The following is a 46619-nucleotide window of genomic DNA, read 5'->3' as shown; positions in this document are numbered from 1 at the left end:
CCCAGGTCATCCGTTCGACAGGGGGGAACAGTCATGCCGGGCCCGGAGGCCAGCGGCCCCATTGCGGAACCGCGAAGAACATAACGGGGGGGGGGAGGTGAAGCGCATCTAGAAGGTGCGAGGCGCGCGGCGTGACGGCGCCCCTACGGGGGCGTTGGGCCGGGGAGGCGGTGATCGATGACGGAGCGTACGGGTGCTGCGGCGGGGGCCGAGGCGGTTCCGCGCGGTGGCGGCGGAGCGATCGTCAACTTTGCGGACGGCTGGGAGGTGACGACGGGGCCGGGCGGCGGCCGGAGGACAAGGCGGGTCGGGGCGTCATCACGGCGTTCGGGCAGACCATGAAGATGCTACGCGCGCGGAAGGGGATGGAGCGCGAGGAGTTCGGCAAGCGGCTCGGGTACTCGGCCTCCACGATCGCGGCGTTCGAACAGGGGCGGAGGATTCCGTCTCCTCGGACCATCGACCGGGCGGACGAGGTGCTGGAGGCGGAGGGGTTGCTGTGCCTGTGGAAGGAGGAGGTGGAGCGGGCGCAGTATCCGGTGTTCTTCCAAGGGATGGCGACGCTGGAGAAGGAGTGTCTTGAGCTGGTCATGTACGACACGCATGTCGTCAACGGCCTGCTCCAGACCGAGGATTACATGAGGGCCCTGCTCGCCATGCGGCGCCCGCCCCTGGATCCGGAAACGATCGAGAACACCTCCACCTGATCGGCCAGAAGCGGAACGTTGAGATCCAGGTCATGCGGCTCGACTCTGAGGAGAGCGCTGGCATGGACGGGCCGTTCACGGTCGTCACGCGCAAGGACGGCAAGAAGTTCGTATACGTCGAGGCTCAGGGAACCAGCGCTCTTCAGACCGACCCGGAACAAGCGGCTCTCGCCGCCGCGCGCTATGGGATTATCCGGTCACAGGCTCTCACTTCACGAGAGTCACTGGAGTTCATCGAAGGGTTGCTGGGATCGCTATGAACAACGCTGAGTCCTCGACCGTCGCCTCTGGCCTCGTCTGGTTCAAGAGCAGCTACAGCGGAACCGAGGGTGGTCAGTGTGTAGAGGTCGCCGTCGACACGGCAGTTGTGCACGTCCGGGACTCCAAGGCCGCCGCCGGGCCCGTCCTCGCGGTGTCGCGCGAGGCGTGGGCGGGGTTCGTCGAGTTCGCCTCGTCGGAGCGGGGTCTCTGACGCTCGTACGCTCACGAGAGCCCTGCCGGTTCCTTTGGGACGGCAGGGCTCTCGCGTAGACGGGGCCGAGTCGGCTCCCCGGCGCGCGCACCGCTACAACGGGTCAAGAATGCCTCGCGGCGGGCTCCAGAATCGCCACGCACTCCACGTGATGCGTCACCGGGAACAGGTCGAAGGCGCGCAGCCGCCGCAGCACATAGCCCGCCTCGCGGAAGTACGTGAGGTCGCGGGCCAGGGCCGCCGGGTCGCAGGCCACGTAGGCGATGCGGCGGGGGCCGAGGGAGGCCAGGCGTGCCACGGTCTCCTTGCCCGCGCCGGCGCGGGGCGGGTCCAGGACGATCAGGTCGGCCTCGGTGATGCCGGTACGGGGCAGGACCTGCTCGACCTTGCCGTGCTCGATCCGGACCCGGTCCAGGTCCTGGAGGTTGTGGCGGGCGTCCTCGACCGCGCGCTTGCCGGACTCGATGCCCAGCACCGCGCCGCGTTCGCCGACCCGTTCGGCGAGGGCGCCCGCGAAGAGGCCGACGCCGCAGTACAGGTCGAGGGCCATCTCGCCCTTGCGCGGCATCAGGCCCTGCATGACGGCCTCGACGAGCAGATCCGCGGCCTTGGGGTGGACCTGCCAGAAGCCGCCCTCGCCGACCCGCCAGGTGCGGCCCGCGGCGCGCTCGCGGACGAAGGGGCGGCCGTGGACCCGGTGCACCGGGCGGGTGCCCTCGCGGCTCTGGGGCTCGCCCAGCCGGAGCACGGAGACCGGCCGGTCCAGCTCCACCAGCGGGAGCCGGCCGCCGGGGCGCGGGGTGAGGACGACCTGGCGGTCGGAGGAGCCTGTGGCGGCGATCGCCTCCACGGTCGCGATCTGCGGCCATTCGCGCTTCTCGACGCCGAGCTCGGTGACGCCGGGGGCGGCGATCAGGCAGTGGTCGATGGGTTCGACCTCGTGCGAGCGGTGGCGGCGCAGCCCCGGCCGCCCCTGCTCGTCCACCGCGTACTGCACGCGGGTGCGCCAGGCCGGGACCTCGCCCCGGGCGACCTTGTCGCCGGGGGCGGGCTCGACGGTGCCGTCCCAGCGGGCCTCCTCGGGGGTCAGCCCGGCGAGCCGGCTCAGCTGCTCGGTGATGACCTCCGCCTTCAGTCGGCGCTGGGCGCCCGGGGCCGCGTGCTGCCAGTCACAGCCGCCGCACCGGCCGGGGCCGGAGAACGGGCAGGGGGCCTCCACCCGGTCCTTGGACGCCTCCAGCACCCGTACGGCGTCGGCGCGCAGGAAGCGCGAGTCCGTCTCGCCCTCGGTCACCCGGGCCACCACGCGCTCGCCGGGCAGCGCGTGCCGGACGAACAGCACCCGGCCCTCGGCGGTGCGGGCGACGCAGTGGCCGCCGTGTGCGACCGGCCCGACCTCGACCTCGTACTCCTCGCCGACCAGCGACGCCTTGGGTTCACGGTGCATGGCGGCTCGGCTCCAGAGGGTGCGGGTGGGGGTGGTGGGTCTGCGGTGGACGGCAGTCCACCGCAGCCCACCAGTCTAGGCCCTCGGCTGCCCGCCGCCGACCGGCCGCTCCTCCACCGCCGTCTGCCGGCTCTGCGTGCCGTCGGCCTTTGCCTTGTCGCCCTTGGGCGGCCCCACCGGGCCACGCCGCACCGCGCCCGGCGCATGCCACTCGGCCCGCTTGCGGGCACGCTTGCGGGCCAGTTCCGAGGAGTCCAGCTGCCAGGGCACGGAGGTCACCATGACGCCCGGGGTGAACAGCAGCCGGCCCTTGAGCCGCAGCGCGCTCTGGTTGTGCAGCAGATGCTCGTACCAGCGGCCGACCACGTACTCCGGGATGTAGATGGAGATCACGTCGCGGGGGCTCTCCAGGCGCAGGCTCTTGACGTAGTCGATGGCCGGCCGGGTGATCTCGCGGTAGGGCGAGTCGAGGATCTTGAGGGGGACGTCTATGCCGCGCTCGGTCCACTCCTCCTGCAGCGCCTTGGTCTCGGCCGGGTCCACGCTGATGCTCAGCGCCTCCAGCTTGTGGGAGCGCATCAGCTTGGCGTAGGCCAGGGCGCGCAGCGTCGGCTTGTGAATCTTGGACACGAGGACGATGGAGTGCACCCGGGAGGGGCGTACGGTCTCGGACTCGTCTTCCTCGTACGCCGACAGCTCGCCGGAGACGCTGTCGTAGTGGCGGCGGATCGCGGTCATCACGACGTAGAAGAAGACCATGCCCAGCAGGGCGACCCAGGCGCCGTGGGTGAACTTGGTCAGCAGCACCACGGCCAGCACCAGGCCGGTGAAGAAGGCGCCGAAGGTGTTGATCGCGCGCGAGCGGAGCATCCGGCGGCGCACCGCCGGGTCCTGCTCGGTCCGCAGATGGCGGTTCCAGTGCCGCACCATGCCGGTCTGGCTGAGCGTGAAGGAGACGAAGACGCCGACGATGTAGAGCTGGATCAGCCGGGTCGAGTCCGCGCCGTAGATGTAGACCAGGATGGCGGCGGCGCCGGCGAGCAGCACGATGCCGTTGGAGAAGGCGAGCCGGTCGCCGCGGGTGTGCAGCTGGCGCGGGAGGTAGCGGTCCTGGGCGAGGATCGAGCCGAGCAGCGGGAAGCCGTTGTACGCGGTGTTGGCGGCCAGGAACAGCACCAGCGCGGTGGCCGCGGCCAGCACCACGAACAGCAGCGAGCCGTCGCCGAAGACGGCCGCCGCGACCTGGGTGATCACCGGGTCCTGGGTGTAGTGCTCGCCGAGCGCCACGCCCTTGTTCAGCAGGTCCTTGGCCGGGTCCTCGGCCATCTTCACGTCGGTGGCCATCGCGAGGGCGATGATCCCGCAGAACATGGTGACGGCGAGGCCGCCCATCAGCGCCAGCGTGGTGGCGGCGTTCCGGCTCTTGGGCTTGCGGAAGGCGGGCACGCCGTTGCTGATCGCCTCGACGCCGGTGAGCGCGGCACAACCGTCGGAGAAGGCCCTCAGCAGCAGGAAGACCAGCGCGAACCCGGCGAGCCCGGTGTGCTCGGCCTTGATGTCAAAGCCGGCGGTGGGCGCCTTCATGGAGTCGCCGAGGACCAGCCCGCGGTAGGCGCCCCAGGCGATCATGATGAAGACGCCGGCGACGAACACATAGGTGGGGATCGCGAACAGCTTGCCGGACTCGCGCACGCCCCGCAGGTTCATCAGGGTCAGCAGCAGGATGATGCCGATCGCGCACAGGGTCTTGTGCTCGATGAAGAAGGGGACCGCGGAGCCCAGGTTCTCCACGCCGGAGGAGATCGACACCGCCACGGTCAGGACGTAGTCGACGAGCAGGGCGCTGGCGACGGTCAGCCCCGCCCGGGGGCCCAGGTTCGTGTTGGCGACCTCGTAGTCACCGCCGCCGCTGGGATAGGCGTGCACGTTCTGGCGGTACGAGGCGACCACCGTGAACATCAGCACGATGATCGCGACCGTGATCCAGGGGCTGTAGTGATAGCCCGACGCACCCGCCACCGAAAGAACGATCATCACCTGCCCTGGCGCATACGCGACGGAGGACAGCGGGTCGGAGGCGAAGACGGGGAGCGCGATGCGCTTGGGGAGGAGCGTTTCTCCCAGCTTGTCGCTGCGCAGCGCCCGCCCGATGAGGATCCGTTTAGGAACGTCGGTCAGTTTGGACACGGAGAGGATCGTAAGCGGTAGCCCGGGCCGCCGCCCACCCCGCCCGGGGCACGGCGGCGGGACCCGGTGAACCCGTTCACTGCCCGCGCCACCACGCCGCGAGCGAACCCCACCGGCGGCGCTGGGCCGCCCGCGCGGACTGGCCGGACGGGTCGGACTCGGCCGGTGCGGTCTGCGGTGACCCGTGGGGCTCCGCCGGGGCCGCCGCCGGGGCGGGCACGGCATCGGCCGCGGGGACGGCTGCGGCCGTGGGCCGGGCCGTGACGGGGAAGCGGACGGGCAGCGCCGCGAGCGCGCGGTGGAAGGGGCCGGTGCGCCAGGCCAGCTGGTCGACCGGAACGGCCAGCTCGATGTCCGGGAGCCGGTCGAGAAGCTTCTCGATGGCCACCGAGGCGATCACCCGCGCCGGGCTCTCGGCCGGACAGCGGTGGGCGCCGATGCTCCAGGCGAGGTGGGCGCGGTTGCCGAGCCGGCCGTCGGAAGTCAGCTCGGGGTCGGTGTTGGCGGCGGCGTAGCTGGTGAGGATCGGCTCGCCCTGGCGGATCCGCACACCCGCGAGGTCCAGGTCCTGGCGGGCGAACCGGGTCCCGAAGTTGGCCAGCGGCGGGTCGGTCCACAGGACCTCGTCGATGGCGTCCTGGACGGGCAGGCTGCCCCCGGAGAGCTCACCGGCGAACCGGTCGTCGGAGAGCAGCAGCCGCAGCGCGTTGGCGATCAGGTTCAGCTGGGGCTCGGTTCCGGCGGCCAGGATCAGCATGAGCTGCTGCAGCAGTTCGTCGTCCGCCAGCCGGGAGGGGTGGGCGAGCATCCAGGAGGTGATGTCGGCCGCGGGCCGCCGGCGCTTGGCGGCGATCAGGCCCGCCATGTAGTCCAGCAGCTCCTGGTTGGCCTCGGCCGCGTCCTCGCCGCTGTCGAAGAGCCTCGCCATGGTGCCGACGAGGCGCAGCCCGTGTTCGGCGGGGTAGCCGAAGAGCTCGTTGAAGACGAGCAGCGGGATGGCCGCCGCGTAGTCGGCGAGCAGGTCCGCCTCGCCCCGGTCGGCGAACGCGTTGATCAGCGTGTCGGCGCTGCGCTCGACGTATTCGCTCAGCGCGTACGGGTCCAGCCGGGTGAGGCTGTCCGTGATGGCCCCGCGCAGCCGGGCATGCGCCTCCCCGTCGTTGAACAGGGCGTTGGGCCGGTACATCATCATCGGGCCCACCGGGCAGTCCGGCGGGATCCGTCCCTCGTTCAGCGCGCGCCAGCCGCGGGGGTCCTTGGCGAACCGCTCGGTGTCGCGCAGCACCTCGAGTGCGAGCGAGTAGCTGGTGATCAGATACGCCTCGACGCCGGGGGACAGCTCGACCGGGGCGATGGGCCCGTACTGCCGAAGCCGCTCGTAGAAGAGGTGCGGATCGGCGGCGAACTCGGGCCCGTACAGGGGCAGGCCCTGGGCGGCGGGGCGGGCGGGTCCCCCGAAGCGGGCTTGGCCCGCATGCGCGGGGCAGCCCGCCGGCGGTACGACTCCGACTCCGGCCTCGGTGTCGGGGCGGTACCCGACTGCGGCCGTGGTGTCGGGGCGGTAGGTCACGCATGCTCCTGGGAGGGTGGGGCCTGGCGGTTCTGCAGATACTGCACGAGGGCGATCAGGGCGTGGGTCGAGGAGATCCGGTCCCGGGCGTCGCAGGTGACCAGCGGGGTCTCCGGCAGCAGGTCGAGCGCTTCCCTGACCTCCGCCTCGGCGAACCGCGGCGCTCCCTCGAAGTGGTTGACGGCGACCGCGTACGGCAGACCGTGCTCCTCCAGGATGGCCATCACCGGGAAGGACTGGTCGAGCCGCCGGGTGTCGGCGAGGACCAGGGCACCCAGGGCCCCGCGCGTCATGTCCTGCCACAGCCGGGTGAAACGCCGCTGTCCGGGGGCGCCGAACAGATACAGGACCAGCGTGTCGCTCAGGGTGAGGCGGCCGAAGTCCATGGCCACGGTGGTGGTCGTCTTGTCCTCGATCCCCTCGAGGTCGTCGACGAGCGCACCGGCCTGGGTCATCGTCTCCTCGGTGCGCAGCGGCTTGATCTCCGACAGCGAGCCGACGTAGGTGGTCTTGCCGACCGCGAAGTGCCCGACGACCAGCAGTTTCACCGCTGTTCTGACGGTCTGCGGCAGATAGACCGCTCCCTCAGAGGCGAGCGCGGAGTCCATCGAGCACCTCCTGCAGAAGCTGGATATCGGGCAGCTCGGCCGTGGGGATGGGCGACCGCGTGGTGATGTGGCCGCTGTCCACGAGGTCGCCGAGCAGAACCTTGGTGACGCTGACCGGCAGCTGGAGATACCCGGCGACCTCGGCGACCGAGAGGGCGCCGCCGAGACACAGCTCCATCAGCCGGCGCTTCTCGGGGCTGAGGCCGGCGAGCGGCCGGTCCGGATGCGCCATGACCAGCGTCACCAGGTCGAAGGTGTTGCGGGTCGGATAGGCACGGCCGTCGGTCACGACATACGGCCGTACCAGTCCTCGTTCGCGCCTGGCCGGGGTCATGCCGGGCTGCCGATGCCCTGTCGGGTGGTGCCCTGGCGGGGCGGGCTGGTCAGCTCCTTGCCGAGCCGGTCGACCAGCTTCTGCATCCGGTAGCTGACCGCCTCCATGTCCACGTTCTCGGTGGCGGAGACCGCGAGATAGGCGCCGGGGCCGGCGGCGATCAGGAAGACATAGCCGCCGACGAACTCGATGAGCGTCTGCTGCCACGGGGTCTCGTCGTCCGGGTCGCAGAACTCGGCGGTGGAGCGGCTGATCGACTGAAGGCCGGAGAGCGCCGCGGCCTGGCGCTCCGCCTCGTCCCGCGCGATGCCCTCGGAGTGCGCCCGCAGCATCCCGTCCGCCGAGAGCAGGATCGCGTGGCGCGCCTCCGGCATCTTCACGACCTCGTCGAGCATCCAGCCCAGCTCGTTGTTTATGTGGTCGTTCATGCCTGGCGATTCCCTTCTTCGGTTTGGGGGTCGGCGTCCTGGTAACCGGAACGGCCCGAGCGGGTGCCGCGTGCGAAGGCACCCATGCGCTGGGCCGTCTCCTCGGCCGAACGGACGCGGTGCGAGCCGGTGTCGGGCTCCGGGGCGGCCGTGGGCCAGTCGTCCGCCGACTGCTGAACGGTGGGCTGCCGCCGACGGCGCTTGGGTAGTCCGCCGGCCGTCGAGCCGTAGGTACGTGACGCTTCATCGATCGCCGACGGGTGGGTCAGCGCGGAGGGCGCCTGGTCCGCCGGGGCGGGCGCGGCCTGCTGGGGAGCGGGCTGCTGGGGCACGCCCTGCTGGGGCGCGGCCTGCTGATGGGGGATCTGCCCCACGGCGGGCTCGGTCCGGCGGGCGGAGCGGGTCTTGCGGGTCGGAAGGGACGGGAGGGTGTGCAGACCCGACTCCAGACCCGAATCGAGGCCCGACTGCTGGGGCTCCTGCGGTACGGCCTGCCGGTTGCCCGGCTCCTCGGCGTCGACGTGGGTGAGCAGCGCGGTGGGCAGGAAGAGCACGGCGCGCACACCGCCGTACGGGGACCTGGTGTCCACGGAGACGCTGAAGCCGTACCGGGCGGCGAGCAGGCCGATGACGGCGAAGCCGAACTGCGGCGGGTCGCCGAGCCGGGCGACGTCCACGGCGCGCTCTCCGGACAGCAGCGTGGCGGCGCGCTGCACCTCCAGGCCGTCCATGCCGACGCCGGCGTCGTCGATCACGATGACCGCGCCGTTGTGCACCGGCTGCAGGCTGACCTCGACGTTGGTGTTGGGCTGCGAGTGGCGCGCGGCGTTGTCCAGCAGCTCCGCGACGGCGAGCACGACCGGCTCCACCGCGCGGCTCATCACGGCGACGTCGACCAGGGCGTGCACCTGGACCCGGCGGTAGTCACGGATCCGGGACTTGGCGCCCCGTACCACGTCGGTCAGCGGGGAGGAGACCCGCTGGCGGCCGGGCCAGGAGCCGCAGAGCACGGCGATGGCCTGGGCGCGGCGGCCGAACTGGGAGTTGGCGTGGTCGATCTCCAAGAGGTCCCTGAGCACATCGGGGTTGTCGTGCCGGTCCTGCATCTGGGAGATCGACAGCTGCTGCTCGTTGGCCAGACCCTGGATGGCGCGCATCGACGCCTTGAGCGCCGCCTTCGCCGAGGCGTCGGCCCTCGCCTGCGCCTTGTCCACCGCGCGGGTGAACAGTTCCACGACTCCGTGAAGACTCTGCGCGAAGGTGGTGCCGGCCAGCCTTTCGTCCCTCAGCCCGGGTAGCTGCGAGGGCTGGTTGAGGGCGTCCGCGATGACCGGAAGGCGCATCTCGACGAGGTGTTGGAGCTCTTCGTCGCGCGACTTCAGGCTTTCCTCAAGCGTGGCGTTACGCCTGCGCACGCCGGCGGTGATCGTTCGCTGGCGCATCAGCAGGACGAAGACGATGAGCAGGACAACACCCAGGCACCAGCTCACCGCCTCCCATATGTGATCTGTCATCAGAAACCTCGTGCCAGGAGAACGCGGGCGCGGACGATTCAGTGCCCTGATGTCCCGTCCGGAAACGGAATACGGCGATCATCTTAGCCACGCCGGTGTCCTGGCGCCCGATGCCCGTAACAACATTCGAACTGTCAGGGCATCATTGCCAATTCCGGTGAAGATCCCATGAAGATCGGGAAGGCCGCGGGGAGATGGCGTCCCCTCAGTCCGGGGCAAAAACGACCACGCCGCCATCTTGCCGCAATGACGCCCCGCCGCGCACTCCGGCGACCGGCGACACGCCGACGGGAAGAGCGGCCGAAGCGCGCCGGAACCGCCTCCGCACCACCGGAACGTTCGCAAACGGCGTTCGCCGTTCCGGGGCGCCGTCGCCCCCCTGTACGCCGTACGGCGCCGCCTCTCCACCCGGACCTGAGCAGGGGACTCGGGCCCGTCACACAAGTGCGGATACGGTGGTGACAGACGCCGTGGCGGACAGCCTTCCGCTGCCCCGCGGCCTCGACAACGGGGTCCTTGCCCCGCTGTCGCCCCGTAGGCCTGGAAGGAAGATGTGAGCAGGGTGTTTGTGCGGTTCAGCACGGTAATGAGGAGTGCGGGGTAGTCGCATGCATATCGTGATCATGGGCTGCGGCCGGGTGGGTGCGGCACTCGCCCAGACCCTGGAGCGACAGGGACATACCGTCGCCGTCGTCGACCAGGACCCGACCGCCTTCCGCCGCCTCGGCTCCGGCTTCGGCGGACGCCGGGTGACCGGTGTCGGCTTCGACCAGGACACCCTGCGCGAGGCGGGCATCGAGGAGGCCGGCGCGTTCGCCGCGGTCAGCAGCGGCGACAACTCCAACATCATCGCGGCCCGGGTGGCACGCGAGATGTTCGGCATCGAGAACGTCGCGGCCCGTATCTACGACCCCCGCCGCGCCGAGGTCTACCAGCGGCTCGGCATCCCCACCGTGGCCACCGTGCGCTGGACCGCGGACCAGATGCTGCGGCGGCTGCTGCCGTCCGGCGCGGAGCCGCTGTGGCGCGACCCCAGCGGCGGAGTGCAGCTCGCCGAGGTGCACACCTCCCCCGCCTGGGTGGGCCACAAGGTCAGCAAGCTGCAGGAGGAGACCGGCGTGCGCGTCGCGTTCCTCACCCGGCTCGGCGAGGCGATGCTGCCGACCTCGGAGACGGTGCTGCAGGAGGGCGACCTGGTGCACGTGATGATGCGCACCGACGAGGTGGAGAAGGTCGAGGCGGCTTTCGATGAGGGACCCGAGGAGGCCGGCCGATGAGGGTTGCCATCGCTGGAGCGGGCGCCGTGGGGCGTTCCATCGCGAGCGAGCTGCTGGAGAACGGGCACGAGGTGCTGCTCATCGACAAGGCCCCGACGGCCATCTCGGTGGAGCGGGTGCCGCAGGCCGAGTGGCTGCTCGCCGACGCCTGCGAGATCACCTCGCTGGACGAGGCCGCGCTGCAGCGCTGCAACGTGGCGATCGCGGCGACCGGTGACGACAAGGTCAACCTGGTTGTCTCACTGCTCGCGAAGACCGAGTACGGGGTGCCGAGGGTGGTCGCCCGGGTCAACAACCCCAAGAACGAATGGCTGTTCAACGAGGCGTGGGGAGTCGATGTCGCGGTCTCCACGCCGCGGCTGATGTCGGCGCTGGTCGAGGAGGCGGTGAGCGTCGGCGACCTGGTGCGGCTGCTGCGCTTCAGCCACGGCGACGCCAACCTGGTGGAGCTGACGCTGCCGCCGGAGGCGGCGCTGGCCGGCACCCGGGTCGGGGACGTGGAGTGGCCGGAGGACACCTCGCTGGTCACCATCATCCGCGGCACCCGCGTCCTGACGCCGAGCAAGGACGACGTCCTGGAAGCGGGCGACGAACTTCTGTTCGTCGCCGCCCAGGCCCGCGAGGAGCAACTGGAGGAATTGCTGTCCGTGCAGCGCGCGGACGCCTCCTAAGAGCTATCCCGTAATGCTGGGATAGTCCGGATTGCGGACGCGCCATCCCAAGCGTGGTCCCGGCGAGCCGGGTCCCATCCTGGGGTAGACATGTCGCCCACCGGAATCTGCAGAGCAGAGGCTGTGCTTCACCTGGGGTGGAGTTCAGCTGCCACGCGTGTCCGGCCCTAGGGCGCGGACTGCCGTGGTTGACTCGACGGGGCGTCTCGCCACCCCTGCCGAGCCCAACGATGCTCGGCCGTCCGGGTTACGGACGCTCGGAGGACTACGGGACAAGTCCTAGCGCCTCTACGCGACACAAAGCGCCGGGCGGGCCCCCATCGGCCCGCCCGGCGCTTTGTCGCTCTTTCAGAGGTCTCGCAGAGTCTCCCTCGCCCGCTCCCGCTCCTGCTCCGCCTTCTCCTCCGCCTCCATCTCCGCGATGACGTCGATCGGCGGCGGGGCCTTGGCCAGGAATATCCACGTCAGATAGACGGCCAGCAGGAACGGCGGAATGCCGAGCGCGACCTTGACCCAGCCGAGCTGGGTGGCGTCGCCCCACCAGTACAGCGGGAAGAGGATCGCCGACTTGGCGAGCAGGATCAGCCCCCAGGCCCAGGTGGACTTGGTGTACGCGCGGAACCGGCCGGGGTTGCGGGTACGCCAGGAGAGGTTCTCCTTGAGCATCGGCCCGAGCAGCACACCGATCAGCGGATAGCGGAAGATCGCCGAGAGCACGTAGGCGACGGCCAGGCCCAGGGTGTAGAGCATGCCCGGCAGATAGAAGTTCTTCGCGTCGCCGGACATCATCGCGAAGATCGCGCCGAAGGCGACCCCGAAGACCCCGCTGAAGGCGTGCTTCAGGGTCTCCTTGCGGATCAGCCGGGCCAGCGCGAGGAGCACAGTGAGGCCCAGCGACGCCAGGGCCGCGAGATGGATATCGCGCTTGATCGTGTAGAAGAGGACGAAGACCAGCCCGGGGACGGTGGTGTCCACCATGCCCCGCACCCCGCCGAACGCCTCCAGGAGCGCGGTGTCCGCCGCCGCTCTGCTCTGCGCGGCGGCCGCGGAATCCTCTTCGGTCGCCGTCGGCTCGTCGTCTCTCGTCACCGGCTATTCCTGTCCGAGGGGTCGGAGTTCGTACTTGGGGTTGAACAGCACCCGGCGTCCGTGGCTCATGGAGATCCGGCCGGTGGCGATCAGCTTGCGGCCCGGCTCGATCCCGAGGATGGAGCGCCGGCCCAGCCACACCACGTCCAGGGCGGCGGTGCCGTCGAAGAGCTCCGCCTCCAGGGCCGGCACCCCGGCCCGGGGCCGCAGTGTGACGGTGCGCAGTGTACCGGTCACCTTGACTATCTGCCGGTCGCCGCAATCGCCGATCTTGGTGCAGCCGGCGGCCTCGGCGTCCTGCTGCAACTCCGCGGAGTGAAGCTCCTCCTGGGAACTCGACAGCCGGTCCAGCATCCTCCGGAATCGGCCGGCCGGCTTATCGGATTTGCCAGGGGGCTCGTCTACGGCACTCATACGGCCAGCGTACCGGGGAGCCCTCACGGGGTCGCCGCCCGAACCGGCGCTCAGCGCTCCAAGCGGCGCTCAGCGCTCGAAGCGGTAGCCCATGCCCGGCTCGGTGACGAAGTGGCGCGGATGCGAGGGGTCGGCCTCCAGCTTGCGGCGAAGCTGGGCCATATAGACCCGCAGATAGTTGGTCTCGGTGCCGTACGAGGGCCCCCAGACCTCCTGCAGCAGCTGCTTCTGGCTGACCAGCCGGCCCGTGTTGCGGACCAGGACCTCCAGCAGATGCCATTCGGTGGGCGTCAACCGGACGTCCACGCCGCCGCGGTTGACCTTCTTGGCGGCCAGGTCGACCGTAAACCCCTCGGTCTCCACGACCGCGCCGCCGTCGGCCGCCCCGACGGGCTCGGCGCGGCGGACGGCCGCGCGCAGCCGGGCCAGCAGCTCGTCCATGCCGAAGGGCTTGGTGACGTAGTCGTCGGCCCCGGCGTCCAGGGCTTCGACCTTCTCGTCCGAGGTCTGGCGGGCCGAGAGGACGAGGATCGGGACCCGGGTCCAGCCGCGCAGCCCCTTGATCACCTCGACGCCGTCCATATCGGGCAGACCCAGGTCGAGTACGACCACGTCGGGGTGGCGGGTGGCGGCGAGCCGCAGGGCGATGGCGCCGTCGGAGGCGGCGTCGACCTCGTATTTGCGCGCCTTCAGGTTGATCACGAGCGCGCGCACGATCTGCGGCTCGTCGTCCACCACGAGCACCCGGTTCATCTGACGGCCTGCCCTTTCGCTTGTGTCTGGTCCATAGTCGCTGATCACGAGGTGACCTGGGCGGGCAGCGGGGAGCTGACCGGCTCACGGCCGGCGGCGGCCCGCAGGGTGAGCACCATGGTCATCCCGCCGCCGGGGGTGTCCTCGGCGGCCAGCCGGCCGCCCATCGCCTCCACGAAGCCGCGGGCGACCGCGAGCCCGAGGCCGACCCCCGCGCCGCGCGGGGCGTCGCCGTACCGCTGGAACGGCTCGAAGATGCGGTCCTTGGCGCTGTCGGGGACGCCGGGGCCGCGGTCGGCGACCCGCAGCTCGACGCGGTCGCCCAGGGCGCTGGCGGACACCAGGACGAGCAGGCCGTCCGGGCTGTACTTCACGGCGTTCTCCACGATGTTGGCGACGCTGCGCTCCAGCAGGCCGGGGTCGACCGCGACCATCGGAAGCTCCTCGGGGATCTCGAGGCTGACGCAGGTCTCCGGGACACCGACCAGGGCCATCGGGACCACCTCGTCGAGGTCGATCTCGCGGATCAGCGGCGTGACGGTGCCGGTCTGCAGCCGGGACATGTCAAGGAGGTTGCCGACCAGGTGGTCGAGGCGGTCGGCGCCTTTCTCGATGCCCTCCAGGAGCTCGGCCTCGTCCTCGGGCGACCAGGCGACGTCGTCGGAGCGCAGCGAGGACACGGCCGCCTTGATGGCCGCGAGGGGGGTGCGCAGATCGTGGCTGACGGCGGCCAGCAGCGCGGTGCGGATGCGGTTGCCCTCGGCCAGGTCCCGGGCCCGCTCGGCCTCCAGGGCCAGCCGCTGCCGGTCCAGGACCACGGCGGCCTGGGCGGCGAAGGCGGCGAGCACCCGGCGGTCCTCGGCGGGCAGCACCCGGCCGGAGAGCGCGAGCGCCATGTGGTCGCCGACCGGCATGTCGACGTCCGCGTCCTCGGGCCGCTCGGGCAGCGGCGCTCCCCCGTTGCCGCCGACGCTGCCCGCGCAGGTCCAGGGGGCGACATCGCTCTCCCGCTCCAGCAGCGCCACCGAGTCCATGCCGAAGGTCTCGCGGACCCGCTCCAAAAGCGCCTCCAGGCTGGTCTCGCCGCGCAGCACGCTGCCGGCGAGGAAGGACAGCACCTCGGATTCGGCGCGCAGCCGGGCGGCCTGGTGGGTGCGGCGCGCGGCGAGGTCCACGACGGAGGCCACACAGACGGCCACGGCCACGAAGACCGCGATGGCGACGATGTTCTGAGGGTCGGCGATGGTGAGGGTGTGGGTGGGCGGGGTGAAGTAGTAGTTCAGCAGCAGCGAGCCGACGGCCGCCGAGGCGAGGGCCGGCAGCAGCCCGCCGAGCAGCGCCGCGACCACGGTGAGGAACAGGAACAGCAGCACCTCGTTGGCGAAGCCCGGTCCGCCGTCGGTGGCCAGCGCGCCGCCCGAGTGGGTCAGCAGCAGGGTGAGCAGCACCGGTCCGGCGACCCCGGTCAGCCAGCCCGCGATCAGCCGGGTGCGGCCGAGCCGGGCGCCGCGCGCGACCGGCAGACCGCGGCCCTTGGCGACCTCGTCGTGGGTGACGATGTGGACGTCGAGGTCGGGCCCGGAGTCACGGGCGACCGTGGCGCCCACACCGGGCCCGAAGATGTACTGCCAGGTCTTGCGGCGGCTGGAGCCGAGCACGATCTGGGTGGCGTTGACCCCGCGCGCGAAGTCCAGCAGGGCGCGGGGGATGTCCTCCCCGATGACGTGGTGGAAGGTGCCGCCCAGGTCCTCGACGAGGGTGCGCTGGAGAGCGAGCTCCTTGGGCGACGCCGAGGTCAGGCCGTCGCTGCGGGCGACGTAGACGGCCAGGACCTCGCTGCCTGAGCCCTTGGCCGCCATCCGGGCGGCGCGGCGGATCAGGGTGCGCCCCTCGGGGCCGCCGGTGATGCCCACGACGATGCGCTCGCGGGCCTGCCAGGTGGAGCGGATGCTGTGCTCGGAGCGGTACTGCTGGAGGTATTCGTCGACCCGGTCCGCCGTCCACAGCAGGGCGAGTTCGCGCAGCGCGGTGAGGTTGCCGGGCCGGAAGTAGTTGGACAGCGCGGCGTCGACCTTGTCCGGCTTGTAGATGTTGCCGTGCGCCATCCGGCGGCGCAGCGCCTGGGGCGACATGTCGACCAGCTCGATCTGGTCGGCGCGGCGGACCATCTCGTCGGGCACGGTCTCCCGCTGCCGTACCCCGGTTATCGACTCCACCACGTCGCCCAGCGACTCCAGGTGCTGGATGTTGAGGTTGGAAACAACATCAATACCCGCCCGCAGCAGCTCCTCGACGTCCTGCCAGCGCTTGGCGTTCCGGCAGCCGGGGACGTTGGTGTGGGCGAGTTCGTCGACGAGGACGACGGCGGGGCGGCGGGCCAGGACCGCGTCCACGTCCATCTCCGTGAACTGGGCCCCGCGGTACTCCATCTCCCGGCGGGGCACCTCCTCGAGGCCGCGCAGCATCACCTGGGTGCGCGGCCTGCCATGGTGCTCGACGAATCCGACGACGAGGTCGGTGCCCCGCTCGACTCGCCGGTGGCCCTCGGACAGCATGGCGTACGTCTTCCCGACGCCCGGCGCCGCGCCGAGGTAGATACGAAGCTTCCCGCGTCCCATGGTCTCATTTTCCCCGTTGGGCGTTTTCTTGAGGAAACCTGCCGTCCGGCCGCTTTCGATCGCCGTTGACGGCTCTCTGACGGCCGTGACCACGCTCTTGACGCTTCTTTTACGCCCCCCCTGGCCTGCGGAGCAAAAAGCCGGTGAGCCGCACTCCGAGGGAGGGAGTGCGGCTCACCGGCGCCGCTGGCGTCAGGCTTTGCCGACGACCTGGATCAGCCGGATGCCAGCGAGCAGCCCGCCAGGGCGTCAAGACCAGAGGGGGCGGTCGCGCCCTGGCGGGAGATCGAGATGCGGATGCGGTCGATGGTGGAGGTGCGCTTGTCCTTCAGCGGGCCGAGGATCGCGTTCTGGACGAAGTTCGGGCCGCCCTGGCCCACGGACGAGGCCAGCCGCTTGTTGGCCTCGTCGATCTGCGTCTGCAGCAGCGCGACGTTGCGGTCCACTTCCGCCTGGGCAGCGGCCGGCACCGCGCCGACCTTGGAGGCGACGTCCGGGCAGCTGATCGACTGCCCGGTCCCGGTGCCGGTGCCGGCCCCGGCGTCCGAGCCCGCGCCGTCCTCCGCCCCGGAGCCCGGATCCGTGGGCTCGGCGGTGCCCGGAGCGGTCGCGGGGGGCTCCGCCGCGCCGCCTGAGCCCGCGTCGGAGCCCTGTCCGGCACCGCCCTGCCCGGCGCCCGCGTCACCGCCCAGGGAGCACTCGGCGAGCGCGTCGAGGCCCTGTGGCTTCTCGGCCTGGCGGCCGATGGAGATCGCGATCCGGTCCAGGGTGGACTTCCGCTTGTCCGCCAGCGGGCCGAGGATCGCGTTCTGGACGAAGTTCGGGCCACCCTCGCCCGCGGACGAGGCCAGCCGCTTGTTGGCCTCGTCGATCTGCGTCTGCAGCAGTGCCAGGTTGCGGTCCACCTCCGCCTTGGCCTTGGCGGGGATCTCGGGCAGGGAGCCCGTCACATCGGGGCAGCTGATGGTGGACGCCGCTTTGGTGCTCGCATCGCTGCTCGATCCCGAGCCGTCCTGCCCGGCCATGGCGGCTCCCACCGCGACAGCCGCGCAGGTAACACCGCCGATGGCACCGACAACCAGGACGCGCCGACGGTGCAGTAACGGAAGGCCACGGGACATCTGATCACCTCGTGAGGTCACAAACAGCAACGGTCTACTGGTGGCGCCCCGTCCTGCCCCTGCTCCGGGTCGCGCAAGGTCTCGCGCCCATCAGTACGGGCCGGGTGACAGCTGTGTTCAATGTGCCTCAAGAAAAAATCCGCCCCGGCAAAGCCGCCCCTGCAAAGCCGCCGCGGAAAGAGCGGAAAGAGCGGCCGCCAGGAGCGGCGTCCGGAAAGCCCGAGGGGCCCGGGAGACTGGCTCCCGGGCCCCTCGGACTCGGCCGGCGACGGCGCCGGCGCGCAGAGCGCGTGCGCTCAGCGCACCTCGCTGATCTCCGGCCCGCGCTGCAGCCGATCGGCGCCGCCCGCGAACCGCGAGCCCTGCGCCTCCTCCTGCTGCACCCCGTCGGGCACCATCTGCGCATCGTCCGGCAGCTTGAGGACGATCGGGTCGCGCGGGGCCATCGGGCCCTCGCCGCGCACCACGACCGTGTCCCGGAAGATCGCTTCCAGCAGGCTGCCGGTCTCGGGCTGCACCGCGCCCTGCCCGGAGATCACCCCGCGCAGGAACCAGCGCGGCCCGTCCACGCCGACGAAGCGGACCACCTGCACGCCGTTCTTGCCGTCCGGCAGCTGCACCGGCACCTGGGCGCGCAGCTCCCAGCCGAGCGGGCCCTCGACCTCGTCGACGACCCCGCCCTGCTGGGTGATGCCGGTGGCGATCTCGTCGCGCACCTCGCCCCAGATGCCTTCCTTCTTGGGCGCGGCGAACCCCTGGAGCTGGACGGCGCTGTCCCGAAGCACCACGGTCGCGGCGACGATCGCGTCACCCGCGACCTCCACCCGCAGCTCCATGCCCTCGACACCGGGCACGAACAGGCCGCCCAGGTCCACTCGGCCCTCGCCGGGCTGACGCACCTCGGACACGTCCCACGGCCCTTCGGGGCGCGGCGCCGGGGGCAGGCTCACCCGCTCGGCGACAGCGTCCTCCTCGGGGTCCGCGGCAGCACCCGCGTCCTCGGCGTCTTCGCCGTTCTCGGCCAACTCCTCGGAGGCCACGTCGAGCGGCTCGACGTCCTCCTTGCTGCGCTTGCGGCGACGTCCGAACACGTCATCGTCCTTCCCGGTCGGAACCGACCGAAGCGTACCTATTCCCACCCGATGCCCTACCCGTTGAACCGTCCACTGCGGCATGACCGCCGGTGGACCCGAAGCCCCCGTCGGCCCGCGCCGAACCGGGAAGCTCCGCCACCTCGTGGAAGCGCACCTTCTCGACCTGCTGGACGATCAGTTGGGCGACCCGGTCGTAGCGCTCGAACCGCACACTCTCGCGTGGATCCAGGTTGACCACGATCACCTTGATTTCTCCACGGTACCCGGCATCGATGGTCCCGGGCGCATTCACCATGGCGACCCCACAGCGGGCGGCGAGTCCGGACCTCGGATGCACGAAGGCGGCATACCCGTCCGGGAGCGCGATAGACACTCCGGTCGGCAGTACCGCGCGCTCACCGGGGGCGAGCTCGGCCGCCTCGGTGGTGACGAGGTCGGCGCCGGCGTCGCCGGGATGGGCGTACGCCGGGATCGGCACCTCGGGGTGCACCCGGCGGATCAACACATCTACGGGCGTCACAGTCACGCCTTCCCCTTTGCCTGTCCCTTGTGCTCGGTTGTCCGGTGCTCGGTTGTCCGGTGCTCGCTCGTCCGGCTGTTCCTCCGGCCGCCGGGCGCTCACGGATTCACCTCGAACGCGCGCGCGACCTTGACCTGGTCCGGATCGGCGAGCGCCGCGTCGATCTCCTCCGAGCGGCCGTTCTTGATGAAGTGGTCGACCTTGACCTCTATGAAGAGCGCGTCGGCCCGCACCGCGACCGGGCCGTCCGGGCCGCCCATCCGGCCGGTGGCCGTGCAGTAGATCTTGCGCCCGTGCACCGCCGTCACCCGCGCGTCCAGGTGCAGCACGGTGCCCACGGGCACGGGCCGGAGGAAGTCCGTCTCCAGCCGTCCGGTCACCGCGATGACCCGCTGGAGCCAGTTGAGCGCCCCCAGCGCCTCGTCCAGCGCCGCGGTCAGCACCCCGCCGTGGGCGAGGCCCGGCGCGCCCTGGTGGCCGGTGCGCACGGTGAACTCGGCCGTGACGCTCACGCCGTCGCCCGCCCGGGGTTCGAGGCCGAGACCGTGCTCCTGGCCGCAACCGAAGCACGCCTCGTAGTGCGCGCCGAGGACGCCCCCGGGCGCAGGGGCGTCGGGGTGCCGTACGGGTGCCCTGGCGCCGTCCGGCGGCTTCAACGCGGTCTGTACTCCACTCACATCGGCTGACCTTACCCGCGCGGGAAGCGCCGGTCGGCGGCCATGCCAAGCTTGGGACCATGCAGCCTTACGAAGAACGCCTGACCGCACCCCGTTCGTGGTGGTTCATCGCATTTCTGGTCGGGGTTGCGGGAGCGCTGATCCTGCTGCCGTTCGGGACGCTGCCGATGCTCGGCGGTCTGATCGGCGGGGCGGCGGCCGCCGCGGTCGTGGTGAGCGCCTACGGTTCGGCCCGGGTCCGGGTGGTGGCGGGCTCGCTGGTCGCCGGTGAGGCGAAGATCCCGGTGTCGGCGCTGGGAACCGCCGAGGTGCTGGACCGCGACGAGGCGGCCGCCTGGCGCACCTACAAGGCCGATCCGCGGGCGTTCATGCTGCTGCGCAGCTACATCCCGACCGCGCTGCGGGTGGAGGTCACTGATCCGCAGGACCCGACGCCGTACGTCTACGTCTCGACCCGCGACCCCGAGGCCCTGTCCGCCGCTCTCTCGGCCGTACGGGCCCAGTAAGCGCCCCGGCCCTCACCGGCTCGGCGGGTCAGGCCTCCAGCGGCGGAAGCGCGCCCCAGGGCACCTGCCGGGCGCGCAGATCCTTGCGGATCTTCCGGGCGAGCTTCTTGGTGTCGCGCCGGTTCATCGCGGCGCCCACGGTGGCGCCGATCATGAAGGGCGCGAGGTTCGGCAGATTGCGGAAGCTGCGCTTGAGGACCTGCTGGCGCAGCTCACGCTTCGCTTGAACGCCGAGCGCGGCGTTCACACTCGCCGGGACGGCGGCGGCGTCGATACCGCGCTCCTCGGCCCATGACTCGAGATAGGCGATGGCGCGCTGCCGGCCGGTCCCGGGCGCGCGCACCCCGTAGACCTCATGGAGCTCGGCGATGAGCTTGATCTCTATCGAGGCGACGCCGATGATCTCGGCGGCCAGCTCGGTGGGCATGGCGGGCGGGGCCGGCAGCATCGCCGCGGCGCCAACGCCCGCGCCCACGGTGGAGGTGCCGTTTGCGGCACCGGCCACCAGTTTGTCCGCGATCTCCTCCGGGCCGAGCCCGGGGAACTGCTTGCGCAGCGCGGCGAGGTCGCGGACCGGAATCCGCGGAGCGTTCGCGACGATCCGATCGGCGACCGCGTAGACCCCCGCTCTAGCGCGCTCGCCTCCCTTACGGGCACCTCGGCCGACAGCGGCCGCGAGCGAGGCCAGCCGGCCTCGCTCGACGTGCGCCTCGGTCACGTCGCCGTGCTCCGCATCCACGCCGGACCCGCGGCTTACGCCGCGCAGTCGCGGCAGATCGGCTGGCCGTTCTTGGTCTCGTTGGCCAGCTGGCTGCGGTGGTGCACGAGGAAGCAGCTCATGCAGGTGAACTCGTCGGCCTGGCGGGGCAGGACCCGCACGGACAGCTCCTCGTTGGAGAGGTCCGCGCCGGGCAGCTCCAAGCCCTCGGCCTGTTCGAACTCATCCACGTCGACCGTCGACGCGGACTTGTCGTTCCGCCGGGCCTTCAGCTCCTCAATGCTGTCCTCGTTGACATCGTCGTCGGTCTTGCGTGGGGTGTCGTAATCCGTTGCCATGTCGCTCTCCCCCTCTGGGTGTCTGCGGTGTCTCCAGCGCACGTAACGCGTGAGAGGCCGGACTTGTGCCCGACCCGAGGCGGAGATTTTGCCTCACATCAAGGTCTGTTACTCAATCGACACCCAACCGCACCCCTGAAGAGGTGATCGGCTTGGATGGCGATCGGGACCGTACACGGTCCGAATGTCGCACTCACATGCGCCCTCACGTGTACTTCCCGTGATCACGGCCTCCGGAAACCCGGACTTTCCCGGCTTTCCACCAGTCGTGACGATCACACAGAGTATATGGCTTGAAATTCGCCCATGTGATCGATCACACAGGATACAGGCGGGGGTCGGATCGCCAAAATTCCTCCCAAAGCGAACAACGCAACGTCTGCGTCCTGGAACTTCTTCCCGGCCTCAGCCGGCTCTCAGCCGGTCTTCAACCAGGGGTGCCTTCAGCCCGGCGCCCCAGCCAATATCAGACCGGGAGCACGACCCGCATCACCAGGCCGCCGCCGTCCCTCGGCTCGGCGGTGATCCGACCGCCGTGCGCGCGCGCCACGGAGCGGGCGATCGACAGGCCGAGCCCGACGCCCTTGTCGCTGCCCGTGCGCTCGGTGCGCAGCCTGCGGAAGGGCTCGAAGATATTGTCCAGCTCGTACGCGGGGACCACCGGCCCGGTATTCGCCACCACCAGCACCGCCTGTCCCGCCCCCTCCTGCACCTCCGTGGTCACCTCGACCCAACCGCCCTGAGGGATGTTGTACCGCACCGCGTTCTGGATGAGGTTCAGCGCGATCCGCTCCAGCAGCACGCCATTGCCCTGGACCACCGCGGACTGCCGCACCCCGCGCACCGCCACGCCCTTGTCCTGCGCCTCCGTACGGACCTGCTCCAGCGCCTGGGAGGCGACCTCGGCGAGGTCCACCGGCTTGCGGTCGACGATCTCGTTGTCGCTGCGGGCGAGCAGCAAAAGACCCTCCACCAGCTGCTCGCTGCGCTCGTTGGTGGCCAGCAGCGTCTTGCCGAGCTGGGTCAGATCGGGGGACGCCTGCGGATCGGAGAGCTGCACCTCCAGCAGGGTCCGGTTGATCGCCAGCGGGGTGCGCAGCTCATGCGAGGCGTTGGCCACGAACCGCTGCTGGGCGGTGAACGCGCGGTCCAGGCGCTCCAGCATCTCGTCGAAGGTGTCGGCCAGCTCCTTCAGCTCGTCGTCCGGGCCGTCCAGCTTGATCCGGCGGGACAGATCCGAACCCGCCACCTGGCGCGCGGTGCGGGTGATCCGGCCGAGCGGCGAGAGCACCCGCCCGGCCATGGCGTAGCCGAACGCGAAGGCCACCACGGCCAGGCCCAGCAGCGCCAGCAGCGACCGGCGCAGCAGGGCGTCGAGGGCGAGGGCGCGCTGGTGGCTCATGCACCGCGCCACCGCCTCGTTGAACAGCGTGGTGCTGCCCTGGCTGGGCAGATCACAGGTGCGGTCGGTGAGGCTGTAGTCCATCTTGATGATCTGGAAAGGGAGCTTGCTGCTCCCCTGAAGGACGTCCGCCGCCAGCAGATAGATGATCGTCAGCAGCACCACGCCGGCGATCAGGAACATCCCGCCGTACAGGAGGGTGAGCCGTATCCGGATCGTGGGCCGCAGCCAGGGAGGACGCGGGCTCGCCGCCGGCCGCGGGTCCCAGCTGGGCTTGGGTGGTGCGGTGGGCGGAATCGGGGTCGTGGCCATGCCCGATCAGATCCGGTAGCCGGAGCCGGGCACCGTGACGATCACCGCGGGCTCGCCGAGCTTGCGGCGCAGGGTCATGACGGTGACCCGGACCACGTTGGTGAACGGGTCGGTGTTCTCGTCCCACGCCTTCTCCAGCAGCTGCTCGGCGGAGACGACGGCGCCCTCGCTGCGCATCAGCACCTCGAGCACCGCGAACTCCTTGGGTGCCAGCTGGACCTCCCGGCCGTCCCGGAAGACCTCACGTCGGTTGGGGTCCAGCTTGATCCCGGAGCGCTCCAGCACCGGCGGCAGGGCGACCGTGGTGCGGCGGCCGAGAGCCCGTACGCGGGCGATCAGCTCGCTGAAGGCGAAGGGCTTGGGCAGATAGTCGTCCGCGCCGATCTCCAGCCCCTCGACGCGGTCGCTGACGTCGCCGGAGGCGGTCAGCATCAGCACCCGGGTGGGCATGCCGAGCTCGACGAGTTTGCGGCACACATCGTCGCCGTGGACCAGCGGAAGGTCCCGGTCGAGGACGACCACGTCGTAGTCGTTGACGGCGATGCGCTCCAGGGCGGCGGCCCCGTCGTACACGACGTCGACGGCCATGGCCTCCCGGCGCAGTCCGGTGGCCACCGCATCGGCGAGCAGCTGCTCGTCCTCGACGACGAGTACACGCACGTTCGTGGGTCCTTCCCTTGGGTGCCTTACGGGCGTCATGGAGTGCCCGGCGGGCTCGATCCGGCCGGACTCGATCGGCGCCCGGCGCCTCCATCCTGCCTCGAAGGCTCATAAACCGGCGGTAAGGGGGATCCGGAAGGGTCTGCTCAAGATTCTTTTTGTGCGGAGGTTTCCCCTCACAGAGCGATGGGGAGGACGACTGCACACCCCGATCACGCCCTGTATGTGGCATCCCACAAGCATCTCTGTCACCAGCAGGGACCACGCACGTGATCGTCCCGCCCCGGCACACCCCCGTGCCACCGACCCACGACGAGGGGGCGCACATGGACGCGTTCACCGCAGGCATTCTGCAGCGTATAGAGACCACCCAGTCCGATCTCACTCGCGCCCGTGAGACGGGCGACGACTACCTTGCCGATGTCGAGCTGTCGGAGCTCGAAGACCTGCGTCGGCTTGCCGCCGAGCACGGCGTGGAGGTCGGCGCCATCGCCTGACGGCGATCTCCCGGCACCCGCGCTCAGCAACTCTGCGACGCCCCGGCTGCCCTTGCGGCACCGGGGCGTCGTGCTGCGTTCAGACCGCGTTCAACGGGTCTGACGCCCGTACGGGCAGCCGTACGGGCGCACGGGCGTCACAGGGTCAGTCGTGCCAGGCGCCCAGGTCCTCCAGGAGCCCCTGCAGCGGCTCGAAGAGGCCCGGGGGCGCGGCGATGATGAGCTCGCCCGAGGCCGCGATCCCCGGCCGCCCGCCGGTCAGTGCGCCCGCCTCGCGGGCTATCAGCGCACCGGCCGCGTAGTCCCACGGGTTCAGCCCGCGCTCGTAGTAGCCGTTGAGCCGGCCGCACGCCACATCGCACAGATCGATGGCCGCCGACCCGCCGCGCCGGATGTCGCGCACCTTGGGCACCAGGGCGCGGACCACCTCGGCCTGGCCGATGCGCCGCTCGGTGAGGTAGCCGAAGCCGGTGCCCACGAGCGCCTGATCCAGCGCGGGCGCGGGACGGCAGCGCACCCGCTCCCCCCGCTCCTGCCCCTCGGCTACGAGGTAGGCACCGCCGCCGAGCACCGCGTGGTACGTCTCGCGGCGCATCGGGGCCGTCACCACACCCACGACCGCCTCGCCGTCCCGCTCGGCGGCGATGCTCACCGCCCAGGCCGGCAGGCCGTAGAGGTAGTTGACCGTGCCGTCGAGCGGGTCGATCACCCAGCGCACCCCGCTGCTGCCCTCGGTGCTCGCGCCCTCCTCCCCCAGCACGCCGTCGTCGGGACGGCGCTCGGAGAGGAAGTCCGTGATCAGCTTCTCGGCGGCCAGGTCCATCTCGGTGACCACGTCGATGGGGCTGGTCTTGGTGGCGGCCACGCCGAGGTCGGCCGGGCGGCCGTCACGGAGCAGGTCTCCCGCCCGGCGGGCGGCCTCCAGGGCGACGTCGAGGAGTTCGGTCGTGAGCGGGTCGGTCATCGTGCTCCTTAAAGGCATGCGGGCGGACGGAAGGGCATGCGGGCGGCGCCGACGACGTTGGCGGGCCGGTGGTCGGGGCTCGGCTCCCGGGGCGGTGCGGTCGTGCGCTCAGTCCTCGCCCGCGGCGGCGGGCCGCGGCGCCCGGGCCGGGCAGCAGCCCGCCGGGCAGAGGTCGTGGCTCGGGCCGAGCGCGCCCAGCGCGCAGCGCGTCGGCGCGGCCGTCTCCCGGCCGGCGGCGAAGCGCTCGGCGGCCGCGCGCTCCAGGACCAGATCGCGCACCGCGGCCGCGAAGCGCGGGTCCGCGCCCACCGTCGAGGCGCGCGCGACCGGCAGCCCCAGCTCCTCGGCCTTGGCCGCCGCCTCCGTGTCGAGGTCGTACTTGACCTCCATGTGGTCGGAGACGAAGCCGATCGGGACCATCACGGCGGCGGGGGCGCCCGCGCCGTGCAGCTCCTCCAGGTGGTCGCAGATGTCCGGCTCCAGCCACGGGATGTGCGGGGCGCCGCTGCGCGACTGGTAGACGAGGCGCCAGGAGTGCTCCACGCCGGTCTCTTCGCGCACCGCGTCGGCGATCAGCCGGGCCACGTCCAGGTGCTGGGCGACATAGGCGCCGCCGTCCCCATGGCCCTGGGGCGGGCCGGAGGTGTCGGCGGCGGCGGTCGGGATGGAGTGCGTGGTGAAGGCGAGGTGCGCCCCGGCGCGTACGGCCTCGGGCAGCTCGGCCAGCGCGGCGAGCGTCGCGTCGACCATGGGCCGGACGAAGCCGGGATGGTTGAAGTAGTGCCGCAGCTTGTCGACGCGCGGCGTCTCCAGGCCCTCCGCCTCGAGCACGGTCAGCGCGTCGGCAAGGTTCTCGCGGTACTGGCGGCAGCCGGAGTACGAGGCGTACGCGCTGGTGGCCAGCACCAGCACGCGGCGGCGGCCGTCGGCGGCCATCTCGCGCAGGGTGTCGGTCAGATAGGGCGCCCAGTTGCGGTTGCCCCAGTAGACCGGCAGGTCGAGGCCGTGCTCGGCGAAATCCTTGCGCAGCGCCTGCAGCAGCTCGCGGTTCTGCTCGTTGATCGGGCTGACACCGCCGAAGAGGAAGTAATGCCGGCCCACCTCCTTCAGCCGCTCACGCGGGATGCCGCGGCCGCGCGTCACGTTCTCCAGGAACGGCACCACGTCCTCGGGGCCCTCCGGACCGCCGAAGGAGAGCAGCAGCAGGGCGTCGTACGGAGCGGAAGATCGAGCGGGGGATGGCTGGGCTGGCTGTTCCGGCATGTCCCCGATCCTGCCACCCGGCACTGACGGGCGGGAAATAGACCTGCGCGGCCCTGTGGATGGCCGTAATCTGTCTCGGCGCCTACGTTCCTTACCGGCTCAACCGATTATCCGCTCACCTGCTCATCACCCCTGTCACCCCTGGCACCCCTGCCAGAACTTGCCCACCGCGGAGCCCTCCCTTGCCCAGCCCCGGCCCCTATCGCGCGATATTCGCCGCCCCCGGCACCAAGGGCTTCGCCGCCGCGGGGTTCCCCGGCCGGCTGACGATCTCGATGACCGCCATCGGCGTGGTCACGATGATCTCCGAGCTCACCGGCCGGTACGGACTGGCGGGCGCGGTGTCGGCCGCGCTTTCGATCTCCTCGGCGGCGCTGGGCCCTCAGGTCTCCCGGCTGGTGGACCGGCACGGCCAGCGCCGGGTGCTGCGCCCGGCCGCCCTCGTCGCGCTCACCGCCGTCGCCGGGCTGCTGCTGAGCGCGCATCTGCGCTGGCCGGACTGGACGCTGTTCGCGTTCGCCGCCGCGGCCGGGTGCGTGCCGAGCATCGGGGCGATGGTGCGGGCCCGCTGGGCGGCGATCTACCGTGACACGCCGCACCGGCTGCATGCCGCGTACGCCTTCGAGTCCGTCGTCGACGAGGTCTGCTTCATCGTCGGCCCGATCCTGTCCGTCGGTCTTTCCACCGCCTGGTTCCCGGAGGCGGGCCCGCTGCTGGCCGGCTGCTTCCTGGCGGTCGGGGTGCTGGCGCTGACCGCGCAGCGCGCCACCGAGCCCGTACCGCATCCGCGCGAGCACCACACCGGCGGCTCGGCGCTGCGCTCGGCCGGGCTCATGGTGCTGATGACCGCCTTCGCCGCCGTGGGCGCGCTCTTCGGGGCGATCGACGTGGTGACGGTGGCGTTCGCCGAGGAGCAGGGCAACAAGGCCGCGGCCAGCGTCGTACTCGCCATCTACGCGGCGGGCTCCTGCCTGGCGGGCGCGGTCTTCGGGCTGCTGCGTCTGAAGGGTTCGGCCCCCCGCAGGTGGCTGCTGGGTGTCTGTGCGATCGCCGTGAGTATGATCCCCCTCCAACTGGTCGGGAACCTTTCGTTTCTGGCCGTGGCGCTCTTCGTCGCGGGCCTGGCCGTCGCACCGACGATGGTCACCACCATGGCCCTGGTCGAACAGCTCGTGCCACGCGCGAAACTGACCGAGGGCATGACCTGGGTGAGCACCGGGCTCTCGATCGGGGTGGCGCTCGGCTCGTCGGCCGCCGGATGGGTGGTCGACGCCGCCGGAGCGCGCGCGGGGTACGCGGTGCCGGCCGTGGCCGGGGCGTTCGCGGCGGCGGTGGCGTTCCTCGGGTACCGCCGGCTGCGGCCGGCGCCACAGCGGGAGGGGTCGGGCGCGGATGGCCGTAAAGACCGTAAGGACCATGAGGACCAGCCGGAACGGCGTGTGGCGTAACTGGGCGGGCAATGTGATCGCCCGGCCGGCCCGGAGCATCGCCCCCTCGTCGACCGCGGAGCTGGCCGAGGTGGTGCGCCACGCGGCCGAGGAGGGCCTGCGGGTCAAGGCGGTGGGCACCGGCCACTCCTTCACCGCCGCGGCCGCCACGGACGGGCTGCTGATACGCCCCGAGCGACTGGCCGGGATCCGGGAGATCGACCGGGAGGCGGGGACGGTGACCGTCGCGGCGGGCACCCCGCTGTGGCAGCTCAACCACACCCTGGCGGCGCACGGCCTGTCGCTGACCAATATGGGCGACATCATGGAGCAGACGGTGGCCGGGGCCACCGCCACCGGCACCCACGGGACGGGCCGGACCAGCGCGTCGATCGCCGCCCAGATCAGAGGTCTGGAGCTGGTGACGGCGGACGGCTCGGTGCTGCGCTGCTCGGCCGAGGAGAATCCGGAGATCTTCTCCGCCGCCCGGATCGGGCTCGGCGCACTGGGCGTGGTGAGCGCGATCACCTTCGCCGTGGAGCCGGAGTTCCTGCTCACCGCGCACGAGGAACCCATGCCCTTCGACCGGGTCATGGCCGATTTCGACCAACTTGTCGCGGAGAACGAACACTTCGAGTTCTACTGGTTCCCGCATACGGGCAGCTGCAACACCAAGCGCAATAACCGCACCGACGGGCCCGCCGCCCCGCTGGGCCGGGTGAGCGGCTGGGTCGACGACGAGCTGCTGTCCAACGGCATCTTCCAGGTGGCCTGTTCGGTGGGGCGGGCGGTCCCCGCCACCATCCCCGGCATCGCCAAGATCTCCAGCCGGGCGCTGTCGGCCCGCACGTACACGGACATCCCTTACAAAGTCTTCACCAGTCCGCGCCGGGTCCGCTTCGTGGAGATGGAGTACGCGGTGCCGCGCGAGGCCGCGGTCACGGTGCTGCGCGAGCTCAAGGCGACCGTGGAGCGCTCGGGGCTGAGAGTCAGCTTCCCGGTGGAGGTGCGCACCGCACCGGCCGACGACATCCCGCTGTCCACCGCCTCGGGCCGGGACACCGCCTACATCGCGGTGCACCTGTACCGGGGCACCCCGCACCGGGCGTACTTCACGGCGACCGAGCAGATCATGACCGCGCACGGCGGGCGCCCGCACTGGGGCAAGCTGCACAGCCGCGACGCCGCGTATCTGGCGGGGGCCTATCCGCGGTTCGGGGAGTTCACGGCCATCCGCGACCGGCTGGACCCGGAGCGGCTGTTCGGCAACGACTATCTGCGGCGGGTCGTGGGCGACTGACGCACCCCACCCTCACCCCCGCTCTCGGCACCCACCCCGACCCCATCCGCCCCTGCCCGCACATTCGTTCCCATCCGTGAAGGGAAGCGAGCAAAATCGAAGGAGATCGTTCCGTTTCTGTCGATCATGTGAAACTTAGCCCCCACATCACGCCCCACGCCGCCCAGTTCATGGTCCACAGGCCCCCCGCGGCGAGAACTTGACTGGCGCGCCGCTCCACCTGAGCGGCCCGAATGGAGTACTGTTGCGGTCCCTGGCCCCGCTTTCCCGTCCGGCCGCCCGGACCCAACGGGAGGGGTCAAAAGGCGGCAACTCAACCGGCGGCGCCGCGACATGACATGGGGATCGCTGCCCCGAGCGACGGCGCCGTCGCTTTGGGCTGCAAACAGGTCACCGTGCCATAACGGCGGATCGGGGCGCAGGCCCGACACGCCGGGCAACTCGGCAAAGTTGTGGCAGGCTGCACCCGGGCACGCCACACTCGTCTAGCGGGAGAGCAGCGACGCAACCGTGACGTCGGCAGGCACCACCCGGGAGGTCCCCATGCCCGAACTGCGTGTCGTGGCCGTCAGCAACGACGGCACACGGCTGGTGCTCAAGGCTGCGGACAGCACGGAGTACACACTTCCCATCGACGAGCGTCTGCGCGCCGCCGTGCGCAATGACCGCGCTCGGCTCGGCCAGATCGAGATCGAGGTCGAGAGCCATCTGCGGCCGCGCGACATCCAGGCCCGTATACGCGCCGGCGCCTCGGCCGAAGAGGTCGCACAGATGGCGGGCATCCCCGTCGACCGCGTGCGCCGCTTCGAGGGTCCGGTGCTCGCGGAGCGCGCCTTCATGGCCGAGCGCGCCCGCAAAACACCCGTGCGCCGCCCCGGTGAGAACGCCGGGCCGCAGCTCGGCGAGGCCGTCGCGGAGCGGCTGCTGCTGCGCGGCGCGGAGAAGGACACCGCGCAGTGGGACTCCTGGCGGCGGGACGACGGCACCTGGGAGGTGCTGCTGGTCTACCGCGTGGCCGGAGAGCCGCACTCGGCCAGCTGGACCTACGACCCGCCCCGGCGGCTCGTCCAGGCCGTGGACGACGAGGCCCGGGCGCTGATCGGCGAGGCCGACGACACCCCGGAGCCGAGCTTCCCGTTCGTACCGCGGATCGCCCGGCTGCCGCGTGACCGGGACCGTGATCGAGAGCGCGACCGGCCGGGCTCGTTCGAGCGAGGCGACGGCGAGTCCGACTCCACGGTGGCGTCCGCCTCGGTGGAGGACGGCCTCGGTGGCGAGCGGGACTCGCTCACCAGCCTGCTGGAAGCCGTGCCGAACTTCCGGGGCGACATGGTCGTGCCGGACGCGCCCAGCCCGGCCTCCCCGGCGGACGAGCCCGTCGAGGAGCCCGAGCCCGTCGAGCCCCCGGCCCCGGCGGCCAGCGCCGGTTCGGCGTACGCGGACGTCCTGATGCCCCGTTCGGTCGCCGGCCACCGCGATCGGCTGACCGGCACCACGGACCGTCAGGCGGAGGCGGACGGCGTGCGTCCGGGCCGCCGGGCGGCGGTGCCGAGCTGGGACGAGATCGTCTTCGGCACCCGCCGCAAGAAACAGGAGTAGCGGCGGCAGTTTCACGCTGGCCGGGCCTCGCCGTCGGAGTACGACGGCGAGGCCCGGACGTGTGTGCTCCTCAGCCGCGGTCGGGGCCGGTGGCCACCGGACGGGTGGAGTCGGCGGACCACTCGCTCCAGGAGCCGACGTACAGGGCCGCCGGGACGCCCGCGACCGCCAGCGCCAGCACCTGGTGAGCGGCCGAGACGCCCGAGCCGCAGTAGACCCCCACCTCGGCCTCCTCGGTGGCGCCGAGCCCGGCGAAGCGCTCGGCCAGCCGGTCGGCGGGCAGGAACCGGCCCTCGGGGGTGACGTTCTCCATCGTCGGCGCCGAGACCGCCCCCGGGATATGCCCGGCCACGGGGTCGATCGGCTCCACCTCGCCCCGATACCGCTCGGCGGCCCGCGCGTCCAGCAGCAGTCCGCGCCGGGCGAGCGCCGCCGCGCCGTCCGCGTCCAGCAGCGGGAGGGCGCCGGGCCGGGGCTCGAAGTCGCCCTCGGGCGGGGTGGTCGTCTCGGTGCTCAGCGGGCCGTCGTGCCCGGTCCAGGCGGCCAGGCCGCCGTCGAGGACACGTACGGACGGGTGGCCCGCCCAGCGCAGCAGCCACCAGGCGCGCGCCGCCGCCCACCCCTGTCCGCCGTCGTACGCCACCACGCGCCGGTCCGCACGGACTCCCGCCCGGCGCATCGCGGCGGCGAAGATGGACAGGTCTGGCAGCGGGTGGCGGCCGGCCGCGCCCGCGGGGCCCGCGAGTTCGGCCTCCAGGTCGACGTAGACCGCACCGGGGAGGTGCCCGGCCTCGTAGACAGGGCGGCCGGGCGGGCCGCCCAGCTGGTAGCGGACGTCCAGGAGGAGCGGCGGTTGCTCCCCCGCCAGCTCGTCCATGAGATCGGATGCGGTGATGATGGCATTCATGGGCACCATCTTTGCGTAGATACGTCTGCGACGATTGGCCCACTCGATCACCCTCCGTACAGACGACGGACACCTCGCGGCCATGGCCTGGAAACGGATGCGGGGCTCGAAAGCGGGCATTGTCCTGGCAGGAGCCGCGAATTGCGGCGCGGCCAGGGCGCGCGTTGCGACAGGGGGTGCGAATATCTGTCGGGCGCCACCCCCATCACCGCCCCGCGCACCAGCGGGCCGGCCGGAGCCGCACGGACACCACAACGGTCCGAGGAGAGAGTGACGATGACCGAGGCAGCGACTCGGCACACGCCGGGCACGCCTTGCTGGACGAGCCTGATGGTGCACAGCCTGGCCGCGACGCAGGAGTTCTACCACGCCCTGTTCGGCTGGGAGTTCACCCCGGGGCCGGAGCACCTGGGCGCGTACGTACGCGCGCGGATCGGCGACCGGCCGGTCGCGGGACTGGGCGAACTGCCTCCGGAGCGCCACCTCCCGGTCGCCTGGACGACGTACCTGGCCTCCGACGACGCCGACGAGACGGCGGAGCTGATCCGCGCCTGCGGCGGCACCGTGGCCGTGGGCCCGCTGGACGCGGGCGAGGCGGGCCGGATGGCCCTCGCGGCCGACCCGCAGGGCGCGGCCTTCGGCGTATGGCAGGCGCGCGAGCACCTGGGCGCCGAGGAGATCGGAGCGCCGGGCTCCCCGGTCTGGCACGAGCTGATGACCCGGGACTCCTCGGCCGTCGGCAAGTTCTACGACATGGTCTTCGGCTGCCACAGCGAGCCCTGGACTGCGGACGGCCCCGGCCCGGCCCCCGAGCCCGGGTCCGATGCGCTGACCCTGCGGGTGGCGGGGCGGCCGGTGGCCGCGATCCACGGCATGGGCGGCGCCCTGCCGCGCGACCGGGGCCCGCACTGGCGGACGTACTTCGCGGTGGCCGACGTGGACAAGGCCGTGCGCCAGGTGACCGAGCTGGGCGGCTATGTCGTCCTGCCGCCCCAGGACGGCGCGGCGGGGCGTACGGCCACCGTCACGGACCCGGAGGGGGCGGCCTTCGCCCTGGTCGGGACGGACGGCTGACGGGCCGCTGAGGGGCCGCTGAAGGTCGTCTAGGGGGCGGTCCGGGGCGTTGTTCGGGCGTCGTGTGGCACAGGGGCCGGGGCCGCCGCGGGATCGACGGGGAGCACGTCCGGCGACAGCGTGGCGGCGCGGGCGGCCGCGGCCGTCATGCGGCGCCGGTGGTGGCGCCGGCACAGCACCTCGTAACCCACCTCGGCCCCGGGCTGGTTGACGTCGCCGACGACGACCTGGGCACCCTCGACGACCATCTCGCCGCCGACGGTACGGGCGTTGTGCGTGGCGCGGGCCCCGCACCAGCACAACGCCTCGACCTGCAGCACCTCGATCCGGTCCGCGAGCTCGACCAGCCGCTGGGAGCCGGGGAAGAGCTTGCTGCGGAAGTCGGTGGTGATGCCGAAGGCGAAGACGTCGAGCCCGAGGTCGTCCACGACGCGGGCGAGCTGGTCGATCTGGGACGGGGCGAGGAACTGCGCCTCGTCCACGATCACATAGTCGGCGCGGCCCCCGGCCGTGAGGATCCCGACCACATGGGCGTAGAAGTCGAGGTCGTCCCCCGCCTCGACGGCCTCGGTGACCAGCCCCAGCCGCGAGGAGAGCTTGCCCCGGCCCGCCCGGTCGTCCCGGGTGTAGATCATGCCCTGCAGGCCGCGCGCCGAGCGGTTGTGCTCGATCTGCAGAGCGAGGGTGCTCTTTCCGCAGTCCATGGTTCCGGAGAAGAACACCAGCTCGGGCATGGGGTGGCGGGGCCTTTCGTACGGTCGGGACGGGCGGGGCGGAGTGGAGCGGGACGGCTCAGGAGCGTACTTCGAGCAGCGGGACAAGCTGCTCGACAGGGGTCATCGAGCCGTGCAGCCCCACCATCGCCGACTCCTTCGGCTCGGTCCGCGATGCGACGATCGCGACATCCGCGCTGGCGGCGGCCACCACATCGCCGATCCGCCGGTACACCCGCTCGTCCACGCCGCCGCCGTCCTCCGGCCGCCCGAACCAGCCCGCCTCGATGGCCTCGTCACGGCTCGCCACCCACATCCGCTCGCCGACCACCTCGCGCCACACCGCCAGCACATCGCCCGCCGCGCCGGGGACCGCGTACACATGGCGGGCGCGGCCCTCGCCGCCCAACAGGGCGACCCCGGCCCGCAGCTCCCAGTCCTCGTCGAAGTCGATCCGCGACTCCGGGTCGAAGGGGACGTCGATCATGCCGTGGTCGGCGGTCACGTAGAGGGCAGCGCGGGGCGGCAGTTGCTCGGCGAGGCGCTGGACGAGCCCGTCCACATAGCGCAGCTGGGCGCGCCACTCCTCGGAGTCGACGCCGAAGCGGTGCCCCTTGCCGTCGACTTCGCTGTAGTACGTGTAGACGAGCGAGCGGTCGCCCGCGGCCAACCGCTCGGCCGCGAGATCCATCCGCTCCTCGCCGGAGAGCCGGCCGAGGAAGGTGCCGCCGCTCAGCGCGATCTTGGTGAGCGGGGTCTCGGCGAAGGTCGGGGCGGACACCTGGCAGGTGTGCACACCCGCGGCGTCGGCCAGTTGGAAGACGGTGGGGTACGGCTGCCAGGCGTGCGGATCCGTCCACGGCTGCCAGCGCAGCTGGTTCATCAGCTGGCCGGTGGCGGGGTCGGCCACCGTATAGCCGGGCAGACCGTGGGCGCCGGGCGGCAGGCCCGTGCCGACGGAGGCCAGCGAGGTCGCGGTGGTGGAGGGGAAGCCCGCCGTGATCGGCGCCCCGGTGCCGCCCAGCGAGCCGGGCAGCAGCGAGGTCAGAAAGGGCGCTTCGGCGGGGTGGGCACGCAGCAGCTCCCAGCCGAGGCCGTCGATCAGGAACACGCATACGCGGTCGGCAGGCGCGAGGGTAAGTCCGGAGGACAGATTCGGGACGCCCTGGCCTGCGGCGACGGCGGGCAGCAGATCGGCGAGCGAACCCGTGCCGTAGCGCGGCACGGGGGCGGAGCGCGGGTCGAGCGGCTGGGGCTCGGGCTCCTGCCAGGGGGAGGCGGTGGCGGAGCCCGCGATGGAGTCGGACATCAGCGGCCTGTGTCCGGCGTTTCCGCGGTGGCTTCCGAGAGCGACTGGGCGAAGGCGAGGGTCTGCCGGACGCTGTCGGGGCCGTCGCCCGCCTCGCTGACCCGCAGGCTCAGGTCGTCGGCGGTCGAGGAGCCGGTGTAGCCGTGGTCGGCCTCGCAGTTGGGGTCGCCGCAGGCGGCGGGCTCGAGGTCGAGGCGGTTGACCGCGCCCCAGCCGATGGTGAGGACCACCTCGCGGGGCAGCGTGCCAGGGGTGTACGACTCGGGGTTGGCCACGACCCGGCTCAGCACGACCGAGGAGATCCGCTGCAGCTTCACGGACTCGGTGGAGGTGGTGGCGTACGGCGACGGGGAGGTGCCGTCGGCGGCCTGCTCGTCGGTGTGGCTGACGATGAAGCGGGTGCCGGTCAGGACGAGGACCGTGACATGGCGGCGGACCTCGTTGGAGTCGAAGGTGGTCTCCTGATGGACCAGATACGAGACGACCGGCTCACCACCCACGGCGGCCTCCACCGCTTCGGCAACGAGTGCCGGGTAATAGCCACTGCGCTCGATCGCCGCGCGCAGCCCCTGGGTCGTCGTACCGGTCTTCGCCATGTGCCCATCCTACGGGGCCGCACCGACACCGGCGCCCATGCCGGCCGTGGCCGCGGACGTCAGTAGCTGGGCAGGTGGCGGGGGCCGAGGTCGGTGCGCGGGGGCGGCGGGGCCAGCCGGACGGCCGCGCCGAGCACGGACAGGCCGTGCGGGGCGACGACGACCGGTTCGAGGTCGACGGAGACCACCTCGGGATGGTCGTCCACCATGCGGGACACCCGCAGCAGGAGTTCTTCGAGCGCCGCGGTGTCGACTGGTCTTGAGCCGCGCCAGCCGAACAGGAGGGGTGCGGTCCGGATGGATCTGATCAGCTCGGCGGCGTCCCGGTCGGTGGCCGGAACGAGCCGGTGGGCGGTGTCCCCGAGCAGTTCGGAGGGGGCTCCGGCGAGCCCGAAGGAGAGCACCGCCCCGGCGGCGGGATCGATGGCGGCCCGTACGACGGTGTCGACGCCGCGCGGGGCCATCCGCTGCACGACGAGCCGCAGCTCCTCGGGGGCGCCGAGGTAGTCGGTCAACTCGGCGTAGGCGCGTCGGAGTTCCGCCTCGCCGCCGAGGTCGAGACGCACTCCGCCCAGGTCGGCGCGGTGGCGCAGCTGGGGGGCGGTGGTCTTGAGCGCGACGGGGAAGCCGAGCCTGGCCGCGGCCCGTACGGCGGCGTCCGGGTCGGGCGCGGGGAGCGCGGGCAACACGCTGACGCCGTAGCGGGCGAGGAGGCGCTGGGCGTCGGGGGCGGAGAGGGTGACGGTGTACGGGGCGTGGGCGTCCGTCGACGCCTCGGGCGCCGCGGCGGCGGCCTGGGGGCGGGGGGCGCCGTCGGTCGGGGTGGCTTCGGTCGGGGCCTCCTCGGTCTGGGCTTGCGCCGTCGGCTCGCCTTCGGTCGGCGCGAGCAGTACGTCGATGTCGGCCGCGGCGCCCGCCTCGTCGATGTCCTCGTACTCGGGGACCCGGCCGGGCTCCTCGGCCTGGCGCCGCCACCGCGCGTACCCCACGGCCTCGGCGAGGGCCCGTACGGCCCGCTCCGCGGCCGGGTAGGCGGGGATCCGCGGGGCCGGGAAGGGCGCCTCGTCAGCCGCGGCGCCCCCGCCCCCGTCGTCCCGGCCCCCGGCACCAGGGGCGTCCCACGGCTCCGCCAGGGCCTCGGCGAGCCCTGGGATCTGCAGGTGGACCACCGCCACCGGCTTGGCCGCACCGCACGCCGCGGCCTCGGCGGCCGCGCCACGCATCTCCCGGGCGAGGTCGGCCGCGGCGGCGGCGCCGACGCCGGGGATGGCGGTGACGACGACCGCGTCGCACGCGTCGTCGGCGAGGGCCGCGGAGAGGGCTCGCCGGAAGTCGTCGGGGGCGGCGGCCGTGGTCAGGTCGCGGGGCGGCAGCGGGCGCAGCCCGTCGGTGAGGCAGGCGTCGTAGGTGAGCAGCCCCAGGGAGTCGGAGTTGCCCAGGATGGCGATGCGCGGGCCGCCGGGGAGCGGCTGGGAGGCGAGCAGCAGCCCGGCGTCGACGAGCTCGGTGACCGTATCGACCCGGATGACGCCCGCCTGCCGCAGCAGGGCGGAGACGGTGGCGTCCGGGATGCCGGGGGCGGGGACGGCGTGGCCGGTGGGGGCGCTGCCGCTGTGGCGGGCGCCCTTGACGACCACGACCGGCTTGACCGCGGCCGTGCGCTTGGCGAGCCGGGTGAACTTGCGGGGATTGCCGATGGACTCGAGGTACATCAGGGCGACGTCGGTCCGCGGGTCGTCGTACCAGTACTGCAGGACGTCGTTGCCGGAGACGTCGGCGCGGTTGCCCGCGGAGATGAAGGTGGAGACCCCGGCGGTCCCCGCGCCACGCAGGTCGAGCCCTGACAGCAGCGCGATGCCTATCGCCCCGGACTGGGTGAACAGGCCGAGCCGCCCGGGGGCGGGCAGCCGCGGCGAGAGGGAGGCGTTCAGCCGCACGCCGTCGGCGGTGTTGATGACGCCGAAGGCGTTGGGGCCGATGATCCGCATGCCGTAGGTGCGCGCCTGGCGGACCAGCTCGCGCTGCCGGTCGCGGCCTTCCGGCCCGCTCTCCGCGTAGCCGGCGGAGACCACGACGAGGCTCTGGACGCCGCTGTCGCCGCAGTCCGCGACCACGGAGGGCACCTGGACGGCGGGGACGGCGACGACGGCGAGGTCGACCGGGCCGTCGATCTCGTGGATCGAGCGGTGGGCCGGGACGCCCTCGGGATCCAGCCGGTCCTGTTCCCCGGGAAAGGCGCGGTTGACGGCGTACACGCGCCCGCTGAACCCGCCGTCGAGGAGGTTGCGCAGCACGGTGCGGCCGACGCCGCCCGGGGCGCGCCCGGTGCCGATGACGGCGACGGAGCCGGGGGCCAGCAGCCGCTGTACGGAGCGGGCCTCGGCGCGCTGCTCGCGGGCGCGCATGACGGCCAGGGAGCGGTCTGTGGGTTCGAGGTCGAACTCCAGGCGGACGACGCCGTCCTCGAAGCTGCGCTTCTGGGTGTAGCCCGCGTCCGTGAACACCTTGATCATCTTGGTGTTGGCGGGCAGCACCTCGGCGGCGAAGCGGCGGATCCCGCGCTCGCGGGCGACGGCGGCGATGTGCTCGAGGAGGGCGGAGGCCACCCCGCGGCCCTGGTGGGCGTCCTGGACGAGGAACGCGACCTCGGCCTCGTCGGCCGGCGCCGTCGAGGGCAGGCCGTGGCCGTCGATCCGGTCGTAGCGGACCGTGGCGATGAACTCGTCCCCGACCGTCGCGGCCAAGCCCACCCGGTCGACGTAGTCGTGGTGCGTGAAGCGGTGCACGTCGCGGTCGGAGAGCCGGGGGTAGGGCGCGAAGAAGCGGTAGTACTTGGACTCGTCCGAGACCCGCTCGTAGAAGCTGACCAGGCGCTGCGCGTCATCGGCTGTGATGGGGCGGATCCGGGCGGTGCCACCGTCGCGGAGCACCACATCGGCCTCCCAGTGGGCCGGGTAGGCGTGGGTGTCGGACGGCTGCCGCATGCGGCCAAGACTACGGCCCGGGCGGACATGGATCCGGACGTCCGAATGGCGGACACCCTTGCGTTACGGGGAGGTGTCGAGGGAAAGTCCATAATCGGACCTGTACGGGCATGGCCGGGCCTACTCGGACACCGTTCCGGACAGACCCAGACACGCACGCCCGTATGATATTGGTCTAGACAACGGCAACCCCGCACCTGAAGGGCAACACCATGGCTGAGCGCCGCGTCAACATCGGCTGGGCCGAGGGCCTGCACGCCCGCCCCGCGTCGATCTTCGTCCGGGCGGCCACCGCCGCCGGCGTCCCCATCACGATCGCCAAGGCGGACGGCACCCCGGTCAACGCCGCTTCCATGCTCGCCGTGCTCGGCCTGGGCGCCCAGGGCGGCGAGGAGGTCGTCCTGGCCTCCGCGTCGGACGACGCGGAGGTCGCGCTCGACCGCCTGGCCAAGCTGGTCGCGGAGGGGCTGGAGGAGCTTCCGGAGACCGTCTGACTGGCTCCGCCCAATAAATTCACACGGCGCGGCCGCGGTGACCCATGACAGGGGACCGCGGCCGCACTGTTTATCCAACGCGATACGAAAACGAATACCGGGCTACGCAATACGGGAACGCGAAATACGCGGCCGCGGAAATCCACGGCCGCGACACACCGGCGGCAATTCTTAGAAGTTGTATACGGGGCCGCTGTTAATTCCGGACGCCCGCCGTGTTTACGGAATGTTTCGAACTCCTCACACGGACGGGGCGACGCAGCCGGTATTCCGACATCGAGCGCTCGGCATGCGCCGCGGCCAGCGCCCGCGCGCGGTCGGCGTCGCCGCGCGCCACCGCGTCGACCAGCGCGCCGTGCTCGTCCCAGGACGCCACGGCCCGCAGCGAGAAGTCGGAGCGCAGGGTGGTGCCCGGGGCGGACGGCCCCGGCCTGTGGGCCGGTTCCACCGCATACACCCAGGCGATCTTGCGCCTCAGCTGCACCAGCAGCCCGGCCAGACTCGGGCTGCCGGATGCCTGGGCCAACGTCTCGTGGAACCAGTCGCCGAGCGGCCTCAGCTCACCCAACTGCCCGCGCCGGGCCCGCTCCTGGCCGAGCCTGACCAGGCCGCGCAACACCTTCAGATGCGCCTCGCTGCGCCGCTGGGCGGCCCGGGCGGCCCCCAGGGGCTCCAGCAGCGCGCGGATGTCCAGCAGGTCGGCGGCCTCCCGCTCGGACGGCTCCGCGACGCATGCTCCCGCGTGTCTGCGGGTGGTCACAAAGCCTTCCGACTCCAGGGTGCGCAGCGCCTCGCGCACGGGCACGCGCGAGACGCCGTAGCGCCGGGCGAGGAATTCCTCGATCAGCCGGCTGCCGGGCGCGAAGGTGCCGGAGACGATGTCGTCGCGGATCGCCGTACACACCGCGTGCGCCGAAATCCGGCGACCGCCCGGCATCTCGGTCGTATCGCCGCTCACTTCCGGTCCCGCATTGTTGAACCTCCGCCTTAATCTCCGCGAAACGCAGCCGATTGACGCGTGTTCAACGACTCTATTCTAAACAGCTGGAATTTCCGATGGGCGCGGAGATTTCATGGATATTTTTGGCCAGGCGGCCGGGCGGCCGGGCAGCCAGATGGCCCGGACGGCCATGCGAGTACGCCGAAGGCCCCGGTCCGCGGGACCGGGGCCTTGGGGACCGGGTTCAGGGGCAGGTGTGCGGCGGCGTGGTCAGAGGTTCACGCCGTGCGAGCGCAGGTAGGCGACGGGGTCGATGTCCGAGCCGTAGTCGGGGCTGGTGCGGGCCTCGAAGTGCAGATGCGGGCCGGTGACGTTGCCCGTGGCGCCGGACAGGCCGATCTGCTGGCCGGGGGTGACCGTCTGGCCGACGGAGACGCCGATGGACGACAGGTGGCCGTACTGGGTGTAGGTGCCGTCGTTCATCTTGATCACGATGTTGTTGCCGTACGCGCCGCCCCAGCCGGCCTCGACGACGGTGCCGGAGCCGACGGAGTGCACCGAGGTGCCGGACGAGGCGTGGAAGTCCACCCCGGTGTGGCTGCCGGACGACCACAGGCCGCTGGACGCCTGGTAGCCGGTGGAGAGATACGAGCCGGTGATCGGCGACACGAACGTGTTCAACCGCTTGCGCTCCGCCTCGCGCGCCGCGCGCTCCTTGGCCTCGCGCTCCTGCTTGGCCTTCTTCGCGGCCGCCTCGGCCTTGCGCTTCGCCTCGGCCGCCTGACGCGCGGCCTCCTTGCGGGCCTGGGCCTCGGCCTGCGCCTTGGCGGCGGCCTCCTCGGCGGCGCTCTGCTGGCTCTCCGCCTGGGCCTGGACCTGGTCGGCGAGCTGGTCGTCCATGGCGACCGCCTGGCGCAGCCCGGTGTCCTCAAAGCCGCGCGGGTCGTCCGACGCCGCGAGGGCGGGGGCGGCGAAGCCGGCGACCACACCGGAGGCGGCCAGCGTGGCTATGCCCGCGAGGTTGGCGTTGGAACGAGTGGTGCGGGGGGCCCGGGTGGGGCGGCGGTGCTTCCCGGCGGTACGGGTGAACGCCATGGTCCGGCGCACTCCTTTCCTTCCTCTCGCCTACCGGGTTAGCTGACGGGTTCGGAGCAGGAAGGTCTCCTACGGGCCCCTCCCCCACGCGGGGAAGGCGTCCGATTCACCCCTGGGAATCACCCGTCCGGCGCCGCGGGCGGCGACGGGCGAGGTTGGTTCCCCGGCTCCCCTGGCTCGCGCCGTACGGGGACTCGGCGATGGTTGCCCGTGCCGCGGATGCGGCGTGTCTCGGGCGGACAACCGAACTGACGCTAAGCGTGATCGCATTCGTTCACCAAACGGTTCCGCTTTTTTGTTGGTTTCCCCACAGACACGATCACCCAGACAAGCAATCTCTGCCACAAAGCGGACGAAACGATCGAGGAAACGACCGACAAAAGGAGACCCGGGCGCCTGAGGCGGCGCCAGGGTCCTTGCGGCGACGGCCCGTTGCTCCCTGGTCGGGTCGGCCCGTCGACCTGTCGATCTGTCAGTTTCTCGGTCTGTTGGCCCGTCAGCCCTGGATGACGCGCACCTCGCCGATGCCGAGCGCCTTGACCGGCTCCTCGATCTGCGAGGCGTCACCGACGAGCACCGTGACCAGCCGGTCGGTCGGGAAGGCGCTCACCACCGCGGCGGTCGCCTCCACCGTGCCGGTCTCCGCGAGGCGCGCGTACAACTGCGCCTGGAAGTCGTCCGGCAGATGCTGCTCGACCTGGTCGGCGAGCGTGCCCGCGACGGCGGCCGCCGTCTCGTACTTCAGCGGGGCCACCCCGACCAGGTTCTGCACGGCGACATCGCGCTCGGCGTCCGTCAGGCCCTCCTCCTTCAGCGTGCCCAGTACCTTCCACAGGTCCTCCAGGGCGGGGCCGGTGACCTCGGTGGCCACCGAGCCGCTGATGGCCAGCATCGCGGCGCCCGTGGCCCCTCCGGAGGCGTCCGGAGCCGCGGAGCGGAGCACCTGGCCGAAGGCGCGCACGCCGTACGTGTAACCCTTCTCCTCGCGCAGCACGCGGTCGAGCCGGGAGGTGAGGGTGCCGCCCAGGCAGTAGGTGCCCAGCACCTGGGCGGGCCAGACCCGGTCGTGGCGGTCGGCGCCGATCCGCCCGATGAGCAGCTGGGTCTGCACCGCGCCCGGCCGGTCGACGATGATCACGCGGCCGGTGTCGTCGGCGGTGATCGGCGGCATGGGGCGGGACTCGGCGGCCCCGCCCGTCCAGGCGCCGAGGGATTCGGCCAGCGCCTTGTCGAGGTCGACACCGGCCAGGTCGCCGACGACCACGGCGGTCGAGGTGGACGGGCGGACATGCGTCTCGTAGAAGGCCCGCACGGCCGCGGCGTCGATGCCCTCGACGGTCTCCTGGGTGCCCTGGCGCGGCCGGGACATCCGGGCCTCGGCCGGGAACAGCTCCTTGGCCAGCGCCATCGAGGCGCGCCGCGCCGGGTTGGCCAACTCGTGCGGGATCTCGTCCAGGCGGTTGCGGACCAGCCGCTCGACCTCGCCCTCGGGGAAGGCGGGCGCGCGCAGCGCGTCGGCCAGCAGGCCGAGCGCCTTGGGCAGCCGGGAGACGGGGACCTCCAGGGACACCCGGACGCCGGGGTGGTCGGCGTGGGCGTCCAGAGTGGCGCCGCAGCGCTCCAGCTCGGCGGCGAACTCCTCGGCGGTGTGCTTGTCGGTGCCCTCGGACAGGGCGCGGGCCATGATCGTGGCGATGCCGTCGAGCCCGGCCGGCTCGGCGTCCAGCGGGGCGGCGAGGTTGATCTCCACGGCGACGACCTGCTGGCCGGGGCGGTGGCAGCGCAGCACGGTCAGCCCGTTGGACAGCTCGGTGCGCTCGGGTGCCGGGAAGGCCCACGGCCTGGCGGCACCCGCCTGCGGCTGCGGGTGGAAGGTCATGGTGGTGGCGGCGTCGCTCACTGGGCCGACTCCCCTTCTGCGTCGTTGTCGTCGGCTGCTGCGTCGTGGTCGCCGTCGGCGGCGACGCCGGCCTCGGCGTCGGCCTGCTCGGCGCCTTGGACCGGCTCGTAGACCAGCACCGCACGGTTGTCGGGGCGCAGCCTGGCCTGGGCCACGGCCCGCACCTCCTCGGCCGTCACCTGCAGGACGCGCGACACGGCGGTCAGCGCCAGCTGCGGGTCGCCGAACAGCACCGCGTAACGGCACAGCTCGTCGGCGCGGCCGCCGACGGTGGCCAGCCGGTCCAGCCACTCGCGCTCCAGCTGGGCCTGGGCGCGCTCCATCTCCTCCGGGGTCGGGCCCTCCTCGGCGAACCGGGCCAGCTCCTCGTCGACGGCGGCCTCGATGTCGGGGACCTCCACACCGCCGGAGGTCTTCACGTCCAGCCAGCCGAGCGAGGGGGCGCCCGACAGCCGCAGCAGTCCGAAGCCCGCGGCCACCGCCGTACGGTCCCGCCGCACCAGGCGGTTGTGCAGGCGGGAGGACTCCCCGCCGCCCAGGACGGTCAGCGCCAGGTCGGCGGCGTCGGCCTCGCGGGTGCCGTCGTGCGGCAGCCGGTAGGCCGCCATCAGGGCGCGGGCCGGGACCTCTTCCTCGACGACCTCGCGCAGCTGGCCGCCGATCACATCCGGCAGGGTGCCGTCGCGGGGCGGGCGCTTGCCGTCGTGGGAGGGGATGGTGCCGAAGTACTTCTCGATCCAGACCAGGGTCTGCTCGGGGTCGATGTCGCCCACGACCGCCAGCACCGCGTTGTTCGGCGCGTAGTACGTGCGGAAGAACTCGCGGGCGTCCTCCAGGGAGGCCGCGTCCAGGTCGGCCATCGAGCCGATCGGGGTGTGGTGGTACGGGTGGCCCTCGGGGTAGGCCATGGCGACCAGGCGCTCAAAAGCCGTGCCGTACGGCACATTGTCATAGCGCTGGCGGCGCTCGTTCTTGACGACGTCGCGCTGGTTCTCCAGGCTCTCCTCGTCCAGCGCGGTCAGCAGCGACCCCATGCGGTCCGCCTCGAGCCACAGCGCCAGCTCCACCTGGTGGGTCGGCATGGTCTCGAAGTAGTTGGTCCGCTCGAAGCTGGTCGTCCCGTTGAGCGAGCCGCCGGCGCCCTGCACCAGCTCGAAGTGGCCGTTCCCCGTGACCTGCGCCGAGCCCTGGAACATCAAGTGCTCGAAAAGGTGAGCCAGACCCGTACGCCCCTTGACTTCGTGGCGCGAGCCGACGTCGTACCACAGGCAGATTGCCGCGACCGGGGTCAGGTGGTCCTCGGAGAGCACCACCCGCAGGCCGTTGGCCAGCCGGTGCTCGGTCGCTGTCAGGCCGCCGGAGCCGGCTTGTTCCGTGGCCGTGTGACCCATGGGCATGTACGTCCCTTCAGATCGCGTGATGGAGCGCGTGCGAGCCGCTTGAAGTGCGGTCCTGTCACTGTATGCAAGCGCACCGACATCTGGCGAAGTTCCCGCCGGGGAATCTCGCGGAGGGGGCGTTGTCAGTAGCCCGTTCCACACTTGTCGGTGGCCCGGTCCACAATGGTCGGCGTCAGATCCCGCCTCGGCAGTTGAAGGAGCCGCAAGCGCGATGGCCCGCCGCAGTACAAAAACCCCTCCGCCGGACGATTTCGAGGAGCGCATTCTCGACATCGACGTCGTCGACGAGATGCAGGGCTCCTTCCTCGAGTACGCGTACTCGGTGATCTACTCGCGCGCCCTGCCAGACGCCCGGGACGGGCTCAAGCCGGTGCACCGGCGCATCCTCTACCAGATGAACGAGATGGGCCTGCGGCCCGAGCGCGGCTTCGTCAAGTGCGCCCGGGTCGTCGGCGAGGTCATGGGCAAGCTGCACCCCCATGGCGACGCGTCGATCTATGACGCGCTGGTGCGTATGGCCCAGCCCTTCTCGATGCGGGTGCCGCTGGTCGACGGCCACGGGAACTTCGGCTCCCTGGGCAATGACGACCCGCCCGCGGCGATGCGCTACACCGAGTGCCGCATGGCCTCGGCGACGTCGCTGATGACCGAGTCGATCGACGAGGACACCGTCGACTTCGCGCCCAACTACGACGGCAGCGAGCAGGAACCGCTGGCGCTGCCCGCCGCCTACCCCAACCTGCTGGTCAACGGGGCGTCCGGGATCGCGGTCGGCATGGCGACCAACATGGCCCCGCACAACCTGGGCGAGGTGATCGCCGCCGCCCGCCATCTGATCAAGCACCCGGCCGCGGACCTGGACACCCTGATGCGGTTCGTACCGGGCCCCGACCTGCCGACCGGCGGCCGGATCGTGGGCCTGGGCGGCGTCCGGGACGCGTACGAGAAGGGGCGCGGCACCTTCAAGATCCGCGCCACGGTCTCCGTGGAGGACGTGACGGCGCGCCGCAAGGGCCTGGTCGTCACCGAACTGCCCTTCACGGTCGGCCCCGAGAAGGTCATTTCGAAGATCAAGGACCTGGTCGGCTCGAAGAAGCTGCTGGGCATCGCGGACGTCAAGGACCTCACCGACCGCGAGCACGGTCTGCGCCTGGTCATCGAGATCAAGAACGGCTTCAACCCCGAGGCCGTGCTGGAGCAGCTCTACAAGCTGACGCCGATGGAGGAGTCCTTCGGCATCAACAATGTCGCGCTGGTCGACGGCCAGCCGCTGACGCTGGGGCTCAAGGAGCTGCTGGAGGTCTATCTCGACCACCGCTTCGATGTGGTGCGGCGGCGCAGCGAGTTCCGGCGCGGCAAGCGGCGGGACCGGCTGCACCTGGTCGAGGGGCTGCTGGTCGCCCTGCTCGACATCGACGAGGTCATCCGCATCATCCGCTCCAGTGAGAACGCGGCGCAGGCGAAGCAGTCCCTGATCGCCCGCTTCGAGCTCTCCGAGGTCCAGACGCAGTACATTCTGGACACTCCGCTGCGCCGGCTGACCAAGTTCGACCGGATCGAGCTGGAGTCGGAGCGCGACCGTCTCAAGTCGGAGATCGAGGAGCTGACCCGGATCCTGGATTCGGACGCCGAGCTGCGCAAGCTGGTGTCGGCGGAACTGGCCCAGGTGGCCAAGAAGTTCGGCACGCCGCGGCGCACCGTGCTCCAGGAGTCGGCGGACGCCCCGGTGACCGCAGTGCCGCTGGAGGTCGCCGACGACCCGTGCCGGGTGCTGCTGTCCTCCACCGGCCTGCTGGCCCGCACGGCCAACGGTGAGCCGTTCCCCGGCGAGGGCCAGGCCAAGCGCACCAAGCACGATGTGATCCTCTCAGCGGTCCCGGCCACGGCCCGCGGGGACCTGGGGGCGGTGACCTCGACCGGGCGGCTGCTGCGGCTCGCCGTGGTCGATCTGCCGATACTCCCCGAGACGGCCGGCGCGCCGAACCTGGCGGGCGGGGCTCCGATCGCGGAGTTCCTGTCGCTGGAGGACGGCGAGGAGCTGATCTGTCTCACCACGCTCGACGAGTCCTCACCGGGGCTCGCGATCGGCACGGAGCAGGGCGTCGTCAAGCGCGTGGTCCCCGACTATCCCGCCAACAAGGACGAGTTGGAGGTCATCGGCCTCAAGGAGGGCGACCGGATCGTCGGCGCGGTGGAGCTGCGTACGGGCGAGGAGGACCTGGTCTTCATCACCGACGACGCGCAGTTGCTGCGCTATCCGGCGAGCCAAGTACGGCCACAGGGCCGCCCGGCGGGTGGCATGGCCGGTATCAAGCTGGGCGCCGGAGCGAAGGTGATCTCGTTCACGGCCGTCGACCCGGCGGTCGAGGCGGTGGTGTTCACGATCGCCGGCTCGCGCGGCACCCTCGACGACTCGGTGCAGCAGTCGGCCAAGCTCACTCCGTTCGACCAGTACCCGCGCAAGGGCCGGGCCACCGGCGGGGTGCGCTGCCAGCGGTTCCTGAAGGGCGAGGACTGCCTGGTCCTGGCCTGGGCGGGCGCGACACCGGCCCGCGCGGCCACCTCGACCGGCACCCCGGTGCCGCTGCCGGAGCCCGACCCGCGCCGCGACGGCTCGGGGGAGGCGCTCGCCAAGCCGGTGGCGGTGGTCGCCGGGCCGGTGTAGCCCGGCCGCCGGCCCCGATGCAGCGGCCGAAGCGGCCGGGCCGTACGTCTCGCGC

41 protein-coding genes, 1 pseudogene and 1 riboswitch are annotated in these 46619 nt (G+C 71.8%); of the genes and pseudogenes, 12 read left to right on the top strand and 30 right to left on the bottom strand.

The window, feature by feature from the left end; all coding sequences use genetic code 11:
- Window positions 1–177: 177 nt before the first annotated feature.
- Window positions 178–967, top strand: a pseudogene (locus ACFV2X_RS48935) (Scr1 family TA system antitoxin-like transcriptional regulator).
- Window positions 964–1179 carry a DUF397 domain-containing protein gene (locus ACFV2X_RS48930; protein ID WP_385629221.1) on the top strand — a complete coding sequence of 72 codons (216 nt, stop codon included), beginning with the start codon at window positions 964–966 and terminating at the stop codon, window positions 1177–1179. Before ACFV2X_RS48935 ends, ACFV2X_RS48930 begins: the two are co-directional and overlap by 4 nt.
- A gap of 103 nt (window positions 1180–1282) precedes the next feature.
- Here the strand turns inward: ACFV2X_RS48930 and ACFV2X_RS48925 are convergent, their stop codons facing one another.
- The 7 genes from ACFV2X_RS48925 to ACFV2X_RS48895 form a co-directional block, all read right to left on the bottom strand.
- Window positions 1283–2626, bottom strand: coding sequence for a class I SAM-dependent RNA methyltransferase (locus tag ACFV2X_RS48925; protein ID WP_385629218.1), 1344 nt, complete (start codon window positions 2624–2626; stop codon window positions 1283–1285).
- A 75-nt stretch (window positions 2627–2701) separates the two neighbouring features.
- On the bottom strand, window positions 2702–4813 hold the full coding sequence (locus ACFV2X_RS48920; protein ID WP_385629216.1) for an APC family permease: 2112 nt from the start codon (window positions 4811–4813) through the stop codon (window positions 2702–2704).
- Between the two features lie 76 nt (window positions 4814–4889).
- The gene (locus ACFV2X_RS48915) at window positions 4890–6383 is read right to left on the bottom strand and encodes a cytochrome P450 (RefSeq protein WP_385629213.1); all 1494 of its coding nucleotides are present in this window, start codon (window positions 6381–6383) and stop codon (window positions 4890–4892) included.
- The gene (locus ACFV2X_RS48910; protein WP_089508597.1) at window positions 6380–6991 is read right to left on the bottom strand and encodes an ATP/GTP-binding protein; all 612 of its coding nucleotides are present in this window, start codon (window positions 6989–6991) and stop codon (window positions 6380–6382) included. The genes ACFV2X_RS48915 and ACFV2X_RS48910 overlap by 4 nt, the downstream gene beginning before the upstream one ends.
- Entirely contained in the window at window positions 6969–7325 is a 357-nt protein-coding gene (locus ACFV2X_RS48905) for a DUF742 domain-containing protein (RefSeq protein ID WP_089508596.1), read from the bottom strand. Before ACFV2X_RS48905 ends, ACFV2X_RS48910 begins: the two co-directional genes overlap by 23 nt.
- Window positions 7322–7753 (bottom strand): roadblock/LC7 domain-containing protein, encoded by a 432-nt coding sequence (locus ACFV2X_RS48900; RefSeq protein ID WP_014175850.1) that lies wholly within the window; start codon window positions 7751–7753, stop codon window positions 7322–7324. Before ACFV2X_RS48900 ends, ACFV2X_RS48905 begins: the two co-directional genes overlap by 4 nt.
- Window positions 7750–9267, bottom strand: coding sequence for an ATP-binding protein (locus ACFV2X_RS48895; RefSeq protein ID WP_385629209.1), 1518 nt, complete (start codon window positions 9265–9267; stop codon window positions 7750–7752). Before ACFV2X_RS48895 ends, ACFV2X_RS48900 begins: the two co-directional genes overlap by 4 nt.
- Before the next feature lie 608 nt (window positions 9268–9875).
- Between ACFV2X_RS48895 and ACFV2X_RS48890 the strand changes: the two genes are divergently transcribed.
- Both ACFV2X_RS48890 and ACFV2X_RS48885 read left to right on the top strand, forming a co-directional pair.
- The gene (locus ACFV2X_RS48890) at window positions 9876–10544 is read left to right on the top strand and encodes a potassium channel family protein (protein WP_385629207.1); all 669 of its coding nucleotides are present in this window, start codon (window positions 9876–9878) and stop codon (window positions 10542–10544) included.
- Window positions 10541–11215 carry a potassium channel family protein gene (locus ACFV2X_RS48885; protein WP_385629204.1) on the top strand — a complete coding sequence of 225 codons (675 nt, stop codon included), beginning with the start codon at window positions 10541–10543 and terminating at the stop codon, window positions 11213–11215. The genes ACFV2X_RS48890 and ACFV2X_RS48885 overlap by 4 nt, the downstream gene beginning before the upstream one ends.
- A 348-nt stretch (window positions 11216–11563) precedes the next feature.
- Here ACFV2X_RS48885 and ACFV2X_RS48880 read toward each other — a convergent pair whose 3' ends face one another.
- The 8 genes from ACFV2X_RS48880 to ACFV2X_RS48845 form a co-directional block, all read right to left on the bottom strand.
- Complete coding sequence (locus ACFV2X_RS48880) at window positions 11564–12304, bottom strand: DUF3159 domain-containing protein (protein WP_385629201.1); 741 nt, start codon at window positions 12302–12304, stop codon at window positions 11564–11566.
- Window positions 12305–12307: 3 nt separating this feature from the next.
- Window positions 12308–12718: an OB-fold nucleic acid binding domain-containing protein gene (locus ACFV2X_RS48875; protein WP_078610406.1), complete on the bottom strand. Its 411-nt coding sequence runs from the start codon at window positions 12716–12718 to the stop codon at window positions 12308–12310.
- 69 nt (window positions 12719–12787) lie between these two features.
- The gene (locus ACFV2X_RS48870) at window positions 12788–13471 is read right to left on the bottom strand and encodes a response regulator (RefSeq protein ID WP_385629198.1); all 684 of its coding nucleotides are present in this window, start codon (window positions 13469–13471) and stop codon (window positions 12788–12790) included.
- A gap of 44 nt (window positions 13472–13515) precedes the next feature.
- Entirely contained in the window at window positions 13516–16089 is a 2574-nt protein-coding gene (locus tag ACFV2X_RS48865) for a DUF4118 domain-containing protein (protein ID WP_385629195.1), read from the bottom strand.
- Between the two features lie 215 nt (window positions 16090–16304).
- On the bottom strand, window positions 16305–17210 hold the full coding sequence (locus tag ACFV2X_RS48860; protein WP_385629193.1) for a hypothetical protein: 906 nt from the start codon (window positions 17208–17210) through the stop codon (window positions 16305–16307).
- A 296-nt stretch (window positions 17211–17506) separates the two neighbouring features.
- The gene (locus ACFV2X_RS48855) at window positions 17507–18301 is read right to left on the bottom strand and encodes a DUF3710 domain-containing protein (protein WP_385629191.1); all 795 of its coding nucleotides are present in this window, start codon (window positions 18299–18301) and stop codon (window positions 17507–17509) included.
- Between the two features lies 1 nt (window position 18302).
- Window positions 18303–18830: a dUTP diphosphatase gene (dut, locus tag ACFV2X_RS48850; protein WP_385629189.1), complete on the bottom strand. Its 528-nt coding sequence runs from the start codon at window positions 18828–18830 to the stop codon at window positions 18303–18305.
- A 92-nt stretch (window positions 18831–18922) separates the two neighbouring features.
- Window positions 18923–19501, bottom strand: a complete 579-nt coding sequence (locus tag ACFV2X_RS48845) for a PaaI family thioesterase (RefSeq protein ID WP_385629188.1) — start codon at window positions 19499–19501, stop codon at window positions 18923–18925.
- 59 nt (window positions 19502–19560) lie between these two features.
- On the opposite strand from ACFV2X_RS48845, the gene ACFV2X_RS48840 reads away from it, so the two are divergent.
- Complete coding sequence (locus ACFV2X_RS48840; RefSeq protein WP_385629186.1) at window positions 19561–20007, top strand: DUF3093 domain-containing protein; 447 nt, start codon at window positions 19561–19563, stop codon at window positions 20005–20007.
- Window positions 20008–20035: 28 nt separating this feature from the next.
- Here the strand turns inward: ACFV2X_RS48840 and ACFV2X_RS48835 are convergent, their stop codons facing one another.
- The 4 genes from ACFV2X_RS48835 to ACFV2X_RS48820 form a co-directional block, all read right to left on the bottom strand.
- Window positions 20036–20746: a hypothetical protein gene (locus tag ACFV2X_RS48835; RefSeq protein WP_385629183.1), complete on the bottom strand. Its 711-nt coding sequence runs from the start codon at window positions 20744–20746 to the stop codon at window positions 20036–20038.
- A 14-nt stretch (window positions 20747–20760) separates the two neighbouring features.
- Entirely contained in the window at window positions 20761–21063 is a 303-nt protein-coding gene (locus tag ACFV2X_RS48830) for a DUF4193 domain-containing protein (protein WP_014175864.1), read from the bottom strand.
- A gap of 466 nt (window positions 21064–21529) precedes the next feature.
- Window positions 21530–22777: a sensor histidine kinase gene (locus tag ACFV2X_RS48825; RefSeq protein ID WP_385629180.1), complete on the bottom strand. Its 1248-nt coding sequence runs from the start codon at window positions 22775–22777 to the stop codon at window positions 21530–21532.
- A 6-nt stretch (window positions 22778–22783) separates the two neighbouring features.
- Entirely contained in the window at window positions 22784–23437 is a 654-nt protein-coding gene (locus ACFV2X_RS48820; RefSeq protein WP_089508583.1) for a response regulator transcription factor, read from the bottom strand.
- 269 nt (window positions 23438–23706) lie between these two features.
- On the opposite strand from ACFV2X_RS48820, the gene ACFV2X_RS48815 reads away from it, so the two are divergent.
- Window positions 23707–23934 (top strand): hypothetical protein, encoded by a 228-nt coding sequence (locus ACFV2X_RS48815; protein ID WP_385629230.1) that lies wholly within the window; start codon window positions 23707–23709, stop codon window positions 23932–23934.
- A 145-nt stretch (window positions 23935–24079) separates the two neighbouring features.
- Here ACFV2X_RS48815 and ACFV2X_RS48810 read toward each other — a convergent pair whose 3' ends face one another.
- The gene (locus tag ACFV2X_RS48810) at window positions 24080–24898 is read right to left on the bottom strand and encodes an inositol monophosphatase family protein (protein WP_385629176.1); all 819 of its coding nucleotides are present in this window, start codon (window positions 24896–24898) and stop codon (window positions 24080–24082) included.
- A gap of 108 nt (window positions 24899–25006) precedes the next feature.
- Window positions 25007–26161: a ferrochelatase gene (locus ACFV2X_RS48805; protein WP_385629175.1), complete on the bottom strand. Its 1155-nt coding sequence runs from the start codon at window positions 26159–26161 to the stop codon at window positions 25007–25009.
- Between the two features lie 182 nt (window positions 26162–26343).
- On the opposite strand from ACFV2X_RS48805, the gene ACFV2X_RS48800 reads away from it, so the two are divergent.
- The 3 genes from ACFV2X_RS48800 (at window position 26344) to sepH (ending at window position 30487) form a co-directional block, all read left to right on the top strand.
- Entirely contained in the window at window positions 26344–27609 is a 1266-nt protein-coding gene (locus tag ACFV2X_RS48800; protein ID WP_385629173.1) for an MFS transporter, read from the top strand.
- Window positions 27578–28888, top strand: coding sequence for a D-arabinono-1,4-lactone oxidase (locus ACFV2X_RS48795; protein WP_385629171.1), 1311 nt, complete (start codon window positions 27578–27580; stop codon window positions 28886–28888). The genes ACFV2X_RS48800 and ACFV2X_RS48795 overlap by 32 nt, the downstream gene beginning before the upstream one ends.
- A gap of 543 nt (window positions 28889–29431) precedes the next feature.
- Window positions 29432–30487, top strand: a complete 1056-nt coding sequence (gene sepH / locus ACFV2X_RS48790) for a septation protein SepH (RefSeq protein ID WP_385629169.1) — start codon at window positions 29432–29434, stop codon at window positions 30485–30487.
- Between the two features lie 70 nt (window positions 30488–30557).
- Here sepH and ACFV2X_RS48785 read toward each other — a convergent pair whose 3' ends face one another.
- Window positions 30558–31394 (bottom strand): sulfurtransferase, encoded by an 837-nt coding sequence (locus tag ACFV2X_RS48785; RefSeq protein WP_385629166.1) that lies wholly within the window; start codon window positions 31392–31394, stop codon window positions 30558–30560.
- Between the two features lie 276 nt (window positions 31395–31670).
- Here ACFV2X_RS48785 and ACFV2X_RS48780 point away from each other — a divergent pair, with 276 nt between their 5' ends.
- A complete protein-coding gene (locus ACFV2X_RS48780) occupies window positions 31671–32468 on the top strand; it encodes a VOC family protein (protein ID WP_385629165.1) in 798 nt (265 codons plus the stop codon).
- 29 nt (window positions 32469–32497) lie between these two features.
- Here the strand turns inward: ACFV2X_RS48780 and ACFV2X_RS48775 are convergent, their stop codons facing one another.
- Genes ACFV2X_RS48775 through ACFV2X_RS48760 form a run of 4 tightly spaced genes read right to left on the bottom strand, consistent with a single transcriptional unit; the run spans window position 32498 to window position 38070 of the window.
- Window positions 32498–33202, bottom strand: coding sequence for a thymidine kinase (locus ACFV2X_RS48775; protein ID WP_385629163.1), 705 nt, complete (start codon window positions 33200–33202; stop codon window positions 32498–32500).
- A 58-nt stretch (window positions 33203–33260) separates the two neighbouring features.
- Window positions 33261–34490, bottom strand: a complete 1230-nt coding sequence (locus ACFV2X_RS48770) for an alkaline phosphatase family protein (protein WP_385629161.1) — start codon at window positions 34488–34490, stop codon at window positions 33261–33263.
- Window positions 34490–35086: a DUF5998 family protein gene (locus ACFV2X_RS48765; RefSeq protein WP_385629160.1), complete on the bottom strand. Its 597-nt coding sequence runs from the start codon at window positions 35084–35086 to the stop codon at window positions 34490–34492. Before ACFV2X_RS48765 ends, ACFV2X_RS48770 begins: the two co-directional genes overlap by 1 nt.
- Before the next feature lie 59 nt (window positions 35087–35145).
- A complete protein-coding gene (locus ACFV2X_RS48760; protein WP_385629158.1) occupies window positions 35146–38070 on the bottom strand; it encodes a GNAT family N-acetyltransferase in 2925 nt (974 codons plus the stop codon).
- 212 nt (window positions 38071–38282) lie between these two features.
- Here ACFV2X_RS48760 and ACFV2X_RS48755 point away from each other — a divergent pair, with 212 nt between their 5' ends.
- The gene (locus ACFV2X_RS48755) at window positions 38283–38564 is read left to right on the top strand and encodes an HPr family phosphocarrier protein (protein WP_014175879.1); all 282 of its coding nucleotides are present in this window, start codon (window positions 38283–38285) and stop codon (window positions 38562–38564) included.
- Window positions 38565–38760: 196 nt separating this feature from the next.
- Here ACFV2X_RS48755 and ACFV2X_RS48750 read toward each other — a convergent pair whose 3' ends face one another.
- The 4 genes from ACFV2X_RS48750 to ACFV2X_RS48735 form a co-directional block, all read right to left on the bottom strand.
- Window positions 38761–39501, bottom strand: a complete 741-nt coding sequence (locus ACFV2X_RS48750; RefSeq protein WP_385629227.1) for a GntR family transcriptional regulator — start codon at window positions 39499–39501, stop codon at window positions 38761–38763.
- Window positions 39502–39774: 273 nt separating this feature from the next.
- A complete protein-coding gene (locus ACFV2X_RS48745) occupies window positions 39775–40599 on the bottom strand; it encodes a M23 family metallopeptidase (RefSeq protein ID WP_385629155.1) in 825 nt (274 codons plus the stop codon).
- Between the two features lie 12 nt (window positions 40600–40611).
- Window positions 40612–40809, bottom strand: a riboswitch (cyclic di-AMP (ydaO/yuaA leader).
- 286 nt (window positions 40810–41095) lie between these two features.
- Window positions 41096–42478, bottom strand: coding sequence for a M16 family metallopeptidase (locus ACFV2X_RS48740; protein WP_385629224.1), 1383 nt, complete (start codon window positions 42476–42478; stop codon window positions 41096–41098).
- Window positions 42479–42495: 17 nt separating this feature from the next.
- The gene (locus ACFV2X_RS48735) at window positions 42496–43896 is read right to left on the bottom strand and encodes a M16 family metallopeptidase (protein WP_385629153.1); all 1401 of its coding nucleotides are present in this window, start codon (window positions 43894–43896) and stop codon (window positions 42496–42498) included.
- 214 nt (window positions 43897–44110) lie between these two features.
- Between ACFV2X_RS48735 and ACFV2X_RS48730 the strand changes: the two genes are divergently transcribed.
- Entirely contained in the window at window positions 44111–46564 is a 2454-nt protein-coding gene (locus ACFV2X_RS48730; RefSeq protein ID WP_385629151.1) for a DNA topoisomerase (ATP-hydrolyzing) subunit A, read from the top strand.
- Window positions 46565–46619 lie beyond the last annotated feature (55 nt).

Origin of the sequence: Streptomyces sp. NPDC059679 (assembly GCF_042734105.1) — a bacterium.
In the GTDB taxonomy this organism is placed as follows: domain Bacteria; phylum Actinomycetota; class Actinomycetes; order Streptomycetales; family Streptomycetaceae; genus Streptomyces.
Note: the sequence above shows the minus strand (reverse complement) of the source record. Positions and strands in the feature narration are given on the sequence as shown.

Coding starts and splice junctions, on each gene's coding strand:
- ACFV2X_RS48895 (WP_385629209.1), bottom strand. CDS start 9,267: ATGACAGATCACATATGGGAGGCGGTGAGCTGGTGCCTGGGTGTTGTC.
- ACFV2X_RS48910 (WP_089508597.1), bottom strand. CDS start 6,991: ATGGACTCCGCGCTCGCCTCTGAGGGAGCGGTCTATCTGCCGCAGACC.
- ACFV2X_RS48745 (WP_385629155.1), bottom strand. CDS start 40,599: ATGGCGTTCACCCGTACCGCCGGGAAGCACCGCCGCCCCACCCGGGCC.
- ACFV2X_RS48900 (WP_014175850.1), bottom strand. CDS start 7,753: ATGAACGACCACATAAACAACGAGCTGGGCTGGATGCTCGACGAGGTC.
- ACFV2X_RS48890 (WP_385629207.1), top strand. CDS start 9,876: ATGCATATCGTGATCATGGGCTGCGGCCGGGTGGGTGCGGCACTCGCC.
- ACFV2X_RS48930 (WP_385629221.1), top strand. CDS start 964: ATGAACAACGCTGAGTCCTCGACCGTCGCCTCTGGCCTCGTCTGGTTC.
- ACFV2X_RS48805 (WP_385629175.1), bottom strand. CDS start 26,161: ATGCCGGAACAGCCAGCCCAGCCATCCCCCGCTCGATCTTCCGCTCCG.
- ACFV2X_RS48875 (WP_078610406.1), bottom strand. CDS start 12,718: ATGAGTGCCGTAGACGAGCCCCCTGGCAAATCCGATAAGCCGGCCGGC.
- ACFV2X_RS48750 (WP_385629227.1), bottom strand. CDS start 39,501: ATGCCGGGCGGTCGCCGGATTTCGGCGCACGCGGTGTGTACGGCGATC.
- ACFV2X_RS48730 (WP_385629151.1), top strand. CDS start 44,111: ATGGCCCGCCGCAGTACAAAAACCCCTCCGCCGGACGATTTCGAGGAG.
- ACFV2X_RS48780 (WP_385629165.1), top strand. CDS start 31,671: ATGACCGAGGCAGCGACTCGGCACACGCCGGGCACGCCTTGCTGGACG.
- ACFV2X_RS48825 (WP_385629180.1), bottom strand. CDS start 22,777: ATGGCCACGACCCCGATTCCGCCCACCGCACCACCCAAGCCCAGCTGG.
- ACFV2X_RS48860 (WP_385629193.1), bottom strand. CDS start 17,210: ATGTCCCGTGGCCTTCCGTTACTGCACCGTCGGCGCGTCCTGGTTGTC.
- ACFV2X_RS48925 (WP_385629218.1), bottom strand. CDS start 2,626: ATGCACCGTGAACCCAAGGCGTCGCTGGTCGGCGAGGAGTACGAGGTC.
- ACFV2X_RS48795 (WP_385629171.1), top strand. CDS start 27,578: ATGAGGACCAGCCGGAACGGCGTGTGGCGTAACTGGGCGGGCAATGTG.
- ACFV2X_RS48865 (WP_385629195.1), bottom strand. CDS start 16,089: ATGGGACGCGGGAAGCTTCGTATCTACCTCGGCGCGGCGCCGGGCGTC.
- ACFV2X_RS48760 (WP_385629158.1), bottom strand. CDS start 38,070: ATGCGGCAGCCGTCCGACACCCACGCCTACCCGGCCCACTGGGAGGCC.
- ACFV2X_RS48740 (WP_385629224.1), bottom strand. CDS start 42,478: ATGACCTTCCACCCGCAGCCGCAGGCGGGTGCCGCCAGGCCGTGGGCC.
- ACFV2X_RS48905 (WP_089508596.1), bottom strand. CDS start 7,325: ATGACCCCGGCCAGGCGCGAACGAGGACTGGTACGGCCGTATGTCGTG.
- ACFV2X_RS48785 (WP_385629166.1), bottom strand. CDS start 31,394: ATGAATGCCATCATCACCGCATCCGATCTCATGGACGAGCTGGCGGGG.
- ACFV2X_RS48770 (WP_385629161.1), bottom strand. CDS start 34,490: ATGTCCGACTCCATCGCGGGCTCCGCCACCGCCTCCCCCTGGCAGGAG.
- ACFV2X_RS48735 (WP_385629153.1), bottom strand. CDS start 43,896: ATGCCCATGGGTCACACGGCCACGGAACAAGCCGGCTCCGGCGGCCTG.
- ACFV2X_RS48775 (WP_385629163.1), bottom strand. CDS start 33,202: ATGCCCGAGCTGGTGTTCTTCTCCGGAACCATGGACTGCGGAAAGAGC.
- ACFV2X_RS48765 (WP_385629160.1), bottom strand. CDS start 35,086: ATGGCGAAGACCGGTACGACGACCCAGGGGCTGCGCGCGGCGATCGAG.
- ACFV2X_RS48810 (WP_385629176.1), bottom strand. CDS start 24,898: ATGACCGACCCGCTCACGACCGAACTCCTCGACGTCGCCCTGGAGGCC.
- ACFV2X_RS48830 (WP_014175864.1), bottom strand. CDS start 21,063: ATGGCAACGGATTACGACACCCCACGCAAGACCGACGACGATGTCAAC.
- sepH (WP_385629169.1), top strand. CDS start 29,432: ATGCCCGAACTGCGTGTCGTGGCCGTCAGCAACGACGGCACACGGCTG.
- ACFV2X_RS48755 (WP_014175879.1), top strand. CDS start 38,283: ATGGCTGAGCGCCGCGTCAACATCGGCTGGGCCGAGGGCCTGCACGCC.
- ACFV2X_RS48840 (WP_385629186.1), top strand. CDS start 19,561: ATGCAGCCTTACGAAGAACGCCTGACCGCACCCCGTTCGTGGTGGTTC.
- ACFV2X_RS48885 (WP_385629204.1), top strand. CDS start 10,541: ATGAGGGTTGCCATCGCTGGAGCGGGCGCCGTGGGGCGTTCCATCGCG.
- ACFV2X_RS48870 (WP_385629198.1), bottom strand. CDS start 13,471: ATGAACCGGGTGCTCGTGGTGGACGACGAGCCGCAGATCGTGCGCGCG.